The organism is Haloterrigena gelatinilytica (assembly GCF_013342145.1).
Taxonomy (GTDB): Archaea; Halobacteriota; Halobacteria; order Halobacteriales; family Natrialbaceae; genus Haloterrigena; species Haloterrigena gelatinilytica.
This window is the reverse complement of sequence record NZ_JABUQZ010000001.1, coordinates 1,388,397-1,444,792: the sequence shown is the minus strand read 5'-3', so window position 1 is coordinate 1,444,792 and position 56,396 is coordinate 1,388,397. Positions and strand designations below refer to the sequence as shown.

Sequence of the window (56,396 nt, the reverse complement as noted above, 5' to 3'; positions counted from 1 at the left end):
AGTGGTGGCGGTCCAACGTGCAGTGGCGCGCGCTGACGGCTGACCGAGCGTTAGCGAGGGCAGTCGTCGATACTGCGCGAGGGATGAACGGCGTGAATCCCTCGGGCCCGAACGAATCGGTTGGGGAGGGCGTGGTGCTCCCCGTTGCCAGCAGTAGTAGTCCGCTCGAGAGGCGGCGACGTCTCGCTACGAACGGGTCTACTCACACAGCCGATAGCCTATCGACGGTGCGAATCACGCGATCAGCCGCTCAGTAGTGCCACGGGAAGTCGTCGAAATCGGGGTCGCGGCCCTCGACGAAGGCGTCTCGACCCTCCTTCGCCTCGTCGGTCATGTAGCCCAGCCGCGTCGCCTCGCCGGCGAAGACCTGCTGGCCGATCATGCCGTCGTCGGTCATGTTGAAGGCGTACTTGAGCATCCGCATCGCCGTCGGGCTCTTGGAATTGATGCGCTCGCCCCACTCGAGGGCGGTCTCCTCGAGCTCGTCGTGGGGGACCGCTTCGTTGACCATGCCCATCTCCGCGGCCTCGTCGGCGTCGTAGGTCTTTCCGAGGAAGAACACCTCGCGCGCTTTCTTCTGGCCGATCTGTTTCGCGAGGTAGGCCGAGCCGAAGCCGGCGTCGTAGCTCGCCACGTCGGGATCGGTCTGGAGGAACTTCGCGTGCTCCTCGCTCGCGAGCGTGAGGTCGCAGACGACGTGCAGCGAGTGGCCGCCGCCGACGGCCCACCCCGGGACGACGGCTACGACCACCTTCGGGATGTGACGAATGAGACGCTGGACCTCGAGGATGTGCAGCCGTCCCTGCTCCGAGGCTCGTTCTTCATCCCCTTCGTACTGGTAGCCGTCCTCGCCGCGGATGGTCTGGTCGCCGCCCGAACAGAACGCCCAGCCGCCGTCCTTCGAGGAGGGGCCGTTGCCGGTCAGCAGGATGCAGCCGACGTCGGTCTGGCGTTTGGCGTGGTCCAGGGCATCGTACAGTTCGTCGACGGTCCCCGGCCGGAAGGCGTTGCGCACGTCGGGCCGGTCGAATGCGATCCGGACCGTGCCGGAGTCGACCGCCCGGTGGTAGGTGATATCGCTGAACTCGTCGTTCAGCTCCGCGACCGGCTCCCAGCGCTCGGGGTCGAACAGTTCCGAAACCATTGGCTCGACGTTGGTCCGCGGCCCGTGAAATAGGTTCGCGTCGCGCTCGAGTCCCTCGAGCGCGGTCTCGATGCGCCGTCCGAGCAGCCGGTCCGCTGCGTTCGAGCCGTTGTTTCGTTCGGGCGATCCGAATCAGGTCACTCTCGAGTCGCGTTCAGTCCCCGCTGAATATCGACGGCGTAGGTCTCGTCGATCTCGAGCGGCGCGGGACTGTTTCGAACGGTATTCGTCGCGACGACGCCCGCCTCGCCGGAGCGGATCCGGATGCCGGCGTCCGCGGCGTCGCTGATCGCGTTCCCGGTCACGGTGAAGCTGTAGGGACGCTCCGTCTCGCGGGCGGCCTCGTTGTCGCTGTCGGCGGGGACCGTCCGAGCGAGGATCCCGACCGGACAGTTATCGACCTGATTGCCCGAAATGGTGATATCGAAAGAGCGCGCCAGCGGGGTGTCGGCGATCTCTTCGCGGACGTGGGTCTCCTTGTACTCGATCTCGATGCCCGCCTCGCCGCCGGGGTCGGGGGCATACTCCTCGAGATTCCGGCAGACGTTCCCGACGATCGCGCCCTGCTGGGCGGGCGAGCAGGCGATGAGGCTGTGGCCGCCGTCCTCGACGACGTTGCCGTAGACGGTGAAGTTGCTGACGTTGTAGGTCGCGATGTTGTTGTAGGTCACGCCGGCGACGTAGTTGCGCGCGACGACGACGTTCTCGGAGCGACGCAGGTCCAGCTCGTCGTCAGCGGCCCGGGCGGTGATCCCGTACCAGTTGGGGTCGAGCACCTCGTTGCCGACGAGCTGTGCGTTCGTACACCGCGAAAACGAGATCGCCATCTGGAAGCCGTCGACGGTGCGGTTGTTCGCCACCAGCAGACCGTCGCAGCCGTCGGCCTGAATCGCGTGGTTGTCGAGTTGCGTTCCGTTCGCGTCGAACTCGATATTGGCGATCGTCACGTCGTCGCCGCGGGCGCGGATCAGGTCGTGGCCCGACGGTTCGTCGCTCGTCGCGCCGTCTTCTCCGCCGGCGACGACGAGCCGCGTTCCCTGCTGGCCGACCAGCGCGGTGTCGTCACCGATCGTGGCCGGACCGCCAAAGCGGAAGTCGCCGCCGCCCGCGACGACGGTGCCGCCGCTCGAGTCGAGTTCGTCGATATGTCTGTCGATGTGTCAGCCATAGTTTCTTATAATACACCTATTATTGAATTTCATGTCAACGCGCCGATTCCGGCGGTCGCTCCGAGGCCGCCGAGGAACGTCCGTCGCGTCGACTGTCCGAACCGCTGGCCGCTGGTGGCGTTGGTGTCGTTGGACATCACCCGTCACTGTCGATGTGTCAGCCATAGTTTCTTATAATACACCTATTATTGAATTTCATGACCTCTTGTTCGGAACATACTGGTCCTGACGAGTGTATAGCGGTCACGTCTGATTGCCGTATACCGATTCGAAGAGCGCTGGCGGCGATCGAGGCGATCGGGTCACCGATCTCGAGTCGCGTTTCGATCGAGTGCCGGATCCGAGACCGGCACGGTTCGCCGTCCGTCAACCAAGTTCGACGCTTTCAGACGCCCAGGCGTTCGATATCGTCGCCAGAGAGGTGATACTCCGTCTCGATCAAACGCTCCATTTGATATAGCACTATACAATATATCGATCTGAGAAACGACGCACCGAGACGTCGCTTTCAGTTTCCGATCCGGACTCGGACGCCGATCACCTAAGCCGATTGATTTTTCAGCCGGCCGTTCGACACCGAAGGCGATGGGCGAGACGTACTACGACGTCCTCGAGGTCGAGCCAGACGCGACTCGCGAGGAGATTCAAACCGCCTACCGCGAGCGCGTCCTCGAGACCCATCCGGACCACAACGACGCGCCCGACGCCGCCGAGCAGTTCACGCGCGTCTCGACGGCGAAGTCGGTGCTGACCGACGGCACCGAGCGGGCCCGGTACGACCGCTTGGGCCACGAGTCCTACGTCCGTCTCGCCGACCACTCCGCTGGGGGGACCGGGGACGACTCGAGTGCGTCGACCGACGGATCGAACGCGTCAGCGACTGGCTCGAACGCATCGTCGTCGAACGCAGCAAGCGCGACGACGGCCGGCGACTCGAGCACCGATGCGAGCGCGAACGCGACGGGATCGAGAGCAACGCAGCGGACGAACTCGAACACGGGATCGAAGAGCGGCCGGCACCGCAGCAGTAGCCGAACCGCTGCCGGCTCGAGTCGGACCGACTCGGACCGCTCCGGATCCCAACGCGGCGCGCGGACCGAGAGCCACCACGCGCGACAGCGCAAGCGGCGACGCCAGCAGCGGGCCCGACAGCGAGCGACGGGCGGGTTGTCGTTCGACGACGAGACGACGGCGTCGGCGACCTCGACCCGCGGCGGGTCGACCGCGACGGCTACCGGAGCCGACGGCGACGCCGAGGCCTCGGAGTTCCAGTACGCCGTCCACGACTGGACGGATGACGTCGACCTCGAGTGGGAGGGCCAGTCCCTCGAGTACTCGACTGCGGTGACGATCGGCTGTTGCTGGCTGCTCTATCCGGTGTTCGTCGCGGCGGCGCTGACGCCGGTGTTCTCGATGCCGGTCAAGGCCGTCGTCGCCGCCTGCACGCTCGGCCTCGTGGGCTACCTGCTCACTAGACCGCGGGTGGCGGCAGTAGTGTTCGGCTCCTGGAGCGTCCTGTTCCCGATCGGAATCGAGTGGCTGGCCCCCGTGTCGCAGTTCTCGCTGCCCGGGCTGGTCGCGCTCGGCTTCGTCTGGATCCCTTTCGGCTACGCCCTCGCGCTCTGGTGGGCGCTTCGTCCTTGAATAGCGGGTAGTGGCGTCTGTATTGGACGAGGACGATCAAAACTTGCCGAACAAGACGGAATACGGAACGTGTTCTGCTCACGCTGGTGGCAAGGGATGCCCACGTCCTCCCCAGCCGATTCGTTCGCTCCTTGCAGTCGCTCACTCATCCACTGTCAGAACGAGTTCTGACACGCCTTCGTTCACTCCGTTCACGAAGACCTCGCACGGCTTCGACCTGCGCCACACTCTCCGTTCGGCGCAGGACAGCGCGCGCCACCGCACGCCAGAACAGTCATAACGACGCTACTCGCCCTCCCCTCGAAGCTCCGCATGGATCCGCTCCGCGAGCGCGTCCCGCCGCCGGTGGCTCGCCTCGGAGTCGAATTCGACGGCGAGCACCTGCGTCCCCTCGGACTCGAGCGACCGCCGATACGCGCTCGCGAAGTCGACGGGGGCGACGCGCTCGAACGCGAGGTCGTAAAAGTCGGCCAGCGCGTCGAACTCGAGGCCGTGGGGCGTCTTGAACTGGTCCGTGAAGGGCGGCTCGAACGCCTCGATCGGCAGTTCGTGGAAGATGCCGCCGCCGTCGTTGTCCAGCAGGACGATGGTGGCGTCGACGCCACAGCGGTCGACGGCGAGCAATCCGTTGGAATCGTGGTAGAAGGCCAGATCGCCGGTGACGAGCACCAGCGGCTCGTCGGTCGTGCTGCCGGCGCCGAGCGCCGCGCTCGTGATCCCGTCGATCCCGCTGGCGCCGCGGTTCGCCAGCACCGTCAGGTCGGCGTCGCGGGGCCGGCCGAACCGGTCGGCGTCCCGGATCGGCATGCTGTTGGACACGAAAATCGTCGCCGGATCGGGCGCGGCCTCGAAGACGTCGGCGAGAACGGCCCCTTCGAACGGCTCGGACTCGAGGGGCGCCGACTCGAGGGCCGCGTCGCGAACCGCCCAGTGGCGACGCTCCGCGTCGGCGAAGGCGGCCAGCCACCCGTTTTCGGATTCTGGCTGCGCCACGTCGTCGGCCTCGAGGCGCTCGCACAGCCCCTCGAAGACGGGCCCCGGCGACGCGGCCAGCAGATCCGTCGCGGTGAACGTCGCCTCGCGCCAGTCGCCCGCGGGGTCGATCAGGAACTGACGGGCGTCCGAATCCCGCAGCGCGTTCCGCAGGGGTTTCGAGGTCGGCGACGCGCCGAACCGCACGACGACGTCGGGTGCCGGCAGCAGGTCGATGTAGGCGTCGTAACCGCCGTACACCGGCCCCGTCACGGACTCCCGGTCGACGTGCGGGCCGAACCGCAGGTTCGAGAGCGGATCCGCGAGGATCGGCGCGCCGACGCGCTCGGCGACGGTGGCGACGCGGTCGGGATCGAGCGCGGACAGATCGGCGGGATCCGCCGGTCCCGCGACGATCAGCGGCCGGTCGGCGTCCTCGAGTGCGCGGACGAGTTTCTCGTACTGCGCGTCCGCGAGCGATCGCGTTCCCAACTCGGTGTCGACGAACGCGCCGTCGCGTCCGCGTCCGGCGGACGTCTCCGCGAACGCGTCGGGGACGGCGTCGGGGACTTCGATCGGCTCGAGGGGCTTGCGGAACGGACAGTTCAGGTGGACGGGACCGGGATCGACGCCGCCGGTCTCGGACAGCGCCCGGGCGGCGGTCGTTCGGAGGCTCCGCACCTTGCGCTCGTCCGCCTCGGGATCGGGGAGTTCGGCGTCCCAGCGGACCGCGTCGCCGTAGAGTTCGACCTGATCGACGGTCTGATTCGCGCCGCTGTCGCGGAGTTCGTGCGGGCGGTCCGCCGTGAGCACGAGCAGCGGGACGCGGGCCTGGTCGGCCTCCATCACGGCCGGGTGAAAGTTCGCGGTCGCCGTCCCGGAGGTAGAAACGATCGCCGTCGGCTCGCCGGTCCGGCGCGCCCGGCCGAGCGCGAAGTAGGCCGCCGAGCGCTCGTCGAGGTGGGAGTAGACGTCGATCTCCTCGTGTGCGGCGAAGGCGACCGTCAGCGGCGTCGACCGGCTGCCGGGGGCGATGCAGACCGCCTCGAGGCCGCCCTTGGCGAGTTCGTCGACCAACACGCGGCCCCACAGCGTCGCGCGGTTCGGTGCGCTCATCGGTCGTCCAGTTCGTCGAGGATCGGTCGAAACTTCAGCTGTACCTCCTCCCACTCTTCGGCGGGGTCGCTGTCGGCGACGATGCCGCTGCCCGCGAAGAGCGTGACCGTCTCGTCGGTCGCGATCCCCGAGCGGAGGCCGACCGCGAACTCGCCGTCGCCGGCAGCGTCGAACCAGCCGATGGGCGCCGCGTACCAGCCGCGATCGAACGTCTCGGCGTCGCGGATCGTCTCCCAGGCCGCCGCGGGCGGCACGCCGCCGACGGCGGGCGTCGGGTGCAGCGCCTCGACGATCTCGAGGACGTGGCGATCGCCCTCGAGAGTCGCTTCGATCGGCGTCTGCAGGTGTTGAATGTTCGCCAGCCGCCTGATCGTCCGCTCGTCGATCGTCAGGTCGCTCGCGAGCGGCTCGAGTTGCTCGCGGATCGCGTCGGCGACGAGGCCGTGTTCGCGCTGGAACTTCTCGCTGTCGCGCATCTCGTCGGCGTAGGCCCGGTCGGCTTCGGGGGTTTCGCCGCGGGGGACCGACCCCGCGAGCGCCTCCGTCTCGACGCGGTCGCCGCGCTTGGCGACGAGCCGTTCCGGCGGCGCGCCGAAGAACGTGCCGCCGTCTTCGCGGCCGACCAGGAACCGGTAACAGTTCGGGTACCGGCGGCGCAGCCGCTCGAGCGTTTCGGGGACGTCGACCGGTCCCTCGAGGTCGACCGACAGCGCCTGCGCGAGGACGACCTTGGTGAGTTCGCCCCGTTCGATCCGCTCGAGGGCGGTCTCGACCTGGGCGGTCCAGTCCGCGCGCGACGTGGTTCTCCGGGTCGATTCGACGCCGGGGCCGTCGCCGCTCGGTCGCATCGACGGCAGCTCCCGGAGCCGGTCGGTCCAGCGCTCGAGTCGGTCCGCCGCCGTCTCGTGGTCCGACGCGACGGTCGTCAGCCAGGTGTCCGCGTCGCTCCGGACGACCAGTACCTGCGGGACGACGAACTCGCCCGCCCGAAATCCGGTCCACGGCAGCGTCGGCTCGTGGCCGTCGTGAAAGGAGAGGCCGCCGAAGGCTCGTGGTCGGGCGACGCGCGGGCCGTCGTGTTCGAGGTCGTCGAACGCCCGGTTCGCGCGGGCCCGGAGTCGGTCGAACCGCTCGGTTCCGTCGGCCGTGAGGCGAGCGGCGACGCCTCGGCCGACGATCTCCAGTCCGTCGGGCGTCGACCAGAGCACTCGCGACTCGTCGTCGGCGTCGACGACCGCGCCGAACGACACGTCCTCGAGTTTCCGGCTGGCGCTGACGAGGGGGGTCGCGTCGGCGCTTAGCAGCGAGTCGGAATCACTCGCGAGCCGACGCTCACCCGACGATCGATCCATCGAACGCAGTTCGGGACCGCCGCGCCTTCAGCCTAACTATCCCGGGCGCCGGCCCGCGCTCCCCGCTATCGATCCCCGCTCGCGCCTAGCTGTACCGTTCTTCTTCCCACGGATTCGCCGTCTCCGAGTAGCCGCGTTTCTCCCAGTAGCCTCGCTGGGGCTCGGTGAGGAATTCGACGCCGTCGACCCACTTCGCCCCCTTGTAGGCGTACTTGTGGGGCGTGACGACCCGCAGCGGACCGCCGTGGTCCTCGGGGAGGGGCTCGCCGTCGTAGGCCCACGCGAACAGGACCTCCTCGCGCATGCAGTCCTCGAGGGGGAGATCGGTGGTGTAGCCGTCGAGCGCGGAGAACATCACGTGGACCACGTCGTCGTGCATTCCCGCGCGCTCGGCGATCTCTGTGAAGGAAACGCCCGTGAACTGACAGTCGAACTTGCTCCAGCCGGTGACGCAGTGGAAGTCCTGCTGTTGGGTCTCGCTCGGCAGGTCGCGGAACTCGTCCCACGAGAGCGAGAGTTCCTCGTCGACGGCGCCGGTGACGGTGAACTCCCACGTCTCTGGATCCCAGTCGGGCGTCCCGCTCTTCGAGAGCACCGGAAACGCTGAAGTCTCCCGCTGCCCGGGCGGCAGCCGCTCGTCGCCGAACTCGCGGTAGAGTTCCGTAACGTCGGTCGCGTCGTCGTTGGTCATACGCGTGCGTACGTCCCGACACGGGTAGATGTGACGCCTCCAGCGGACGGACTGAGCCGATAACCCATCCATCGACGTGTCGCGTGTGACCGAGACACACCGCTCGAATGAAACGATCGTCGACACGTAAGCTCGTATTTCCGGGCCGGTGGCGGGGATGAAACGAACTGTAACAGTCGGTCCGACATCACAATTCAGGGGCTTCCTCTCGAAACCCTCGCCATCCCTTAGTACAGTCTCGACCACGCTTACCTGTATGGCAAGTAGACAGCAGATAGCCGAACGAGAAGTCACCGAACAGTCAGCGGAACAAGTCGGCGAAGAAGCCATGGGTCCCGCGTTCGTCGCGTCGGCCGCATCCGTCGGCCTCTCGCTGTACTACTTCTTCCTTCGAGGCGAGCGAGAGTTGGGTACGTTCATCGGGCTCTGGCCGCCGACCATCCTCGCGTTCGCGAGCTACTTCAACCAGCGGAAGATGCTCAACCAGCTCCAGTCGATCACCCAGCCGGGGACGACGCTGAAGAACGCGTTCGACTCCATGATGGGCAACCGGTAACGGCATCGAACGCGACCGATACCCGCGGTTACGATCGCGATTCGATCGCTGCGTCGCCGTCAGCGGTCCTTTCTAGACGGGTACTAGCGACCATCGATCCGACGGCTCGCGGAGTGGTCGGTCGCGCCGAGATAGCTGCTCTCCCGACTCGAGACCGCCCGCAGCGAACTCGAAGCGACCGACCCTCGATCCGCGAGCGGTAGCGCCAATTCGCGGTCGGCGCCGCGTGCGACGATCGGGGACGATCCGCGGCGTGTAGTGTCCCCGTCAGACCTAAATACCCCCTCGCCGAAAGCCGAATCAGATGCCGAAAGTAGAGATCACCATCCCGGAACACCTCGAGATGCAGATCGCCCAGATGGTCGAGCGCGGCGAGTTCGTCAACCGCGAGGAGGCGATCGAAGACCTCCTCTCGACGGGGATCAAAGCCTACAAGACCAGCGGACCGATGGACGAGGAAGAGGGGACGAGCGGTGGAACCGGCCTCGAAGACGACGGTATGATGGGTCACGACGACGAGTACGTCTTCTAACGCCGCCGATTTTCGCTCTCGACCACTCAGTTAGACCGCGAGCAACGGGATTCCGAACGCGACGGCCAGGCCGAGGAGTGCGACGACGAGGCCGATTCCGACCTCGCGCATCCCGTAGTCGCTCATCGGTGCGGTCGTCCGCTCGGCCTCGAGATCGTGGCCGACGTCGGCGCCCGTATCGCCGTCTGCCGTCTGGTTCGTGTCGTCTGCCATACTCGCCTGTTGCCGACTCACCGCCTTAAAGACACCTCTCTCGTCGACGAACGGAGACTCGCTCGTTCCTCGAGGCCGTCGAACGGTCGTTTGGCGCGACTCAGCGTCTCGCAACGAAAAGCGTCGGTCGGAGAATCGCGCTCCCGAATCCGGTCAATCACTATATATTTACACTTAGACTACCAATACGGTGTCGATGCCCTCCACATCGCTCTCTCGCCGGCGGCTGCTCGCAGCGAGCGGCGGCTGTCTTTCGGCCGCGTTCGCCGGCTGCGTCGGGTTCAGCGAAGGCGAATCGGTCTCCGGCCACTCCTCCTCCGAGGGAGGCACGCTCGAGTCGACCCACGAGTACGAGTCGCTGTCGATCCGTTCGGCGGACGACACGCCCGTCGCCTACTCGAGCGAGGACGCCGCGGAAGACGCCGAAGAGAAACGGGCCCCGCGCTATCTGGCGGATTTCTTCGTCACCGACGAGGACGACGCCGCCGCGCTGTGGTTCACCGGCGCCGCCGCGGACGACGACGTCGACGCCGCTCGAGCGTTCGTCGAAGAGACCGATTTCGACGGCGAATCGATCTACGTCGACCAGCGGTCGATCGACGACTGCTATCGCCGACGGCTGCTGAGCGTCCGCGCGGCCGACGGCGAGTTCCGAACGGACTACTGTCGAGCGCTGAAAGCCCCGATGGAGCCGTGCGAGGCGGACAGATCCGTCACGGAAGCGGTGTTCGTCCGCGTCCACCGCCCGTACGACGATCCCCCCTCGAGTCGAGGGAGTTCCGAACGCACCACCTGTCCGAGCGGCGCCGGCGGTGGGAACGGCTCCGCGGCGAACGAGACGGACGGAACCGACACCGCGAACGAAACTGCCGGAACCGAGACCAACGACACTGACGCTCCGAGCGCGGAGGAACCGCGATGAGCGACTGCGGCCGCAGCCATCGCCGACGGTTCTTATCGGGGGTCGCCGCGGTCGGCAGTGCCGCGCTCGCCGGCTGTAGCGCGCTCTCGTGGACCGACGACGGGAGATCGTCGTTCACCGCGGCCGACGCGGCCGACGTGCTCGCCGACGAGACCGAGCCGCCGGAGATCGAGTGGCCGGTACCGGTGGTTCCGACGTCGGACGCCGTCGACGACGGCCTCGAGCGCGTCGAGACGCTACTGGCGGACGTTCCGGACTCGCTCGAGGCCGAGGCGGTCCCCAACGGCGTCGTTCGGCAGTCGATCGGCGAGCGTCGGGACGAGGCCCGCGACTACCGCGACGAGGCCGCCGCGGCCACCGGAGACGATCGGTACCACGCGCTTCGAACGACGCGAGAGGCGCGCGACGCCGCGCGGGTAGCGTCGACCACGCTCGACGCCATCGAGGGCGAGAAGGGAACGATCGTCGCGGACCTGCGCGAGGAGCGACATGCGGTCCGCTCGAGCGTCAACGACCGACTCAGTTCGGTCGCGTACCGCGGCGGTGACGGCGAGGACGAACTGCTTCGGGCGGCGCTGTTCTACGCGCGCCAGGAATCGGACCTCCGGCGCGCGGCGGAGCAACTCAGTCGGAATCGGTGGAACGTCGACGACGGCGCCTCCGTCATCGACATCGGCGACGGCGCCGGCGTGCTCGAGTTCGCGACGGCCACGCGGACCGTCTGGGAGCACCTCGCGGCGCGGTTCGACGGGCGGACCGACGAGTCGACCGACCTGAAGCCGATCTTCGACGCCGCGCTCGAGACGTCGACCGAGCGCATCGAGAGCGTCACCATCCCCGATCGGGCCGACGACGACTGGCTCGAGGGAATCGTCGACGCGGACCTCGACGACCAGCATCTCGGGCAGGTGCTCTGGCGGACGGTGGATCCGGTCTCGAGGGCGGCGGACGGCCTGAACGGGGCGATCGAGGACGGACACGCAGGTATCGCGCTCACCGAGGCCGTCCGGTTCGAGGCGCGGTACCGGGCGTTCGAGCGGGTGCGGGGCCGTATCGACGACGGGACGCTGGCGGCCCCCGAATCGGTCGCGGAGATCCGCGCGGAGCGAACGGCCGCGATCGAGGCGGCCGCGTCGGCCGTCGCGTCGGTGACCGAGCCGTCGATCGGCGCGTACGTCCTCGCGGAGACGCTCCGCTCGCTCGAGTGGACCGACGACGGCGTCCGGCGGGCCGCGGACAACGATCCCGAGGTCGGCGTCTCGCTGCTCACCGAGTACGGCGAGTACGCGCGCATCCGGGCGCAACTCGAGGCGCTTCCCGACGCGGTCGAGGCGTTCCGGGAGCGACTGCGGTCGGCCTGAGGACGGCGTCGCGGCGATCGCGGTGACGACTCGCCGACCGGGACGGCACCCCGTCCGTCGCTCGAACGAGCGATGGGGACGACTTTACTATCCCGGGTTCCAAGGCTCGCACAACGACCACATGCTGACAAAGCGAATCATCCCGTGTATCGACGTGGACTTGGACGAGGACGGGAACCCGGCGGTCTACACCGGCGTCAACTTCGAGGACCTGAAGTACACCGGCGATCCGGTGGAGATGGCCAAGGCGTACAACGAGTCCGGCGCCGACGAGTTCGTCTTCCTCGACATCACCGCCTCCGCGGAGGGCCGCGAGACGATGCTCGACGTCGTCGAGCGCGTCGCCGACGAGGTCTTCATCCCCCTCACCGTCGGGGGCGGCATCCGCACCACCGACGACATCAAGGAGACGCTACGGGCCGGCGCCGACAAGGTCTCGATCACGACCGGCGCGCTCGAGCGCCCCGAACTGATCACCGAGGGCGCGAAAGCCTTCGGCAACCAGTGTATCGTCATCAGCGTCGACGCCAGGCGGCGGTTCGACGAGCAGGGCGAACACTACGTCGAGATCGACGGCGAGTCCTGCTGGTTCGAGTGCACCAAGAAGGGCGGCCGCGAGGGAACCGGTATCGACGTCCTCGAGTGGGCACGGGAAGCCGAACGCCGCGGCGCGGGCGAACTGTTCGTCAACTCGATCGACAAGGACGGCACCAAGGACGGTTACGACCTGCCGCTGACGAAGGCGGTCTGCGAGACCGTCGACACGCCAGTCATCGCCTCCTCTGGCTGTGGCGGTCCCGAGGACATGTACGACGTGTTCACTGAAGCCGGCGCCGACGCCGGCCTCGCGGCCTCGATCTTCCACTTCGACGAGTACTCGATCGAGGAGACCAAGGAGTATCTGGACGAGCGAGACGTTCCGGTGCGACTCTGAGCTGCGAGATCCGGACGGAGCGAGTATCTCGAGAATGCGAGCGGTGAAACCGCGAGCCGCGAGCGAACGAAACGGCGAACGGCAGTCGGCCGTGAGCCAGTGAGCGTGGCAATTCAGGCCGTTCGTTTCGACTTCCAACACGCTTATATCGACACGGTCGTGCGTTACGACCAGTGAAGTGGCGGTGCACGTGGTGTGGCAAACCTCACGCGGAAAACGACCCTCCCTGTGATAACTGCGGGCACAACACCTTCGAGAAGGCGGTCGTCCGCGAGGGCGAAGGCGAGACAGAGGCCGAGCGAAGCGAGTCCTCGAGCGACCCCGCCGTCGACACCGGCGTGACCGAGACGGAAACGGTCGATACCGGCACCACCTACGTCTGGCGCTGTCAGGACTGCGGTCGCGACCACGTCAAGTACAACCCGCCGTGTTCGCGCTGCGGTAACCACGACTTGGAGAAGATCGAGCAGCGCTACGACGACGTCGCCGGCGAACTCGAGACGTCCAGCTGGCTCGAGGTGGCCAAGCCGTACGCACCGATCCTGGCGGCCATCGTCGTCGTCGCCGCGCTGTTCGCGACCGGCGTCGTCCCGCTGTCGATCCTCCCGGGCGTCGGCGAGCCGTCGCCGCCCGACGCGCCGGGCCAGGGCAGCCAGGCCGCGGGGATCGACCTCGAGGCGACCGAACTCGAGGTTCACGACCGACTCGAGGCCGAACGCGATAGCTCGCGCTCGTACGACGACGGGCTCGCGGCCTACGCCGAGTACAACAACCGAGCGTACGTAGCGAGCGAGCACGACGGGACGGAATCAGAGGGCGTCCGGCCGAGCGATTTCGGCGTCGATTGCGGGAGCGCAGGCGCCAGCGGTCCGTTGACCCCGCCGCTATCGATCGACGACTACGACGACGAGGCCGCCCTCGCCGACGAAATCGCCGGCGGACTCGAGACCAGCGACGCGGTCACGGATCCCGAACTCGAGCGCGAGGGACTCGATCTGCACGTCGTCGAAGGAGAGGTCTACGTCCACTACGCGGCCTGCTAGACTCATTGATGATCCGGCACGGTAGTCGGTCAGACTGATTGGAGCCGAGAGCACGCTGCTCCGTCGACTACGCCGTGCTCGTCCGGACGGAGCGCGGACTATCTCGAGCGAGAGTTCCGGCGAGAAGACGAGGACTCGAGCCCCGAGATCGAGTGTCGAAGCTCCTGTTCAGGCGGCCGCTTCGAACGCCTCGCGGAAGGAGATGGCCTTCTCGCGGACGTTGACTGCCGCATCCTCGAGGGCCTCGAGCGGCTCGACGCCGCCCTCGGTCTTGATCGTGAGGATGGGTTCGGTCTGGCCACCCGACTGTTCGGGGTTGACGTCGTAGGTGGCCGCGCTGACGTTCTCGTGCTCGAGCAGTGCGCCCTTGAGGACGTTCATGAAGGTGTGATCCTCGCCGGCGATCTCGATCGAGAGTTCGGTGTCGGTGCTCTCGGTGACCCGCAGTTCCATGTCCACCGTTCCGGTCGTCGGCCGCTTGTAGCTTTCTGTTCGGGCTCGAGGGGCGGCGGTCGGCGACGGGGGTCGACCGCGCGTGCGTGATCGGCGATCGCGCGACCCGCGATAGGGATAACCTAAACCAATATACAGCCGCGGCCGAACCACTGGATATGCTCTCGCAGGAGGCCCTCCTGACGATCGTCCTGTCGGTCGTCTTCCCGCTGTTCGTGGTGGCGGCGGCGCTCGCCTCCGTCGCCGTCGTCCGCCGACTCCACAGCCCCGCCCGCCGCTGGGGCGACGTCGCCCGCTCGCGACTCGTCCTGGGCGTCCCGTGGGGGTCGTTACTCGTGATCGCGCTGGTCTACTGCGTCTATCTGTTCGTCCAGGACGGAATCACCGCGTTCGGGAACCCGGTAACGCTCCCCTACCGCGCGTATTCGTACTTCTACCCGCTGGGGATGCTGACCGCGTCGTTCTCCCACGCCGGCCCGGGACACCTCATCGGGAACCTCGCCGGCGCCGTCGTCGTCGCGCCGATCGCGGAGTACGCCTGGGGCCACTACCCCGATGGACGGGGCGAGACGGCGGGGACGTCGTGGCGGACCGATCCGTGGATCCGCGCGCTGGTGGTCTTCCCGCTGATCGTCGTCGCGATCACGATCGGCTCGAGCCTGTTCGCGCTCGGCCCGGTCATCGGCTTTTCGGGGGTCGTCTTCGCCTTCGCGGCCTTCTCGCTCGTCCACTATCCGATCGTGACGCTCGTCGGCGTGCTCGGCGTGCAGGGCGCACTGCTGACGCTCTATCGCGCGCTCCAGACGCCGATCGGCGTCTACGTCGCCCAGCCGCGGGCCCCGTCGGCGCCCTCGTGGGCCGGCATCGCCATCCAGGGCCACGCGCTGGGATTCTTCATCGGGCTCGTCCTCGCGATCGGACTCCTCCGGCGACGGGGCCACCGTCCCGACGCGCTTCGGGTCTGGATCGCGATCCTGCTGTTCGGCTTCGCCCAGGGCCTGTGGCAGATCTACTGGTTCGGCAGCGCGAACGTCTACTACCTCTTTCAGGGCCCCGGCGTCCTCGTCGTCGTCGTCCTCGCGCTCGTCGTCACGATCGCGATAACGGCCTCGGAGCGCCCGGTCGTCCCCGACCGACTCGAGCGTCGCCTCGCTCGACTCCGCGGCTCGAGTTCCGGATCGGCCGTCGCTCGGCCGCTCGAGATCGCCCGCGGCGGCGATCGGTCGTCGACCTCGCCCCTCGAGCGGATCGGCGAGATCGCGACGGCGGCGACCGACCGGGGGTCGACGCGGCTCTCGTCGGTCACGCGGCGCAAGACGGCGCTGTTCGCCGTGTTGGCCGTCTTCGCCGTCGTCGCCGGCGCGGCGGTCCCGGTCAACCTCTTCGTGCTCGACGACGCGACCGCGGCCTCCGAGTCGGCCGTCCAGATCGAGGACTACACGATCCAGTACGCCGAAGGAGTCGAGAACCAGAAGGTCTCGCCGGTCCAGGTGGGGCCGCTCGCGGAGGCCGTCTCGCTCGAGTCCAGCGGGGTGATCGTCTCGAGCACGGAGCGCCAGATCTGGGTGGAGGAGGTGCCGGCCAACCGGCTCGCCTTCACCGGCGACGCCGAGGTCGTCGTCGGCGGCCCGGGCTGGCGCGAGACCGTCCACGTCGAGCGGACCGGCTGGGAGCCGGTCGGCAACGACACCGTCTATCAGGTCGAGATCTGGCCCGAGGGGGAGGACCGACGGCTCGCCCACGAGTCCGAGGGGTCGCGGGCGGACGTCCGCATCGACGACCGCAACGTCACGATCGAGTCCCGAGACGGCGAGTTCGTCCTCGAGATCGAGACGCAGGCGGGCGAGACCGTCGGGACGACGCCGATGCCCGCCGACGGCGAAACGGAGACGGCGGGCGGACTCACGTTCGATCGGGTCGACGACACGATCTACGCGAGCGCCGACGGGACCAGGGTCGCGGTCGCGACCCGAGAGACGTACAGATAGGTCCGACAGATCGCGCGATCAGCCCGTTTCTCCCGACCGCCTCGCCGCAGCAGCGTCGCCGCTCTCGTAAATCGGTTCGTATGGACGACAGTCCGCAGTACTTTCACGTTTCGATCGACCGGACCGGGGTTCGAGCGCGTATCGCTCGCGTTCTCGAACGGTCAGGGTTCGATAACGGTGCTCTCGCGAAGACGTTCTTGCGGCGATCACAACGTCCGTTAACGACCGCGTGGCTTCGGGAAGCCTGAGAGAAACAATGACCCGCTGCGTGGTCGGTCCGATCGAGTTGACCTACGGACCGATGAGCGACCATGCACTCCGGCGGACGACCCCCCAGGCCGGCCCGACGACCACCGACGAGCGCGAATCGCCGACGGCCGTTCGCCTCAAGGACGTCACCCACGAGTACGGCTCGAGCGGCGGCCGCGGTCGCTCGAGCGAGGACCGGACGGTGACGGCGCTTCGAGACGTCACGCTCGAGGTGGGCGCGGGCGAGACCGTCGGTCTCGAGGGACCGAGCGGCAGCGGCAAGTCGACGATCCTGCACGCGGTCAGCGGGCTGTTAGTGCCGACCGCGGGACGGATCCAGCTGCTCGACACGGCCGACCTCACGTCGCTTTCGGACCGCGAGCGAACGCGGCTGCGACGCCACCACGTCGGCATCGTCTTCCAGCGGTTTCACCTCCTGCCGTCGCTGTCGGCCCGCGCGAACGTCGCCCTCCCCCTCGTCCAGGCCGGGATCGGCCGATCGACGCGACGCGAGCGGGCCAAGTCGCTGCTCGAGCAGGTCGGCCTCGGGGACCGGATCGACCACTCTCCGGGCGAACTCAGCGGCGGCGAACGCCAGCGCGTCGCGATCGCTCGGGCGCTGGTGACGGATCCGGACGTGATCGTCGCCGACGAGCCGACGGGAGAGCTCGACACGGCGACCGGCGCGGACGTGCTCGACCTCCTGACGGACATCGGACGCGACCGGACCGTGCTGGTCGCCTCCCACGACGACTCGACGCTGGCCGTCGCCGACCGCGTGGTCACGCTTCGCGACGGGCGGGTGGTCGACGATGGCAGGTGACGATCGGTTCGAGACGACGACCGCGGGCAGTCGCCGCGCTCGCTGGTGGGGGGTCGTCACCGTCTCGGTCGTCCGCCTCTGGAAGCGCGCGACGGGGACTAGATCGCGACGGCTCGCGGCGACGACGGCCGCCGTCGCGCTGACCATCGCTCTCCTGATCGTCGTCACCGGGATCGCGCTGGGGCTCGCCGACGGCGCCACCGTCGACCAGGACGACGCCGACGTCCGCGTCGCTCCCGCGGAAAGCGACTCCCTCGCGGCGGTCGACGGCGTCGAGAAGTCCCAGCTCGGCGAGGCCAACGCGCGCGCCGAGCGGATCCGGAATCGGGACGGCGTCGGCCACGCCTCCCCGGTGCTCGTCGAACCGGTCGCGCTCGAGTCGGCCGACGGCGAGTCGAAGCGCATCCTGCTCGTCGGCGTCGTCCCCGACGACGCCTCCCGCACCGTCGCCGGGCTTCCGACGGACGAACTCGAGTCCGGCGATCCCCACTACGCCGACGGCTCGTACGACGGCCCGCGCCGGGGCGAGATCGTGCTCTCGGCGGCCGCGGCGGATCGACTCGAGGCCGAGGCCGGCGACGAGCTCACGCCGGGCGGCGAGCAGTTGCCCGACGGCGCGGCGCCGTCGTCGACGGTCGCGGCGGTCGAGACGGCCGGCGACGGCGAGACCGAGACGCCGGTCGGGCTGATCCACCTGAGCGAACTGCAGGCGCTGACCGGGGCGTCCGACGGCGAACTGGCCGATCAGGTGCTGGTGTGGGGCGACGACGCCGCCGCGGAGTCGGCCGCCGCCGACGCCTATCCCGAGGCGACGGTCCAGTCGGTCGATCGAACGAACCCCGCAACGCTGTTCGAGGACGAACTGGCCTTCGCGACGAGCCTGCTCGCGCTGATCGTCGGCGTGGCGATCTGCGCCTCGTTCGTCGCGACGACGATGGGGATGACCGTCAACGAGGACCGGCGGACGCTGGCCGTCCTCGAGTCGGTCGGCTTCACGACGCGCAGTCGGCTCGCCATCGTCGCCGTCTCGACGCTGTTGACGACCCTCGGCGGTGCGCTCGTGGGAGTCGCGCTCGGCGCGGGCGGGATCTACGCCGTCAACCGGATCGCCAGCGCGACCGTCGCGCCGGGCGCCGTCGCCGAACTCCATCCGCTGTTCGTTCCCTACGCGGTCGCCGTCGCGCTCGTCGCGGGACTGGTGGCCGTCCCCTACCCGCTGGTCGTCGCGGCTCGCACGTCCGTCCTGACGGAGGTGGGGCGATGAGCCCGCGACTGCGCCGCGCGGCGGTCCGAACGCGGGCCGTCGTCGGGTTGGCGTTCGCACAGCTTCGCCGCTCGCCCGGTCGGACCGCGCTGACCGTCCTCGCGGTGGCGCTTGCCGTGCTGTCGGTGACGCTACTGGCGAGTCTCGGCGTCGGCGTCGTCGAAACGGGAGAGAACGGCCTCGAGAACGCCGGCCGGGACATCTGGGTCACGAGCGAATCGATCGATCCCGAATCCAGCGACACGGCGAACCCGATCGTCGACGCCCACGCGATGTCGGCCGAGATGACCCAACGCGACGACGTCAGCTCCGCCTCGCCGATCGCGATGCACGAACTCTACGTCGCGACGGGCGACGACGCGGTGCGGACGTCGGCGGTCGGGGTCCACGAGACCCACGACGGCTTCGACTTCGAGGCCGGCGGCGGGTTCGAGACCGAGATGAACCACTCGGACGGCAACTACTCCGCCGCCGACCGGCCGAGCGAGCCGACGACGGAGGAGATCGTGCTCGATCCCGGCACGGCCGAGTCGCTGGGCGTCTCGGTCGGCGATACGGTCTCCGTCGGGACCAGCCGCCAGACGGCCCGAGACAACGAGTTCACCGTCGTCGGCATCGCCTCCTACTACTCGCAGTTCCTCGGCACGGACGTCGAGACGGTGCCGCTGACTGACCTGCAGGCGGTCGCCGGAACGACCGGCACCGACCGGGCGACGTTCGTCACGGCCAGCGTCGAGGAGGGGGCCGACCGCGACGCCGTCGCCGAGGACCTGGACGCGGCGTATCCGGGCTACGACGTCCGCACGAGCGACGAGCAGATCGGGTCGATGGTCGAAGAACGGCCGCTCGTCCTCGCCAGCGGCGCGACGCTGGTCGGGCTCTCGCTGGTCGGCGGCATCGTCCTGACGGTCAACCTGTTCGCCCTCGTGGCCTACCAGCAGCGGGACGAACTCGCCGCGCTCCGGGCGGTCGGCCTCTCGCGGTGGGTCCTCGCGGGGACGATCGGCGTCCAGGGGCTGGTCATCGGGCTGCTGGGCGGAGTCGTCGGCCTCGCCGCGACGCCGTTGCTCACGCGCGGACTCAACCGCCTCACGGCGACGGTCGTCGGCTTCGAGTCGCTCCTGCGGACGCCCCTCGAGGTGTACGCCGTCGGGTTCGCCCTGGCGATCGTCGTCGGGACCGTCGTCGCGCTCCTGACGGGCTGGCGGGCGGGTCGGTACGCCCGACTCGAGCACCTCGAGGCCTAACGGTAGACAGAGGCGTTACCGTTCCTATTCGATCATCCGACGTGCAGTGGCGCGCGCTGGACTGCGGTGAGCTACCGGCGAACCGCAGTCGAAACTCGTGCGAGGTCTTCGTGAGTGAAACGAACGAAGTCGTTCGAGACGGCGAAGCCGTCTCGTGATGCGAAAATCTCCGATTTTCAGCAGCTTGGAAGGCGCGAAGCGTCTTCCAGTGGATGAGCGAGTGGTGCGGGACCGAAGGTCCCGCAGACCATGCGAACGGGCGCGAAGCGCCCGTGAGCAGATGAAACGAGCGAATCGGGTGGGGAGGGCGTGGCAACTCCCTGTTGCCACGATAGCAGAACGCTTCTTTTCAGTGTTCTCTGCTGAACATACGGCTTCAGTACAGACGCGAATATCTCCCGTTACGAATCAGCCACTCACCACTCGATCCGGAACACTTCCGCCTCGAGCGTCGCCTCCGCCTCGGTGTGAAACTCGAAGCGCTTCGCGATCGGGAACTCGGCCCGGAACGCGTGGGTCACGTCGGCGCCGGCGTCGGCCGCGTACGACTCGACGAACTCCTGGCTGCCCTCGTTGTGGATCGTGTAGGAGACGGTCGCGATCGAGCGGGCGGTCTCGAGGAACTCGCGGTCGGCGTGGCGGTTCCCGCGCTGGGCGCCGAAGGGCGGGTTCGAGAGAACGGTGACGTCGCCGTCGACGGGCGGCGACAGCGGCGGTTCGGCAGCGTCGCCGCGGATCCACTCGAGCGGACCGTCTTTGCCCGCCTCGTCGATCCGGGCGGCGTTGGTCCGGGCCAGCGCGAGGGCCTCGGGATCGACGTCGATCCCGACGACGCCCTCGGCGCCGGCCAGCGAGGCGGCGATCGCGAGCATCCCGGTTCCGGTCCCGAGATCGACGGTCCACCCCTCGAGATCGCCCTGCATGCGCGCCTGGTGGGCGATGTGGGCGGCGATCTCCGGCGGCGTGAGATACTGCTCGAGGGCGGGTGACGGATCGGCGAAATCGGCGAGCGCTTCGAGCGCTCGAGCGAGCGTCCGCCGCGACGGCCCTGACATGCCGACGCGTTAGGCGTCGATCGTAATAGGCCCCTCGAGTTCGAGCGCGAGCCCTTCGCGTTCGGCCCGTTCGGCACAGGCCGCGAGCGCGGGGCGGACCTTCTCCGGATCGGCGACGTCGTCGACGCGGACCGTCACGCTCCCGACGCCGAGGAACGATCCCGCCCGCACGTAGCCGCGCACGCGGTCGATCTCGTCCTGGGTCGCCAGCGAGCAGTCCTCGTCGAAACAGGCGTCGACGGAGAGGCGGGCCGGAACCAGGGCCTCGTCGGTGAGTTCGCGTTTCAGATCGCGCAGGTACTCCGGCGCCGTCGACTCCAGCGACTCGGCCTCGAGCGTGACGGGGGTGGCGTCGGCGGGTCGACAGCGGTCGATCGTCGATTCGAGTTCGGGAGACGATGACGTGCTCATTGCGAGGGGATACACTAGTTGCATACAAAAACCTTTGTAAATGTCCAGTAGTAATATAGCGTCCGTTCGCTCGACGACGAGTCGGCGCTGCCGGCGGCCGAAATATACTTTTTCGTGATAGTTTCGAATAGAGTTAAGGAGAGTCCGTGTGAGTGAGTCGGATATGAACTGTCCACGGTGTCAGGGCTCGCTCGAGGAACTCTCGTTGGGCGACGTCTCGACGACCATGTGTCCCCACTGTGGATTCGCGGACATCCCCGTCGACCACATCCGCGAGGGGGAAGAGCCGGAATCCTGGCGCGACGCGTTCAACCGGTTTTACGAGAGTTGACCGCCGGTAGGGGGGGCCGTCGAACTCGAGCCGAGTGCGTCGATACGACGGGCTCTGGGGGAGAATCGAACGGAAAGAACGGGGGGACGAGTTATTCGGCTTCGGCTTCCGCTTCGACGTCGTCGTCGGCCTCGTGGTCGACGTCCTCGTCGGATCGGGCGGCGACGAGGCCACCGCGTGCGACGCTGTAGAGGGGTTCGTTCGCGTGGGTCACGCCACTGATCGAGAACGGAATGTTCGCGTCCTCTAAGTGGTCACGGAACAGCGCCTCGAAGCCGCTGGGGCTCGAGGTGCCGCCGGTGACGACGACGGGGACGTCCAGTCCTTCCTCGACGTCCTCCTCGTCGACTTCCTTGACGATGTTCTCGATGACGTAGTCGAGCAGGTTCTCGTAGTAGATCGAGAGCGCGCCCTCGACGCCGCCGACGTCGGTCGTGAAGTCGAGTTCGAAGTCGTCCTCCTTGATGGAGGTGACTTTGTCGACGGGCGTGCCCGTCGCGCGGGCGGCCTGCTCGTCGACCCAGTCGCCGCCGCGGGCGACGGAGAACTTCATGACGGGCACCGCGTAGTAGGCCAGGCAGACGTTCGTCATGCCGGCGCCGAAGCTGATGCCCAGTCCGGTGAAGTTGTTGTCCGCGAGTTCGCTGTAGATGACGGACATCCCTTCGTTGATCGGTTCGGAGTCGTATCCCATGTCGTCGAGGAACGACTCGATCGTCTTCTGGTGGTACAGCGTCGAGAGGTCCGAGTCGATCGGATCCGCCGGGGAAGAGAAGTAGAGCTTCTCGTCCGGATACGCGGGCTCGCCGACGACCTGCTCGATGATGAGCTTCATCATCGGGATCGCGCTCTTCTCGTCGTTCGAGAGGATCCCGTGTTTCATCGGTCGGCGGGTCTCCTTGTTGAAAATGTTCGCGAAATTGAGTGCGTCGTCGCCGACGACGTACACCTTGTCGTCCTTCCGGATATGAAGAACTTCGCTCCGCGAGAGCATTTGCTCGGCCATATCCGAGTACTCGATTTCCACGAAGGAGTTACGCTGCTGCACGAATACCGTATCGTTCCCATCCTGTTGTGCTGACAGGATGTTCATCGTTCCAACGTCTAGGCCTTTCGCCATAGTTGGCCAAGGTGGCCCACGGATTATAAATCTATGTGAATTCCTTACATCTCAAACTACGTGGTAGTAAGAATATTTTAACTTTGGGTAGCGAAGGATTACTCTTGACCCAGCAGTTGACGCAACCGGGCGAGCAGGCCGGACAGCGGCGAGCCGTCGTCGTCGGCCGTCGCCATCTCCTCGGCCCGCTGTTGCTCGCGGAGTTCCTTCAGTTTCGCCGTCTGATCGTCGACCGTCGATTGCGAGGTGGTCGTCTTCGTCTCGCCGCCTTTCAGTCCCTTGAGTCCGGCGACCTGCGCGTCGACGCCGGTCGAACGGGTCGTCTTCGTCCCGGCGTCGGCGTCGATCGAGACCTCGTCCAACTCGTCCTCGGAGAAACTCAGACGCTTGTGTTCGGTCTTCTGGACGCCGCCCCAGGAGAGTTCGACGTCCTCCATCGCCTCGTCGATGTCGCCCCGAACGTCGGCGTCGGTGAGTTCGTCCTCCTCGTCCTCGTCGTCAGTTTCGACGGCCTGGACGCGCTGGGCCATATCGAGGTAGTGGGCGATCAGCGCCGCGCCGGTCGACGCCGTCAGGCCGGCGAGACCGATCGCGTAAATCGCGACGACCTGCGCCGTGTAGTCGGCTCCGTAACCGTTCCAGTCGTCGGGGTAGGCGTACAGGAAGCCGACGACGGCCACGAGCGTAACGGCGACGCCCGCTATCGACGTGTACAGCACCCGGCGCTCGGAGGGGAGCAAGACCACGATCCCCAGCATGAGAAGCGGGAGCGCGATCATGACGATACCGTACGCGGGTTCGGCCCACGTTATGTGGGCCGCGCTGCGGGCTTCGAACGTACTGCTCCACAGAAAGAGCAACAGCGCGATGCTTGCCAGGCCGATGCCGCCGAGAAACAGACCGAAGCCGACGTAGACGTCGGTTCGATCCTCCGGCTCGCCGATGTACCGACGGTAGAGGTCGAAGAGAAATCCGTCTGGAGACTGTTCCGCTGACATTAGCACCCCGTTTATACTCCAGTACTATGACTGTTGGGTCGCGAAACCAATCCGTTTCAGCGGGGTGCTGCGGTCACATCGGCGCCACCGATCGCGACCGACTTGTTCTCTTTCACGCGCCCGCACGGGAACGTGCACCCACTCCCGTATCACGGTCTCAGTATCGCCGCCGACGGACCCCGCTTGGGGCCGTCCGACGACGGGTCGAAAAGCGCGGCCGTTTTACGTCCGTGGCCGCTATGACGGATAATGAGTCAGGAGTCGGAGTACACCGAGGGGGACCTCCGGAACACCGGAATGCAGCTCAAACACGACCGCGAGTGGGACTACGAACTCGAGCAGATCGTCGAAGCCATCGAGGAGCGGGACGCGAAGAAGGTCGGCCTGCAGTTCCCGGAGGGACTGAAACGGCGCGGCCCGGCCGTCGCCGACGACCTCCGCGAACTGTCCGACGACGACGTGACGTTCATGCTCTCGGGTCAGCCCTGTTACGGCGCCTGCGACCTCGACACCTATCTGATGAAGCGCACCGACGTGTTCGTCCACTTCGGCCACTCGCCGATGAAGAACACGGACAAGGTGATCTACGTGCCGCTGTTCTCGAACGTCGAGGTCACGCCGATCATGGAGGAGGCCCTCGATACCCTGGAGCCGCCCGAGGAGACCGAAGACGTCGGTCTCGTGACGACGGCCCAGCACATGAACCGCTACGAGGAGATGAGCGAGTTCCTCGAGGAACGGGGCTACGACGTCCACAGCCGTCGCGGCGACGAGCGGCTGACCCACGAGGGGCAGGTGCTCGGCTGTAACTACGCGAGCGCGGACGTGCCGGCGGATCAGGTCCTCTACGTCGGCGGCGGAAAGTTCCATCCCCTGGGCTTGGCGATGGAATACCCCGACAAGCACGTCGTCATCGCCGACCCCGTCAACAACGTCGTCACCGTCGCCGACACCGAGAAGTTCATGAAACAGCGGTACGGCGCCGTCCACCGCGCGATGGACGCCGAGAAGTGGGGCGTCATCTTCTGTACCAAGATCGGCCAGGGCCGCTGGGAGCAGGCCCAGGAGATCCTCGACGACAACGACGACGCCTACCTCATCACGATGGACGAGGTGACGCCGGACCGCCTGCGCAACTTCGACATGGACGCGTTCGTCAACACCGGCTGTCCGCGGATCACGACCGACGACGGCCCGCAGTTCCACAAGCCGATGCTCACGCCCGGCGAGTACGAGATCGCCGTCGGCAACAAGTCCCTCGAGGATCTCTCCTTCGACACGTTCCACGGAACCTGGTAGGCGGCCTCAGTCCCGTGTCTCGGTTCTCCGCTCTTCAGCTAGATCGCACCCCATCGGCCTCGAGTTCGGTCCCGGCCGTCTCCGTGAGCAGTTCGTATCGCTTCCCGACGCCGCCCCAGTCGACGACGTTCCACCACGCCTCGACGTAGGCCTCGCGATCGTTCTCGTACTGGAGGTAATAGGCGTGCTCCCAGACGTCGAGCGCGAGGATCGGCACCGCGCGCTGGTGGGCGAGTTCGTTCTGGTCCTCGACCTGTCCGACGACGAGCGCGTCGGCCAGCGGTTCGTAGAACAGCATCGCCCAGCCGTCGCCCTCGACCGCGTTCGCGGTCGCGGTGAACTCCGCCTGGAACGCCTCGAACGAGCCGAACTGCGACTCGAGCGCCGCCGCGAGGTCGCCCTCGGGAGCGCCGCCGCCGTCGGGGCTCATGCTCTCCCAGAAGACGGTGTGGTTGACGTGGCCGGAGAGGTTGAACGAGAAGTCGCGCTTCGCGGCCCGGACTCCGTCGAACTCGCCGGCCGATCGCATCGATTCGAACGCCTCGAGTGCCGCGTTCGCGCCGTCGACGTACGACTGGTGGTGTTCGCTGTGGTGGAGCTCCATGATCCGCTCGTCGATGTGCGGCTCGAGCGCGTCGTACGCGTACGGGAGGTCGGGCAGTCGATATCGCGGATGACGCCCGGTTACGGCTGCCTCATCGTCGTCCGCGGCCGCCGGTACCGTCGTCGCACCCGTACCGAGCAACGCGATAGCGGCCGTGCCGCCGATCGTTTCTAAGACGTTTCGTCGTCGGAATCCGGAATCCAATTGGCCGTTTGACATGCAATATGTGTTCCCGCGAGAAAGCGTCGTCAACGTTATCCCGGCACTCGACGGCGTCTCACGTGGCAGTCGATCGCAGGGGAGATCGGGTAATTACCGATAAAACGTTTCGCTCACGATAGTCCCGCGAGGGTGACGTACAGTACCAAACGTCATAGTATGGAGCTGATATCGAAATACCGTACTACTATTAACGGGAATTTAGACTTCTAGCGGAGATATTCAGCGAAACATGGGTAATCTCGTACTGATTCCAAAGTGGTTTGGAGCAGTTCTTTAGCCCCACTAACACAGACCAGTAGTTGATGAGTAATCCTGGTGTCAGCGGCCGATCGACGTCTCAAGACGAGGTTTTCGACGCGCTTGCGGACGGAACCCGTCGCGAAGCCCTTCGGATCGTCCGCGAGCGATCGCCGGACGGAATCGCGAAAACGGATCTCGCCTACGAGCTCGCGGCGGTAACCGACGATAAACCGCTCGCGGAAGTCTCCGAGGACGACCACCGGCGCGCGCGCCTCGACTGTACCCACCGCGTCCTGCCCGCCCTGCTCGAGGCCGGCGTCCTCGTCGAGACGGACGACGACCGACTCGTCGCGGCCGACCACCCGCTGTTCGACGACGCCGAACTCGTGGCCCTCCTCGGGCGCGAAAGGACCGATTACGAGACCGATCTCGACGGGCTGTTCGCCGCGCTCGCCGATGCGCGACGACGGACGATCCTCACCGTGCTGGCCAACCAGTACCACCCGATCACGGCCGAGACGCTCGCTCGAGACGTCGCGGCCCGTGAGGACGGGACGGCCGAGCGCGAGGTGTCCCAGGAGCGCGTCGACGAGGTTCGACTCTCGCTGCGCCACGTCCACCTCCCGCTGCTGAACGACGCCGGGCTGATCGGCTACGACAGTGAGAGCGAGACCGTCTCCTACGAGGGCCACCCGGACCTCCGCATCGAGTGGCTCGAGACCCGAGAGGACGGCGCGGGCGAGACTGCGGACGACCGCGACGCCGATGACGACCGATCGGCGACCGACGAGGGCGTTCGCACGCTCGAGGGTCGCGATCGAATCATCGCGACCGGCCAGTCGCTGTGCGAGCGGGCCGACGACGAACTGTTCATGATGTTCACGACGACGGGGCTGCTCGAAGAGGGCTGCATCCGTCGGGTCGAGGACGCGATCGACCGGGGCGTCGACGTCTACGTCGGCTCGAGCGATCCGCGCGTGCGCGAACTCGTCCGCGAGCGGGCGCCGGAGGCGACCCTCTGGGAACCCCAGCTCGACTGGCTCGACCTGCCGGCGAACGGCGAATCGGTCGGTCGGCTCGTGTTCGCCGATCGCGAGGCGGTGATGCTCGGAACCTTCGGAACGCCGGCCGGCGGCGACGAGTACGACGAGACGGCGATCCTCGGCGAGGGACCGGGGAACGGGCTCGTCGTGCTCATGCGACAGCTGCTGGGCTCGCGACTCGACGGCCGGGACGCAACCGACGAGACCGACGCGTTCGGGATTCCGCTGTAGCGAGTCTGCGCCGTCGACGGTACCCTCGAGACGGTCGACAACGCCGCACAGCGACCCGAAAGCTCGCACCGATCGTCCCGTTTCGATCGCGACACCACCGATTACTCTTCGTTTCCGGCTTCCGCTCCCCGTTAGACTCGCGTCGGCTCGCGTCCGTCGAGACAATAACACTTACCCAGTCGGTCCTCCCACCCTGGCACATGGTTCAAAGCGATTGGGGAGACTGGCTCGTCCGCGACATCGAAGACGCCTCGCCCGATAGCGTCGGGATCTGGTATCTCGGCTGCAACGGCTTCGTCCTCAAGGGACGCGAGGGGACGACGGTCTACATCGATCCGTATCTCGGCCTGGGCACCCCGCCGCGGACGATCCGGATGATTCCCGTTCCGTTCGATCCCGAAGACGTCACCGAGGCCGACGCCGTGCTCGCGACCCACGAACACTCCGACCACGTCCACGGCGAGAGCCAGGCGCCGATCCTCGAGTCGACGGACGCGTCCTTCTACGCGCCCGACGACAGCCTCGCGGTGACTCGCGAGGAGAACTGGACCGACGAGTGGGACCTCGACGACGACCAGTTCGTCGACGTGAGCGAGGGCGACACGTTCGAGATCGGCGAGTTCACGGTCCACGTCGAGGCGGCCCACGACCCCGACTCGACCCAGCCGGTCAGCTACGTCTTCGAACACGAGGACGGAACGATCTTCCACGGCGGTGATACGAAGCCGAGCGACGAGTTCGAGCGACTCGGCGAAGAGTACGACATCGACCTCGGGATCCTCGCGTTCGGCACCGTCGGAATGATCCCCGACAAGGAGACCGGCGAGCCCGAGCGGACGCGCTGGTACAACGACGAGAACCAGATCGTCGAGGCCGCCGAGGCGCTCGAACTCGAGCGACTGCTGCCGAGTCACTGGGACATGTGGAAGCGACTCACCTCCGACCCGAAAGTCCTCCACCACCACGCCAGAAGCTTCGACTACCCGCGGGAACTGGAGATCGTCGAAATCGGCGATCGGCTCGATCTCTAGATCGCCGTCGCCGGGCGCCGAATTCGTTAACCAGATCTGATATTGTCCGTATCCTTTATAGTAATGCTGTGGTAACGTTGGCCTCATGAGTAGCACCGCCGACACGGACGACGAAGTCGAAGTCAGCGCCGACGGGTTGTCCGTTCGGAAGACGTTTGCGGCGGACGAGTTTCCCGTCCCCGCCATCCGGTTCGAGATCGAATCGGAGCGCGAGGATCAGGTCGAGTTTCGTCTCTCCGAGGAGATCCCGGAATCGTTCCCGATGGACAAGGTCGGGTTCCACCCCGAGTATCACAGCGACGACTGGACCGCGTTCCAGGACAACCACGTCGAGTTCACCGGCAGTCTCGACGCGAACGAACGGCTCGTAACGGTCTACGGCATCCGAATCGACGACGAGAGCGAGGCCGCCGAGTTCCTGACGAAGCCGGAACTGGTCGAGGTCAGCTCCGACGCCGAGAGCGACTCCGAGGCCGAGGAAGTCGACGACGACGTCATCGGCAATATCGTCTCCGAAGACCGGAATCAACCCGTCAAGGACATGATCGCCGGCGACTCGAAGTCGGTACCCGGCCTCGAGGCGGACGACGACGCCGCGGACGCTGAGACCGACGATACCGAGGTCGACGCCGCCGGGGCCGAGGAAGACGATGCTGACGACGTCGAGGACGAGACCGCCGAAGACGACTCCGTCGACGAGTCGTCCGGCCTCGATCTGGACCTCGACGACGTCGATCCCGAACCCGACGACTCGGTCGTCGACGAGGACGACGCCGACGACGCGCCGGATATCGACCTCGGCTTCGAGGAAGAGGAGATTCCCGGTACCGAAGAGACGGCTGCGGATACCGACGACGAGGACGCGGGCGTCGAAATCGACCTCGGAACCGACGAGACCGGCGAGACCGTCGAGGAGCCTGCGGCGGCCGAAGACGACGGCGACGAACCCGAGATCGAACTCGATCTCGAGGCCGCCGCGGCCGGCGCCGATGAGGCGGACGACGACGACGACGGTGCCCCGGAGATCGACCTCGGAGCCGAGGAGAGCGACGAACCGGACGCCGACGCTTCCGAGCCGAACGTGACCGACGAGGACGACGAAGCGGACGACCAGACTACTGGTGAGGTCGACGACGAGGACGCGCTCGAGGCGGAGTCGGACGAAACCGACGACGCGGCGACCCCGCTCGAGGACGGCGAGGCGGAAGCGAGCGAATCCGACGCCGAGACGGCCCCCGCCCCGACGTCGACAGCGGACGCCGACGACGCGGAACCCGAGTCCGTCGCGTCCGTCGAGGGATCGATCGGCGCCCGTCTCGCAACCGAGATTCGCGAGGACGAACTCGAGGACGACGATCTGACGGCCCTTCGCTCCGCGCTCGACCTCGAGCCGTCGGGGCCGGAAATCGCGAAGGTCGACCACCTCCAGTCGCGCGTCGAGGAGGTTCTCGCCTACGCCGACGCCCTGAAATCGTTCCTCGAGGAGAACGGCACCGGCGAGCAGCTCATCGAGGAGCTCCAGTCGGATCTCGCGGCGCTCGAAGACGAGTTCGACGCGATGGGAACTCGAGTCGAGGACAACGAGGGACGGCTCGACGACGTCGAGACCGATCTCGACGCGGTCTCCGAGGACGTGACGGCCGTCGAGAGCGTGGTTGGCGACCTCGAGGACGACGTTGCGGCCGTCGACGGAGACGTCGACGAGCTCTCGACCGACGTGACCGAACTCGAGGGGGACGTCGAAACGGTCGAAGCGGACGTCGAGGGCGTTTCGGACGATCTCGACGAGGTCGCCGACGACGTCGACGAGCTCGAGGGCGAGGTCGACGACCTCGAGGACGACATCGAGGACGTCCGCGCCGAGGTTACGGACATTCAGGACTGGCGCGACCAGCTCGGCTCGATGTTCTCGGAGTAACCCGCGCTCGCCGTTCTGCTGGAAACGCAACTCGTTTATCCGTTGGCGGTCGAGAACGGAGCGATGGGCGAGACGATCCCGATCGCAGTGCCACGGAAAGGACGACCCCTCGAGTCGGTGCTGGACCGACTCGCGCGTCGACTCGACGTCCCGGAGCTCGCGGACGATATCACGTCGACGCTCCGCCACGAGAAGGCGGTCACGAAGGGAAAAGTCGATTCTGAACCCGGCGCCGAAGAACACGTGTACCATCGTCTCGCCGACTACAGCGCCGTCGACGATCGCACCGAACCGGAGTACACCCTGTTGCGCGACGATCGCGCCGGGAAACCCCGCCGGATCGTCTTCGACAGCGTCACGATCCCGCTCGAGGGCGTCGACGGCGTCCCCGACGACGCGGCCATCCAGTTGATCGGCCGCGAGGAACCGTTTCGAGCGCTGCGGACTCACGAGTTCGCGCTCGGGTTCGACAGCGCCGATCTCATTCTCGAGGAGGTCGTCGAACTCCGCCCGGAGCCGCTGGATCGGATCGCCGATATCAACGCCCGGATCGACCCCGCGGACACGGACGTCCGCGTGGTCACCGGTCTCGGCGACACCGTCTACCACACGCTGATGGCCACGCCCGACGTCGCCCCGTCGGGCGACTCGCTCGACCGGTCGTTCCTCGAGTCCTACGAGGGGCCGCTGTGTATCGAACCGCGGTACGAGCGGCTCGTCCAGGCCGTCCTCGGCACCCGAACCCTCGACGGCGTCGGCTTCGAGTACCCCGTCGAGGGTCGCGAAGAGGAAGCCGCGATCGCCGACACCGGACTCGGGGTCTACCTGACCGTGACGGGATCGACGGCCCGGGAGCACGGCCTCCTGCTGGGCGAACAACTGTTCCCCAGCGAGACCGTCCTGCTCGAGACGAAACCGGAAGTGACCGACACCGCGGCGGCCGTTCGGGCGCTGTTGAACGGCGCCGACCTCGAGACGGAACTCGCGGTCGAGACCTGACTCGACGGCTGCTTCTCCGGACGGACGCATATGGCGGTCTCGCGTTCGATTTTCCGAATATCGAGGATCGAAGGTTCGGTTTCGATCAGCGCCAATTAGATATAGCGAGATGCGGTTTATCAGGCTGGTTTCGGACAGTAGAGACAACTACCATAGTAGTAAATTTGAGCCATCATCTCGATCAGAGGACGCGATTCGCCGGTAGCAGCCGCCAGCGGACAATCGCCACGATAGCTAGCCGCTGCTGCAGGACGGCCGGTCTCAGGGCATCACGGAGTAGATGTGCTCGAGGTAGGTTTCCCGGACGCGATCGCCCCAGTTGTGGGTGTAGGTGTCGATCACGTCGCTGGCGACGTCGCCCCGGAGGTACTGGACGATCCCGCGGTCGCCCGTCCGATCGCGGAGGTGAGTCGTGAAGAAGTGCCGGAAGTAGTGGGGCGTCACGTTCTCCGCGGCGCCGCCGCCGGTGCGGTACCAGCCGCGGTCCCTCGCGTACCCTTCGACCACGTGGTGGACGATATCCGGCGTGAGTCGCTCGCCCCAGCTATCGGCGGTACCGACGAACAGCGGCCCCGTCGCAGGGGCTGACGGCGCGCTCGCGGGCGTATCCGGACGCACGGCGAGCCATCGGAGCAACACCGCCTTCAATTCCTCGTCGATCGGGACGACGGTCTCGCGTTTCCGTTTGTTCGACGCCGTCCGCCGCTCGCCGCCGGATTCGCGTCCGTAGGTGTGCTCGGTCGCGATAAACAGCGAATCCGGGCGGCCGGCGATGTGGGCCCGCGGCTGCCAGGTCTGAGCCTCGTGATCGAGGTGGAGGTCGATCAAATCCAGATTGCAGAGCTCTCCGGCCCTGATCCCGGTCTTCAGCAGCGTCGTTACGATGGCTCGATGCAGCGGATGGCGAATCTCCCCGACGAACGACCGCATCTCGGGCAGCGTCACGTCGCGTCGGGTCGGGTTCGACTCGATCGACTCGTTCATCTCCTCTAAGACGACCGTCATCGGGTTCTCGTCGGTGTGTCCGACCCGCTCGAGGTAGCTGTAGAACCGGTTGAGATACGAGGCGTACGTCGCCACGGTGCTTTCGGAGTGCGTGGTCCGGAGTTCGTGCACCCAGGCCATGCAGTCCCGGTAGCTCGCCTCCGGCGGCGTCTTCTCGAACCGCTCGGTGAGGAACGCTTCGTAGTCCGAGAGGACCCGTTCGTAGGCCGCTGCGGTCCGTTCGTTTCGACCGTGGTGCTCGATGTCCTGCAGGAAGTATTCGACCGTGTTCGTCTCCTGACGGCCCTCACTCATCGTCGGTCACCACGTAGCCGCCGTCGCGACCGCTGTAGCGGATCCGATTTTCGTCCTGTAACCGCTGGAGTTCCGCGTCGAGGTCGGCTTCGACGTCGTCGACTAAGGCGTCGACGAGATCGTCCCAGTCGAGAACGCCGCGGCGCTGGAGCACCTCGAGAATTCGATCCGCGAGGTCGGCGCCACCGGTGGCGCCGGCGTCGGAGCCACCCTGCTCGGTCGTCCCGTCCGTCGGTATCTCGTAAGACGTGCGTCCCGCCTGTACCATCGTTCGGACGAACTCGCTTTGACTCATCTCGAGTTCCTCGGCCTGGGCTTCCCAGAGCTCTTTCTGGTACCGCGGCACGTAGGTCTTGACGGCGACTCGTTCGTCGTCGGCCATACGGGGTGGCTCTCAGCGGAACCACATCAATCTATCCCACATTCACAAATAAGGGCATTTATTTGTACTCGAGGGACCCCGATAACGCGCATCCAGTAGCATTATTTGTATGTGTGGGACTTCGAAATCACCCACTGTAGTCCCACTACTGAGAATAAAGAAATAGTCAGAACGGGGTGCCGAGGAGCAGAGAGAACGAAAGGATAGAAGAGCAACATGAACGAGCGGTTCGTATCGAGAGGGTCGACGAACTGATCCGAATCGGAGTTCGTTCGGCTCCGAATCTGAACCAGAACCGGCAAAATTTGAACGGCATTCTCCCGGGTCAGACCCTTGGGGTTAGGACTCGAAAACAGGGTTCCAGAATGTATTTCTTCCGCCGGGAAATAATTAGATTTCTAATATAATAGTGGCGTGTGAGTGGGTAACGTGATATGTCATCGGATGGATGGCTACCAGATCGGTGACGGTCACGCACTACCGTCGATCCCTAGTCGGAGTCGACTCGAGGTATCGGCCGGACCGAGCGAGGAGACACGATCGGGGTCCCCTTGTCACGACGTCCCGTCCCTCCGCAAACGGGGACCGAGAGGAACCGAACGGAAACTCGTGACGTGGTAGGGCTACTCGAGTCCGAGAGACGGTGCTCAATTTCACTCGAGGCCACCCGTTCCGAACCAACCGAATGAGGTCGGCGGTCGTTCTCGGTCGCGACCGGTCCCCGTGATTGGAGGAGAGACGCACGTCGAACGGCGGATGGTGGAGTCCCCAACTGTGCAACATCCGCGTACCGGATAGTCCCGTTCACGTCTCCCGCGGAATGTGGGATCGCTGGGCAGTTCCCAGAAGTCGGTAATCGGCCGCCGTCGCTGTCGCTTTCGACGTGCGAATTGGATTCGATGGCTGGACTGGTGTCTCGAGAAAACGGACTCAGCGGCAGCTCAAGACGAAAGCACGGACGTGAACCGTCGGCAGGGAGAGCGACGTGAGCGGAACGGACCTGAGACGATGGGACCGCTTTACTGGGCACGAGACCGTCCCGAACCGCGTGACGATTGCTCGTAGATCCAACCGAACCTCACTGGCTCACGGGCGGGCTGTATCGGACGGTCGATAAACGAGGTTCGCTGCTACTCCCGGCACCAACAGATCGCCCAATCGACCCAGACTGTTCGGGAGGAGTCAGCGTGGCCCTCCGCTCACGAGCACATACGCTCGTTCGCCTGCGCTCGAGGTCTCGTTGCCGGACTCTTCGAGAATTCGAGAGCGCGGCCGTCGATTCCGTTCCGGTTGCGTTCGGAAATCGCGATGCGACCTCGAGCCAAGCGGGATCGAAGAACTGGGATGGCAGCGAGTCATCTGCAGCCCGTATTCTTCGCGGCCGCCAGACATCGCCCGGCGGCAGCTAGAAATTTCCGCGCTGTTACTTGTGTCGTCAGCGTGATGTCCGTGGCCGCAGTGCACGCACTCGAGCCCGCATATCACGCTATCGGACGGCGTGAACCCGCGGTGTGAACCGCTGCACGCGTTCTCGAGACAGCCTGCTCGACCGCGATACCGTTTCGGCTGCCCGTGCTCAACTATCTCGAGCCCAGCAGTCGACCGCCCACTCGTCCCCTGTGACGCCAACGCGTTCACGAACGGCAACCGGCCCGTCGAGCGAGGAGCCTCGCGAAACTCGAGGACCGACTGCGATCGGCGAACTGAATTCTCCGATGGCAACGGTAAGCTTCGAACCCGTACGCGAATGGACGGACAACGATTCGCAGTCGGTCTCGGGTCAGTCAAGCGATCGAATCGGTGGCACTGAAGCGGTTGTGGGATTCGATGAACGGGTAATTGCGGTATAGTATCTCATCTCACAGTCTGGACGAGGGGGGACGGATAAATCCTATAGCGCTATACTGAATGTCCGGAAGACGCCTACCACAGATCCTGCGTTTGGTTTCCTACAAACCACCAATCAAGCGACAATTCTCATAGACTCTAAATTAATTCAGTGCTTTGGAAGAGCTGGTCGACACCCAGTACTCAAGAGTAAATAGAGCGAATATCGGGTTCTTGGTCCGCTTTGCAGAGAAATCTAGTTTTGATCTGAGCTGTTGTCACTACTCCATCACGGAGGATCGGGTTTGAGTCGTAGCTTACTTGCAGGATTGCGAGAAGCGAATCGCCTGATCAGTAGAACTGCGAACTGAACGACTTCGACCTATTCGCTCGTTAGTTCGCGGAGTTTCTCCCGACCTGGAGCGATCAGTTCATCGAGATAGCCAGCTACTGTCTCTTTGGCATCAGCTGGATGCAATTCTCCGGATTCGAGCGCCGCCGCGAGGTCATCGTAGCGCTCGTATGTCCGATTTCCACCGTACTTCTTGGGCCGTCTCACGGTCACCGACTCGAACCGCGGAAACACGTAGTACTCGAACAACTGTAGGACGGGGTTCTCGCGGTCGCCCTCGGGATCACGGGTTGGAGGACAAAACGCCGACTCGATCTTTCGCTTGAGGTCCGCAGTGGAATCCTCCATCGAGATCGTCGTCCCCTCGCTTGACGACATCTTTCCTTCGCCAGTTTCGAGATCGGCGAGGATGGGCGTGTGCAAACACGGTCGCACCTCGTATCCCAGCTCCGGCAGTTTCTCCCGGGCGAGCATGTGTACTTTCCGCTGGTCGGTTCCGCCGACAGCGAGGTCGATGCCGAGGAATTCGAAATCGAGGACCTGCATCAAGGGGTACACTGTATGGCTCACCGTTGCGGTGTCACCACTTTGGAGTTCGGCAACCGCTCGTTGGGCGCGGTTGAGCGTCGTCGAGACGCCGAGTTCGTGCAGATCGAGCGAGTAGTACGCTTCAAGCTGGAAGTCAGATCCGTAGACGTATTCAGTATTGTTCTCATTGAGGCCGTACGCGGCGAACTGTGCCTTCATTCGCTCCGCTGTCTCGTGAATCTCCTCGAAACTGCCCTTCCCGTTGAGATGTGCGTGAACATCTGCAAGCAGGACTACAACATCCATCCCCGCTTCCTGCGCGTCAATGAGTTTATTCGCCGTCAGAAGGTGACCGAGGTGGAGGACACCGGATGGTTCGTAGCCGACGTAGACTCGTTTGTCTGCCGGATCATCGGCGAGTTCACGTACCTCTTGCTCAGTAACGACTTCCTCAGTGTTCCGGGTGAGTAACTCGTAGGTATTCATACAGATTTCAACTCCTTTGATCCAGAAATCCTCATAGTATCCAATGCGTCGATCATAGTCGACAGATCGTCGTTTAGCGTCTCGACGAATTCTTTGGCATGATCCGTCGTCGTTGCACCTGCTGAACACGGTTCGATGAGTTCTTGTTCCTCAAGAACACGCAGCGAGTACCGAACCTTGTGGTGCGGGAGACCAGTCTGGGTAGATAATTTGACGATACCAATTGGTTCGGCCTGCGATACGAGGACAAATACCTCTAAATGCCGATCGAGAACATCGACCTCTTTCTCAAGACGGTCAATTATGGTTTGCTCGACCATACCATCTCAGCTTATTCACCGAGGATATATAAATTATATTAAGGTATGCTATGATGGCTGTAATACTAGATGCTATTCTACCACATGGTGTTCGAACCGATCGGTATGCACACGCAGTTGTCGTGAGCGTGGTGTCCGAGAAATTCACCAGCGTCGGACAGGCGATCGTGAACCAGCGGTAAGTACAGTGACTTAGAGAACAACCTCAAACGCGAACTATTCGTGGGCAAGTAGTTTATCGAAAATAGGTCTAAGACCCTCCTAAAGAGCAACCGAGTAAGAAGTGGATACAGCGCCACACAGTTCACGTTTCTCTCCAGTATTTCCAGAGAAGAGGCAAGTCACTGGGATAAAATAATTTGACGATATCACGCATATTTCCGTTGTTGATCGCTGAGAGGGTGTCTCCGCTGACCTCGTTCAGATCCCGCATGAGCTGATCGTACCGTTCATTTGGTGCGAGATACAGCAGTTTGGTCATCATCAGACGGCGTTCTTGTTGGGATGCGACCTGCTCATGCCAGAGATCGTCGTAGACCGCCATCGCTCTCGTAGATGTATCCACCGAGCCAGTGAGACAGCGATCGACAGTCATCGCGGCTGCACGAGCCGACTTCATACACTTATACACACCTTCACCCCAGACGGGATCGATCGATGGGACTGTATCGCCAATCGCCATGAATGATGTAGTACTCATTGACCCTGGCGGCTGGATATGTGCGGAGCCACGAACCTGTGTCTCAGAAATTCGTTTAGCGTTCTCAAAACGTGGATCAGTATCAAGCCAGTGTTCGAGGTAACCGTCCACAGTTCGATTCTTGATGGCGTGCTCTCGATAACGCTCGTTTTGAATAAAACAGACGCCAACTTTTGCCGTGTCCTCACCAGTGTGGAAGATCCAAGAATATCCACCGGGAGCGTACTCGTGATTTAGCTGTAGCATCATCGCGTCAGCAAGGTCGGCGTATTCGGGATGAGTGAGGTTGATTCCCTCAAATTGGTATTCGATACCAATCGCGTGATTTGTGCGCTCAAGATCGACGATACCTAAGCTTTTGGCCAACGGCGCAGCTGGCCCCGTAGCATCGATGATGATCTCTGCGTAGATCTCCTCGTCACCATTGTATCGGACGCCAACGACATCCCCATCTTTCATGATCGGATCTCTTACACGGGCGTCAAAGCGATATTCTGCCCCTTTATTACGGCTATCCTCTACAAGGAATTCTTTGAATTCGACAAATTCCAGAATGAACCCCGGCTGATTTTGGATGAGATAGTTGTTGGGGGATTCAAGAACTACTGAATCAGTCGCGTGCATGACCACGTCGTCGGGGATACCGAAGGAGGTCATCATTGATGCGAAGGTGCCGCCTGTGGATTTGTTGCTCTGTGCCGGGAACTCGTCCTCTGCTTCGGTCTCTAAGACGACCACATCGTAGCCACGCTCGGCTAGATCTCGCGCACACTGCGCCCCTGCTGGGCCCGCACCAGCGATTATCACGTCGTAGCGATTATTCATTTCTGATATACAAATACCCAGAAGCGGTCGAAAGGGTGTTGGAACACAGTGCCACTTTCAGTTTGTTCTAATCTGCACTCCTACCTCGCAGATTCCAATCCAATCTCATAGACGGCACTGATCAGAAATTATTCTAGTATCTAATATGGAAGTGGTGTGAGGCTATGGAGACAGAACAGCACTTACAATTCGTTTGGACGTACAACGATACTTATGACAGAATTGAGCGAACTGGGACTCTCAAGTTACGAAGAGAAGGTATATCGGGCGCTACTGGTGACAGGACCAGTAACTGCGACCGAACTCTCTGATATTAGTGACGTTCCGAAAGGCCGTATCTATGATGTACTCAATGGCCTTGAAGCTCGCAAACTGATCCGGACGCAGTCAAACGATCCAAAACAGTACGTCGCTGTACAACCAGAAATCGTCGTTGAGAGACTTCTGGCTGAGAGGACATACGAACTCACTCAAGAGTGGAATCGCTATCGAGAGAGAGCTGAAACGGTCCGTTCGAACCTTCTGCCGACACCACCTATCGAGAGTAGTTTCTGGCACGGATCGCTCGGGAGTGATGAGATGAGCACGGCTTTTCAGCAACACATGCGGACTGCGGAGGATTTCGTTCACGCAGTCATTGGAACCCCCTATGAAAATTCCACCTGGGATACCTTCCGAACTGAAGTTGAGGCCCTTTTCGAGGGCGCTAACCCAGATGTCACAGTTGATCTACTATTTAGTAAAAAGGTAGTCACCGAACTCCCTGACAGATTCCCGTGCCTAATTGACGAGCGGTCGGTGGATGTAACTGTCAGAACCATTTCTGATGTCGTACTCTCTTTCGATGTGATCGATCAAGTAGAGACGACAATTGACCTCCCACATCCAGTATCCGGTGACGATCGGATTGGAGTAGTCGGAATTAAAGATTCGAAGGTGGTCGAAGAGTTTGAGAAGTACTTCCAACAACTGTGGGCCAATGGCGATCCGCTCCTTTAGTAAATTATAGATCCCTCTGAATTACGTGATTTCGGTTAAGACGTTCTACACGAAGTCAAACTCCACTCCGAACTGGATGACATTCCGGTGATTGTCCCGACTGGAATAGATGAAGACCTAATTGAAGCCCATGACCTCAACCACGATGCAGACGAGGATGCAATCCTCGAAAAACCGGCTGACCCCGGCGAGTTTGTTGAGGTAATTCGGTCGTTCGAGAAGTTCCGGTTAGCAGTTATGCGAGCGGACTGGGCTTCTACGGTAACTCCTTGTCCTGACTGAACGGCAACTACGCACCGTTCAGACAGCGAGTCCCGGTGCGAGAATCGAACTGCGCGTCTCAACCCGCATAGACTGAAGGATACCCACTACCCCAACCTGGACACGTGGACACTGCATCACTCGCTACCGCGGTGAGCTGATTATAAGCCAGGGATATTTTCATAGTATGAAGGTGAAACTGGCTTCCGATAGACGCCTGTTCTGCTCTGTTCTTCGGCTATACTTACCGCGAGTTTCGCGAGTTACCCTGAATAAAGAAACCGTGCTACTATCTACTGTTAGGACAAGGATTGAATGGCATATGAACAACTGCTACCACTCCTCTCTAGGGGATTGTTCGTGGACAGGGTCTAACGTCATCCTCGAGGTCAATAGAATATAGAGATTCTGAACAAAGAACCCGCGTCACCAATTACTGCTACTCTTCATTATCTTCTGTCTCAGTGTTTCTTTCGACCTCTTCGATTGGTTGGAGGCTCTCTTCCAAGCGTCTATCTCGAGCCTTTCTCCGCTCCTCCTTTGATGGTTCCTTAGGAACGATGGAGGCACCCTCTGGCATTTCAGGCGGAAGATCGTGTTGTGGGTCCAGGTCAGTCACCATTTTGAGGATCTCCATATCCCGAGTGACTCGTCCAATCATCTGCTCAAACGCCGTATCCCGTTCGTGGCGGACGCGACGCAGCTCTCGAACCTTCCGCACGTATTCTGTATTCTCTGCCCAGTCGTACACGCGACGTCCAAGAATTGTGAGCCCGTACCGCTTTTCTGTCCCGTGTTCCGTTGGAGCATGAGCGACTTTGTACACGTCTTTCTCAACCCCCTCAGAGAGCCGTGAGGAAACCGTTGAGGAACTAATCGAAACCGCATCAACGAGCGCTTTGAACGTCGCCGTTCCTCGTCCGATCTCCGTGATGAGTTCTGCCGCACCTTTCTTCCGGAGGAACTTCTCCAACTCGTCTCGTCCCATCGTGCCCTTCTTATTTCAACTACTGGTATAAATCAAACTATATTCAAACTCATACCTATTTTGGGTCCGCATTGATTCTTGGCCTCGACCAATTCTTAGGGTACAGCTCCCCTAACCCTTCATGTCCTCGCATCAATATGATCTAAGTAGATGATCGGATACACTACCGGACCAATCTCGCGCTCCAATTCATACTGAAATTCTGGTATTCACCTGATGTACTCTTCACAGAATCACAATAATGGCTGGTGGCATTCGTGCTACCAGACTGGCAACTCTCTCCAGAGGTAGATTTATCTCACCTACTCCTTCAGGCGTTGCTGATTCGATCGTTATCCACGCAGAGGCGCTTTGTGAGCAGGAGGATCACCTCTGGGATGTCATTCGTCAGCTTTCGATCCCTGTCGACAATCTTGAGGATGCGCGCGATCAGAACCGCGTTAGCTTCGGAACCGACGAAATGTTTCGTACGCTCCTGTTCAAAGGGATTCGCGGTATCTCACAGAACGAGTTAGCGCAACGACTTGGCCGGGAGCCGAGCTTAGTCAAGAGCTTCCACCTCGATATTACCGATCTCGCGAACACACCGACTCAACAACAGCTTTCGTACACGCACGCGCAGTTCAGCGAGGATACTCAGGAAGTCCTCAATCGGACGGTTGCTGGCGTCCGACAAGTTGCTCTCGACAACGGTGTCCTCACAGAAGGGCTCGTCCCATCAGTCCCAGCCGACGCTGAGGAGGAGTCACAAAGCGCGAATGAGTACAAGAAGGAGAAGGCCCAGAAGACGCTGACGCTCGCTCGAAAACACGTCATCCCTGAGTTCGACACGCACCGAGCAGCCCACAAGACGTACTCCGACGAGGTAATGCTGGATATGTTCGCGAGCATCTGCGCGAACAACGGTAGTGCTCATTCAGAAGCCGAGTACGGCTGGCTCACCGACGACGAACTCATCTGCGACGACTCGACCTTCCTACGGGCAATCAAGAAGATAGCCACGCCCAAAGACTCGGACGGCCAGCTCACGTTCGAGAACTTCGAGGACGATGATTCGATGCCCGAAATCGACCGGATTCGGGACGCAATTATGACAGCGTTCAACGCCGCGACGGAAAACATCATCAACTCGATCCGTGGTGACGATCCCTTCGACTCTCGGGAGACCGTCGCAGCGATCGACATCACGCACAAGCAGTTCCACGTCTGGCCGTGGGAGGACAAGGAGGCAGGGATCGCGAAGCCGAACTATCCGAAGATGGTGAGTGGGTACAAGAAAGGTGGCGAGTACAAGCGTGGATACAAGTACGCGACGATCACCTTAGTCGGGGACCACGCACCGATTGTACTCGGCATCGAGCCAGTGAAAGAGGACTCTGCGTGGGAACCCGACGACTCTCCATCGTACTCGAAAGCCGACTTAGTAAGTCGGTTGCTTGACCGGGCCGAGCAGTTCGTCGACCTGGACATGGTGATGTTCGACCGTGGATTCTACGTCAATCGCGTGTACGCAGATGTTCACGAACGCGGGCTCACGTACCTCTCCCCAGTGCCGACGTACGAGGATGACTTGGCAGCGATTCAAGATATTCAGGAGCATCCGACGGCGGACGCAGTTGTCAAGCACGACGTTCCGTTCGGAATCGATGGCGAGGTGCATCACGAGGCAGAGTTCCTGTACGCGCCGAGCACGAGTGACGATGCCGAGGGGAAGTACGCGGTGTTCGTGACGAATGAAGACCGCGTTGAACCCGAGGAGATTCGGAGTATCGTGAACGGGTACAGTCGGCGCTGGGATATCGAGAACCAGTACAAGTCGATCAAGGACTTCATGCCGAAGACGTCGTCGACGGACTACCGGCTTCGGCTGTGTAACTTCGCGTTGTCGACGCTGATCTATAATCTGTGGCGGCTCACAGACTATCTGATCAAGGTCGCACTCGACGAGCCGATCCGGTCGCCGCCAGTGATTACGGCGAAGACGTTTGTCCGAGCGTTGGGCGACTTCCTACGGGAGTTCGGGTAACGCTTTTCTCACTCCGGGTTCTCCGATTGGATAGCGGTTGCTCTGTTGATTTTTTGTGTTTTCGCACTACTTGTCATACAGGAGACCAATCTACAGTCGTTAATTCGATCTCGTCCAGCCTTCGCACCGAATATTGAGTCGTCAGCTCGGGAATTTTCTAGTTTCATTTGTAAGTTTATAATCACGCGAAGAACGTGGCCTACCGAACACCGCCGGCGATACAACCCGCTTCGAGGGTAGCAACGGCTACAGCCGGTTTCGATCGTCCCGTTGATCCGATGGAACCGCTGGATTGCACCCGCCAGATCCGGGAAATTCGTCTCTGTGCTCGAGTCAGGCATTGAACTCCGGAACAGGCTCGTCGATCCATCCGACGACGAAACTCGAGGCCCGATCGGACGATCGTTGGGTCGAGTCGAGGAGCGACCCCGCTCTCGAGGCCATACGACGCCACTGACGAAATCAACGACAAAATCGAGGGGTCCGCGAGTCAGCCGTCGCATGAACACACGTGACACCCTGATCGTGCACACGGAACACGAGTCGCAGCCGGTTTCCAGTCGGAAAACGAGAGTGAACCGAGGTCGTCGCTCGGTCTCAGTGCGTCGTCGTCGTTCGAACGTCTTCGACGCGATACAGGTCGGCCGTGAGCCCCTCGCCGTCACAGTCCTCGTTCGGGCACTCGTAGTGCCATCCGTCCTGCGTGGCGTCGCCCTCCCGGAATCGTTCGCCGCATACCTGACAGAGGAGTTGTCCCTTTCGACACGTATCGCGGTGGAGTTCGAGGTCGAGTTCGGTTTGGAACGACTGGTTGCAGTTGCGACAGGTGTGCATATTTCGTCAGACGCGAGCATTCGCCAAAACTGCTTGGGTTTTTTATTCCGCTAGATAACGGCCTGATACGGCTTCGATACCCCGATTTGCCGGCGAATGATCGGGAAAAAAGACAGACCGAACGGGGTGATTACTCGGTCTCGAGTATTCCGTCGGTTGGTAAATCGACCGAACAGTGTTCCCTGTGAACGCGGCCACTGAAACGGTGTCACATCACTGGTAGTACGATCGGTAGTTCTGATTTCGCTCGGCCATAATTTCCCCGAGCGATTTGTGTGCGGAGAGTCAAAGCCGAAGTAATGAACTCGCTCGTCATCGGTGGGCGACTGTTCGCAGGCGTCTTGCTCATTCTGGCGAACGCCTTCTTCGTCGCCATCGAGTTCGCGCTGACCCGTGCGCGACAGTTCACGGAGGAGGAATTCGTCGGCGGCAACCCCAAACTGGAGCGGGCGTGGGCGATGACCGACGACCTCGAACTCTACTTGACGACGTGTCAGGTGGGTATCACGGCCTCGAGTATCGCCGTCGGGATCGTGGCCGAACCCGCGCTGGCGGCCATCTTCGAACCGTTGTTCGAGAACACGGTACTGGCCTCGGTCGGGAGCGGGGCGATCATCGCCTTCCTGATCATCAACCTCGTCCACCTGACCCACGGCGAACAGACGCCGACGTATCTGGGCGTCGAACGCTCGCGGATGGTCTGTCGGTACGGTGCCGCACCGCTGTACTGGTTCCACTGGCTGATTTCTCCGGTCATCACGCTCGGCGACGGCATCGCGAAACTGACGCTGAAACTCTTCGGGATCGAGATGACCGGCGCGTGGCTCGAGACCGAAGAGGACGTCATCGAGTCCCGGGCAGATCTCCGGAACCGGCTCGGTTCGGTCCTCCAAGAGGGCGATCTCTCGGAGGAACGCCGCGAGGAGGTGATGAACGCGTTTCAGATCGGCGAACAGTCCATCAGCGAACTGATGGTGCCGCCCGAGGAAATCGTCACACTGTCGACCGAAGCCGATACCGAGGAGAACTTCCGGAAGATGGAGGAGCGACCGCAGACGCGGTATCCGCTGGTCGGCGATGAACTGACTGACTTCCGCGGGATCGTCTACACACCGATTTTCCTCAGACACCGCGAGGAGTTGGCCGAGGGCGATATCGACTTCACCGAGCTAGCGGCGCCACCGATGACGCTCTCACCCGACGCGGACGTCAGCGACGCGGTCGACCAGTTCCAGGCCGAGAATCAGGAACTCGCGCTGGTGATCGAAGACGGTGAGGTCGTCGGGCTGGTGACCGTGACCGACCTGCTCGAGGCGGTGATGGGTGATATCGAGGACCCGATCGACGAGGCAGAGCTCGAGCCGGTCGATCGCTGATCGTCCGTCGATCCCGTTCCGGATCGCAGCTTTCTGCCACGCGACTGCGCGCGTTCGCTTTTTCCTCGCGGCCGTGAACGCGACAGCCATGTACGACGCTATTCTGGTTCCGACCGACGGGAGCGACTCGAGCACGGCGGCGGTCGAGCAGGCCGTCGCGATCGCCGAGGGTGACGCGACGACGGTTCATTTCCTCCACGTCATCGACGTGGGCACGGAAATGTCCGCGGGTGCATCCGGGAGCATCGCTCCCCAGCTCACCGAGACGCTCGAGGACGAGGCCGAATCGGCGCTCGACGAGGCCACGAGCCGGGCCGAACGGGCGGGAGTGAGTCACGAGCGCGTCACACGGGAGGGCGATCCCCACGAGGTGATCGCGGAGTACACCGCTGAAAGCGGGATCGATATCGTAGTTATGGGCGCAAGCGGCCAGTCGGGCGTGAAAGAACGCCTCCTCGGAAGTACGACCGATCGCGTCGTTCGATCCGTCGATACGTCGGTACTGATCGCTCGCCCCTGAACCGGCCGAATCCGAGTCGATTCGATCGAAAGAGCGTACCGGATCGCCTCAGTCGTCCTGACCGAGGATACCGCGCTCGGTCATCTTTCGGGGGTCGAGGACCTCGTCGGCCTCCTCCTCGTCTAAGTAGCCCTTCTCGAGGACGACCTCGCGAACGGTCTTGTCCTCCTTGAGCGCGGTCTTGGCGACCTCGCTGGCCTTGTCGTAGCCGATGTGGACGTTCAGCGAGGTGGCCATCGCCATCGACTCCTCGACGCGCTCGGCGCAGTACTCCTCGTTGGCCTCGAGTTCCGCGACGAAGCGCTCGGCGAAGACCTGGCTCGCGTTCGAGATGAGTTCGGCCGACTCGAGGAAGTTGTGCGCGAGCACGGGCTTGTAGAGGTTGAGGTCGATCTGGCCCTCGGCGGCGCCGGCGGAGACGGCGGCGTCGTTGCCGACGACCTGCTTGTGGACCTGGTTGACGGCCTCGGCGACGACGGGGTTGATCTTGCCGGGCATGATCGAGGAGCCGGGCTGGTTCTCGGGCTGTTCGATCTCGCCGAGGCCGTTACGGGGGCCGGAGGCGAGCAGTCGCAGGTCGTTGGCGATCTTGTTCAGCGAGCCAGCGACGACGCGCAGGGCGCCGTGGGCCTCGGACATCGCGTCGTGGGCGGCCTGGGCCTCGAAGTGGTTGTCGGCCTCTCGGAACTGGACGCCGGTCTCCTTGGTGATGTACTCGGCGGCGCGGCCGGGGAACTCGGGGTGGGTGTTCAGTCCCGTTCCGGTCGCGGTGCCGCCCAGCGCGAGTTCCGCGAGGTGTTCGCGGACCTTGTCGACCCGCGAGAGCCCCTTCTCGACCTGCGTTCGGTAGCCGGAGAACTCCTGGCCCAGGGTTACGGGCGTCGCGTCCTGCAGGTGGGTCCGGCCCGTTTTCACGACGTCGTCGAACTCCTCTTCTTTCTCCTCTAAGGCCTCGCGGAGCGTGTCGAGGGCGGGAATGACGTCCTTCTCGACGGCCTCGAGGGAGGCGACGTGCATCGCGGTCGGGATGACGTCGTTGGAGGACTGGCCGTAGTTGACGTGGTCGTTGGGGTGGACGACGCGGTCGCCGATTTCGCTGCCCATGAGCTCGGCGGCGCGGTTGGCGATGACCTCGTTGGCGTTCATGTTCGAGGAGGTGCCGGAACCGGTCTGGAAGACGTCGACCGGGAACTGGTCGTCGTGCTCGCCGGCGATGACCTCGTCGGCCGCCTCGACGATCGCTTCGGCGACGTCGTCGTCGATCAGGTCCAGATCGCGGTTGGCCTGCGCGGCGGCCTTCTTGACGACGCCGAGCCCGCGGATGAACCGACGGCTGAACGAGATTCCCGAGATCGGGAAGTTCTGGATAGCGCGTTGGGTCTGGGCGCCCCAGTAGGCGTCCGCGGGTACCTGCATCTCGCCGAGGCTGTCGCGTTCGACTCTGTAGTCCTCACTCATGTGCGGAGGGTTGACCGGCGGGTGCGTAAAATCCACCGGTATACGTCCGAGACACGGTGCTGAATACCGGGGGATCGGATCGCCCTATCTGAGCGTGGTATCGCCAGCCCGCAAGGTATTCGTCAGCCGGCTTAGCAGATTCACTCAGAATGTAATTAATTATGGAAACTATTAAGGGGGGTATGGACTATTAATTATGTGTGATTCACTGTGGCCGACGGTAACAACCTATCACGTCGAACGATTCTCAAGGGTGCGGGTATAGCAGGAACGGCGAGTGTAACCGCCCTCGCGGGCTGTACCGGCGGTGGCGGCAGTACGCTCGAAGTCCTTCACGGATGGACCGGCGGCGACGGGAAAGAGGCCGCTGACGCGCTCTTCTCGGCGTTCGAGGAAGAGCACTCGGACGTCGACTACGACGAGAACCCGATCGGCGGCGGCGGCAACGAAAACCTCGACAACACGGTTCGTAACCGACTCCAGGGGAACGATCCGCCGAGTTCGTTCGCCGGATGGCCCGGCGCGAACCTCGAACTGTACGGAGATGCGGTCGGCGACATCGAGTCGGAGGTGTGGGACGAGGCCGACCTGAAGGACGCCCACGTCGAGGAAGCGGTCGAACTCTGCCAGCACAACGGCGGCTTCTCGGCGGTTCCGCTCGGCTCCCACCGCCTGAACGACCTCTTTTACAACGTCGAGGTCCTCGAGAGCGCCGGCGTCGATCCGAGTTCGATCGACAGCGCCGACGCGCTGATCGACGCGCTGGACGCCGTGGAGTCGGAGACCGACGCGACGCCGTTCGCGTTCTCGCTCGAGCCGTGGTGTATCCTCCAGACGTGGGCCCAGACGATGCTCGGCGAACACGGCTACGAGGCCTACATGAACTTCATCGAAGGCAACGGCGACGAGAGCGCCGTCCGCGACACCTTCGAGAAGCTCGAAGAGATCCTCGGTTACATCAACAACGACGCGGCCTCCGTCGACTTCACCGAGGTCAACCAGGACATCATGAGCGGCGACGCCGCGTTCATCCACCAGGGCAACTGGGCCGCCGGCGCATACATCGCGGACGACCGCGACCTCGAGTACGGCACCGACTGGGACGCGATCCAGTACCCCGGGACGGAGGACTACTACACCCTCCACATCGACTCGTTCATCTACCCGAGCGACAATCCGACGCCGGACGATACCGCGACCTGGCTCCAGTTCGTCGGGTCCGAAGAAGCGCAGGTCGCGTTCAACCAGTACAAGGGATCGATTCCGACGCTGACGGACGTGCCTACCGACGAGTTCAACGCCTACCTCACGGACACGATCGACGACTTCGATAACGTGTCGGAGAAGCCGCCGACGCTCGCACACGGTCTCGCCGTGAATCCGACCACCCAGGACGACCTCGAGGGCGTCCTCAACAACAACTTCGCGGACCCCTATGACGTCGACGGTGCAACGAGCGGGTTCATGGACTCCGTCTAACTCGTCCCACAAACATGAAACGTTTTTTAGCATTACTGCGTAGCGTCCGGCGTACCCGGGTCGAGGACTCCGAAAGCGAACGGACGAGTCGCGAGCGACGCGTCGTGACTGACGGGGGGACGAGCGAGGAGCGCTCGACACTTCGACGCTGGCTCGACAGCGATATCGTGCAGTCGTCGCCGTTCTGGCTGCCGCCGTTCCTGCTGATGGGCTTTTTCGTCTACGCCGCCATCGGTTGGAACCTCCTGCTCTCGCTGACGGAGTACTCCGGATTCGGCGATCCGGACTACAGCAACCTCGGGCTGCACAACTACCGGGCGATGCTGGACGATCCGGGGATGTGGGCGGCGACGCGAAACACGTTCGTCCTGCTCGTGGGATTCACGCTCGTGTGTCTGGTCGTCGGCCTGCTCCTCGCGCTGCTGCTCGACCGTGAGATCCGGTTCAGCAGGTCGTTTCGAACGATCTACCTCCTGCCGTTCGCCCTCTCGTTCATCGTCACGGCCCAGTTCTGGCGGTGGATGTACAACGTGAACAACGGCATCGTCAACCAGTTCATCGGGCTCTTCGGCCTCGGCCCCTATCGCTGGCTCGGGAGTCCCAAACTCGTGTTGGGAGCGGTGATCTTCGCGCTCGTCTGGCAGTTCAGCGGGTACACGATGATCATCTACCTCGCAGCGCTCCGGTCGATCCCGAACGACCAGTACGAGGCCGCACGAGTCGACGGAGCGAGCACGCTTCGGATGTACTGGCGCGTAATCGTTCCGCAGTTACGGCCGGCGACGGTCAGCGCATCCGTCGTGTTAGTGCTGTTCGCGCTGAAGGCCTTCGACTTCCTGTACGCGACCTTCGACGGTTACCGACCTCGCCGCGGGGCCGACATTCTGGCGACCAAGATGGTCCGCGAGTCGTTCGGTCGAGCAGAGTGGGCGTACGGATCGTCGATCGCGCTCATGTTGTTCGTGCTGTCGCTGGCGGTCATCGCGCCGTACCTGTACAATCAATACAAGCGGGGGAACCTATGAGCGAACAATCAGTCACCACCGAGCAGGCGACGTCGACAGACCACGAGACCGGCGGGATTTCGATCGGCCAGATCGGGCTGTACGCGACGCTGGCCGGCCTCGTCGGGTTCTACCTGATCCCGATCGAGTCCGGACTCGTGACGTCGATCAAAACGTCGGCGGGACTCGATAATACCATGCCCTTCCTTCCGCCCACTACCGGAAGCTGGATCACGTTCGAGAAGTGGCAGGTCGCGTTCGATTTCCTCGCGCCCGGGATGGTCAACAGCATGCTGTTCACCATCCCCTCGACGATCCTGTGTGCGATCTTGGGCAGCATGGCCGCCTACGGGCTGACGCTCGTCGACTGGCGAGGGCAGATCGCCGTGCTGTCGCTGTTCATCGCGGGCATCTTCGTCCCGTATCAGGCGGTGATCGTCCCGCTCTTCCAGTTCTGGAGCCAGTACATGCAACTGGGCACGCGGCTCTCGTTCCTGTGGGGCCTCCCGCTGCTCGAGCCGCACTACGCGACGATCCTCGAGTTGATCATCACGCACACGGCCTACGGGATTCCGATCGTGACGCTGCTGTTCCGGTCGCAGTACAAGACGATGTCCGAGGAGATGATCGAGGCCGCGCGACTCGACGGCGCGTCGATCTGGCGGGTCTACCAACGGATCGTCCTCCCGCTGTCGATCCCGATGTTCGCGGTCGTGTTCATCTTCCAGTTCACCCAGATCTGGAACGAGTTCCTGTTCTCGCTGACGATCATCGGGAGCACCAACGACCCGGCCGCGTCCGCGACCCTCATCCTGTCCGGGCTCGGCCAGTCGCTCGAGGGAACGGACTACCCGCTTCGGATGGCGGGCGCGTTCATCACGGCGCTCCCCACGCTGCTCGTCTACGTGCTGTTCGCCGACAAGTTCGCGGAGGGGGTACAGACATGACCGACCGACGACTACTGGTACGAAACCGGAGGCTCTGACGATGGCAGAAACCCAACTCGACGACGTACGAAAAGTATTCACGGAAGACGACGGCAACGAGATCGTCGCCGTCAACGACGTATCGATCGACATCGAGGACGGGGAGTTCCTCGTCCTCGTCGGCCCCTCGGGCTGTGGCAAGTCGACGACGCTGCGAATGATCGCGGGACTCGAGTCGATCACGGACGGCGAGATTCGCCTCGACGACCGGGTGATCAACGACTTGCCGGCGAAGGAGCGAAACATCGCGATGGTGTTCCAGTCCTACGCGCTGTACCCGCACATGACCGTGCGGGAGAACATGGCGTTCGGACTCGAGGAGTCCACCGACCTCTCGGACGACGAGATCGCCACCCGAGTCGAAGAGACCGCCAAGATGATGGGGATCGATCCCCTGCTGGACCGGAAGCCCGAAGAGCTCTCCGGCGGCCAGCAACAGCGGGTCGCGCTCGGCCGCGCGATCGTCCGGGAGCCGGCCGTCTTCCTGATGGACGAACCCCTCTCGAACTTAGACGCCAAGCTCCGCGCGCAGATGCGGACCGAGCTCCAGCAGCTCCAGGAGCAACTCGAGACGACGACGGTCTACGTCACGCACGACCAGACGGAAGCGATGACGATGGGCGACCGGATCGCCATCCTCAACGACGGCGAACTGCAGCAGGTCGGCACGCCCCTCGAGTGCTACCACGAACCAGCGAACGCGTTCGTGGCGGACTTCATCGGCGAGCCGGCGATGAACTTCTTCGACGTCACGCGCCGCGACGCGGACGGCGACGGAGCCGTTCTCGTCGGCGGGAACCTCGAGTACGCCGTCTCGGACGACATCGCGACGGCGATCGGCGACCGGAGCGATCTCGTCCTCGGCGTGCGGCCGGAGGATATCGACATCCAACACAGCGACGGCAACCCTCGGCGCGCGGACGGCCACACCGTCCCCGCGACGGTCACCGTCGTCGAACCGACCGGCGACGAGAACATCGTCTACCTCGATCTCGGCGAGGACGGAAGCGAGACGGCCATCGTGACGATCGACGGGATGAGCCGGATCGAAGCCGGCGACAGCGTGGTCGCACACATCCCCGAGGACGCGATTCACGTCTTCGACGGGAAAACCAACGAGGCGCTCCACAACCGCCGCGTCGAGAGCAGCGAGCCTCGAGCGCCGAACATCTGATCGACGACGATCGACCCGCCGGTTCTCGAGACCGGTGATAGCGACTCCTTCTCTCGAGACGGCTCGACGTTCGATCGGCCGTTCCTATCTCGGCCCGCCGCCCGACGCTCGAGCGTAGCCGACGCCGACGGCGCGGGCGCCCGCGACGACGGCGTAGGCGGCGACCCCCGCGGCGAGCAACCCCAGCACGTCGCCACGACTGACGGCTATCGCGACGAGCCACGCCGCGACCACGACGAACGAAAATCCGACGGTCCACCGCAGGAAGTACGTCGGATCGGTCAACGCGGGCAGTACCGTCTCCGCCTCGGCGGCCGCGCGCAGTCGTCCGGTCGAGACGCTCGCGGCCACGGCGGCCGGATACGCGTACGCACACGCGACGAAGAAGAAGATCGCGATCGTCGAGGAGACGAGCGAGAACAGTCCCAGCCCCGCGCCGTTCTCTTGTGCGAGCGCCGCCGGCGTCTCGATCAGCGATCGCGTCAGCAGGGCGATCGCCGGGACGAGGACGACGACCGACAAGGCGAGCGCCTCGAGGCCGGGGCGGACGACCGCCCGAACGGACGGCAACGGTCGTCGGTCGTCCGATCCGAGGATGACGGCCGCCGTGCCGAAGAGGACGACGGCGCCGACGAACGCGACGGCCGCGGGAACGAGCGCGACGACCGACGGCGCGACCGCGACCGCGTACCGCACCCCGACCGCGAGCGCGACGACGCTGACGCCGCACCTGAGCAGCGCCGCTCGTCCGAGGGCGTCGCTGACCGGGTACCGAAGCGCGTCGCTGATCATGACCGCCCCCGGTTGCGCTCCGCGATTGCTCGGTCGATGCCGGCTGAAGCCATACTCTGCGAGTCGAACGGTCGGGGCAAAAACGTCGTGATCTCACGCGGCACCGCAGCGACGTCGGCCGCCGACTCGAACGCGGTGTCGGCGCGGGGACTCACGATCGGTCGCCGGGCTCCACCGAGAGCCCGACGTCGTCTCCGGCACGCTCGCGCAAGGCCGTCTGCAGTCGCTCGCCGCAGGTTTCGTGGAGCGTCCGCGCCGTCTCGAGATCGATGTCCTCGATCGTCGGTTCCGACCAGGAGAACGTCTGGGAGCTGGCCGTATCGACGACCAGCGACGCGAGTCCGAGGCGGCGCTGGAAGATCGACCGCCGCGTCGAGATCGTTTGCACGCGGTAATAGGGAATAACCGTCGTCCGCCGTCGCCAGAACCCGCGCCGGATCACGATGTGATCGTCCCCGACGTGATAGCCGATGTTGACGTACTTCAGGTGCGCGGCGGGCGGCGCCGCCGCGACGGCGACCGCGGCGAGATACCAGCGCTCGAGGCCCGTCACTCGACTGGCTCCGAAGGCGAGGGCGACGACGCCGACGGCCAGCAGCGAGTAGCGCACGAGGTACCGACGTCGGGCAAGCGGCGACGCGCCGCGAAAGTCGGGGCGGTCGACGCCGGTCAGCGCCGTCGCGAAGCGATAGATCCGCGATTCGGCGGCCATCGGAACGGCCGACTGATTCCCGCCGGCGCTCTCCGGTCCGTAGCCGGCGGTCTCGACCCAGAGGCCGGCGTAGCCGACCAGCCGCTGGAGCGGGTTGTCGGTCACCGTCACCGACTGAATCTTGTCGGTCGGGATCGAGCCGCTGTAGCGCTGGAGCAGCCCGCGCTCGTAGAGCAGATCGTTCCCCTGCCGGCCGAGCCGGAACCCGTAGTAGTTCACGATCGTGTAGAGCGCGCTGGCGACGTACGTGGCGACGAACCACTGCAGCGCGGCGACCGCGGCCAGAATGAGGAGCGCGTTGACCGGGGCCCCGTCGATCGATTCGGGACCGCCGACCGCCCGGGCGGTCTCGAAGACGAAGTCGGGAACGAAGCCCGCACCCGAATCGGCGTCCAGAAACAGGGTCACCAGCAGAATCGGGAAGACAGCGGCGCCCCACCGAAACGCCGTCGCGGCGTAGACCAGCAGTTCGCCGACCTCCAGTTCGAACAGGAGCGTCGTCGATCGATCGCCTCGAGCGGCGTCATTGTCGCGCTGGGGCTCTACGACGTCCTCGTCGGCGGTCTCGGAGACCGAATCGGGCGCCGCGGACCCCTCGGCCGCGTCGCTCGCGTCGTCGAGCGCGGCCGTTCGCCGTCGGATTTCCGAGCGGACGCGATCGGCCTCGTCGCTGCTCACGAACCGCAGCGTCGCCTCGGTGCTGCCGCCGCCGGCGGTCTCGATCGAGACGGCGGCGAGGCCGAGCAGTCGCTGGACGATCCCCTGCGAGACGTCGACGTTCTGGACGCGGCGGTACGGAATCTCGCGGGCGCGCCGGGAGAATACTCCCGACGTCACGTCGAACGTGTCCGCCGTGAGCGCGTACGTAAAGCGGTAGTAGTACGCGAGGCCGTAGCCGACGCCGACGACGAAGCCGAGCGGAGCGAGGACGAACAGGAGGTCGACGGCCAAGTCGGCGTCGATGCCGAGGGCGGTCGGGACGATTCCCGTGAGGAACACGGGAATCGAGAGTCCGGTGACGCCCCGCCGAACGGCCATCATCGCCCCGCTGAGCGGGTGGAGACGGTTCGTCTCAGACGCCATCGTCGGCCTCGCTTTCGACGGCCAGTTTGCGAAGCGTATCCTGCAGGTCGCGCGCTCGGTCGGGGGTCAGCCCCGGAATGCGGACGTCCGCGTTCCGGGAGCCCGCCGTGTAGACGACCACGCTCGAGAGCCCGAGGGCGCGCTCGATCGGCCCGAACTGCGTGTCGACGTGCTGGACGCGAACGAACGGCACCGAGGTCTCGACGAACGTGAGGACACCCCGTTCCAGGTAGAGCGCGTCGGACTGGACTTCGTACTGCCAGACCCGGTAGAGCTGTACCGCGTACGCGATTCCGAGGCCGAGGCCGAGGAGCACGACGGCGGCGATCGCGGCGGTCGGAACGTCGGTCACCCACTGATCGACGGCCGCGAGCACGACGCCGAGAGCGATCGCGCCGATCGCTCCCTTCGCGATCCAGAAGAGTCTGATGCGGGGATGGAGGGCTTCCATATCCGAAAAGTGTTAGTGCTGTTCAATAAAATCTCGGGATCGTCGCGGCTCACGTAAAGTCGATCGTCAGCCCGCTGTCGTCGGCTCGGGCGCGCTCGCGAAGGGCCGTCTGGAGGCGTTTTCGGCCGGTGCCGTGAACGTCGCGCGCGTCCTCGAGGTCGACGTCGTAGATCGTCGGCGACGTCCAGTAGAAACTGCGCGAACTCGCCGTGTCGACGACCAGCGACGCGAGCCCGAGGCGACGCTGGAAGATCGACCGCCGCGTCGAGACCGTCTGGATCCGGTAGTAAGGGATCACGGTCGTCCGTCGCTTCCAGAAGCCCCGTCGGACGACGAGGTGGTCCTCGCCGACGTAGTAGCCCAGGTTGACGTACTTCAGGAAGGCCGCGGGCGGGACCGCGACGAAGACGACGGCGGCGGCGTACCAGCGCTCGAGGGCGGTAAACTGCGCGACGGCGAACGCGGCCGCGACGACGAGCGTTGCGACGATTGCGTACCGGGCGAGATACCGTCGGAGCGCCGTCGTCGGCGGGCTTCTAAACCGCGGCGATTCGACGCCGGTGAGCGTCTCGGTGAACCGATGGACGCGACCCTGTTCCGCCAGGGGCACGGCCGACTGGCTGCCCCCGCTGTCGCTCTCGGGCCCGTAGCCGGCCGTTTCGACCCACAGTCCGGCGTATCCGATCAGTCGCTGGAGCGGGTTGGCGGTCACCGTCACCGACTGCACCTTCTCGACGGGGATCGAGCCGCTGTAGCGCTGGAGCAGCCCGCGCTCGTAGACGAAGTCCCCGCCGGCCCGACCGAGTCGGAAGTCGTAGTAGGCGGCGAACGTGTAGACGACGCTCAGCACGTACGCGGAGACGACGCCGTTGACGATCGACACCACCGTGAGGATTCCGTAGCTGGCGGTCGACCCCTCGCCCAGCGTCGCTGGACCGCCGAACGGCCGCGCGGCGCTCACGAGCAGTTCGATGGCGAGGTCGGTCGCGAGGAAGAACAACCCCAGCAGGGCCGCGACGGCGGCGGGGCGGAACGACGTAAACGAGTAGAGCAGGAGTTCCCGCGCCTCGAGTGCGAACAGGTGCTGTCGACGCGGTCCCCGCGGGTCGGGTCCGGCGACGCGGTCGCGACCGGCTGAGACCGGTTCCGAATCGCTCGTTGTCGTATCGTCCGTCGACTCGGGTTCCGCCGTCGGTCCGTCGGCGTCGGGCGCCGGTTCGTCGAGGTCGGTCGCGGCGTTCGTCCGCTCGGCCTCGGCGTCGCTCGAGGCCTCGTCGGTCGCAGGGCTCCGCTCGTCGGTCGCCGACGCGTCGGACCGTCCGCGCCCGCGCCGGCGGTCTTTCACCTCGGCGGTTCGCGTGCGGATCTGGTGTTGGAGCCGGGTGGCCTCCGATTCGCTGACGAAGTTCAGCGCGGCCTCGGTGCTGCCGCCGCCGGCGGTCTCGATGGAGACGACGGCGAGGCCGAGCAGTCGTTGAAAGACGCCCTGTCGGACGTCGACGTTCTGGATGCGTTCGTACGGGATTTCGCGCGATCGGCGGGCGAGCACCCCCGAGGCGACGTCGAACGTGTCCGGAGTGATGCCGTACTCGAACCGGTAGTAGTAGGCGATTCCGTAGGCCGCTCCGACGACGAGGCCCACCGGCGCGGCGATGGGAACCCAGGCCGACTCGATCGCGTCGAAGATCCCGCCGAGGAGGAGCGTGAGGATCGACGCGACCGACAGCCAGAGGAATCCGTACTGGAGGGCGTACGCGGCCGCGCTGAGTGGGTGCAGACGGTTCATCGCGGTCAGACGGCGTCGGTGGCGTCGCTCTCGGTGGCCAGTTGGCGGAGCGTATCCTGGATCTTCTCGGCGCGCTCCGGGGTCAGCCCCGGAATGCGAACGTCGGCGTTCCGCGAGCCCGCGGTGTAGACGACCACGCTCGAGAGGCCGAAGACGCGTTCGACGGGGCCGAACTGCGTGTCGACGTGCTGGACCCGGACGAACGGGACCGCGGTCTCGACGAAGGTGACGACGCCCCGTTCGAGGTAGAGCGCGTCCGACTCGATCTCGAACCGCCAGACGCCGTAGCGCCGGACGGCGTAGGCGACGCCGAGGACGACGCCGAACGCGACGACGACGCCGAGGGCGATCGTCGGAACGTCGACGACCCACCGGTCGACGGCCGCGAGTCCGACGCCGAGCGCGATCGCCGCGAGCGCCCCCTGGGCGATCCAGAGGAGTCGAACGCGGGGGTGAAGCGATTCCATACGGGTATCTTTCAGGAACGGCGGATAAAACTGGGGTTCGGCGGTTCGACGGCGCGGCCGACGGTCGGGAGAGCGCCAGCCATGGTAACCCGTCGTTAGCCCTCGT

The 56,396-nt window shown here is 64.2% G+C and carries 50 protein-coding genes and 1 pseudogene (1 of these 51 only partly in view); 25 read left to right on the top strand and 26 right to left on the bottom strand.

The annotated features are described in order from the left end of the window. Nucleotides 1-250: 250 nt before the first annotated feature. Together HTZ84_RS07315 and HTZ84_RS22795 are read right to left on the bottom strand one after the other, a co-directional pair. Nucleotides 251-1,144: a 1,4-dihydroxy-2-naphthoyl-CoA synthase gene (locus HTZ84_RS07315; protein ID WP_174680068.1), complete on the bottom strand. Its 894-nt coding sequence runs from the start codon at nt 1,142-1,144 to the stop codon at nt 251-253. Nucleotides 1,145-1,281: 137 nt separating this feature from the next. Next, a pseudogene (locus HTZ84_RS22795) lies at nt 1,282-2,286 on the bottom strand (right-handed parallel beta-helix repeat-containing protein); the annotation flags it as partial. A 612-nt stretch (nt 2,287-2,898) separates the two neighbouring features. Here HTZ84_RS22795 and HTZ84_RS07305 point away from each other — a divergent pair. After that, a complete protein-coding gene (locus tag HTZ84_RS07305) occupies nt 2,899-3,957 on the top strand; it encodes a DnaJ domain-containing protein (RefSeq protein WP_174680067.1) in 1,059 nt (352 codons plus the stop codon). A gap of 285 nt (nt 3,958-4,242) precedes the next feature. Here the strand turns inward: HTZ84_RS07305 and menD are convergent, their stop codons facing one another. The 3 genes from menD to HTZ84_RS07290 all read right to left on the bottom strand — a co-directional run bounded on the left by menD (nt 4,243) and on the right by HTZ84_RS07290 (nt 8,088). Next, a complete protein-coding gene (menD, locus tag HTZ84_RS07300) occupies nt 4,243-6,045 on the bottom strand; it encodes a 2-succinyl-5-enolpyruvyl-6-hydroxy-3-cyclohexene-1-carboxylic-acid synthase (protein ID WP_174680066.1) in 1,803 nt (600 codons plus the stop codon). Continuing rightward, nucleotides 6,042-7,397 (bottom strand): isochorismate synthase, encoded by a 1,356-nt coding sequence (locus tag HTZ84_RS07295; RefSeq protein WP_174680065.1) that lies wholly within the window; start codon nt 7,395-7,397, stop codon nt 6,042-6,044. The genes menD and HTZ84_RS07295 overlap by 4 nt, the downstream gene beginning before the upstream one ends. 85 nt (nt 7,398-7,482) lie before the next feature. Then, a complete protein-coding gene (locus HTZ84_RS07290) occupies nt 7,483-8,088 on the bottom strand; it encodes a sulfite oxidase-like oxidoreductase (protein ID WP_174680064.1) in 606 nt (201 codons plus the stop codon). Nucleotides 8,089-8,344: 256 nt separating this feature from the next. On the opposite strand from HTZ84_RS07290, the gene HTZ84_RS07285 reads away from it, so the two are divergent. Beyond that, the gene (locus HTZ84_RS07285; RefSeq protein ID WP_174680063.1) at nt 8,345-8,644 is read left to right on the top strand and encodes a hypothetical protein; all 300 of its coding nucleotides are present in this window, start codon (nt 8,345-8,347) and stop codon (nt 8,642-8,644) included. Nucleotides 8,645-8,948: 304 nt separating this feature from the next. Further along, on the top strand, nt 8,949-9,176 hold the full coding sequence (locus HTZ84_RS07280) for a ribbon-helix-helix domain-containing protein (protein ID WP_008895334.1): 228 nt from the start codon (nt 8,949-8,951) through the stop codon (nt 9,174-9,176). Nucleotides 9,177-9,206: 30 nt separating this feature from the next. Here HTZ84_RS07280 and HTZ84_RS07275 read toward each other — a convergent pair whose 3' ends face one another. Next, nucleotides 9,207-9,389 carry a DUF7550 family protein gene (locus tag HTZ84_RS07275; protein ID WP_174680062.1) on the bottom strand — a complete coding sequence of 61 codons (183 nt, stop codon included), beginning with the start codon at nt 9,387-9,389 and terminating at the stop codon, nt 9,207-9,209. A 196-nt stretch (nt 9,390-9,585) separates the two neighbouring features. Here HTZ84_RS07275 and HTZ84_RS07270 point away from each other — a divergent pair, with 196 nt between their 5' ends. From HTZ84_RS07270 to HTZ84_RS07255, 4 genes are all read left to right on the top strand, one after another. Beyond that, on the top strand, nt 9,586-10,311 hold the full coding sequence (locus HTZ84_RS07270) for a hypothetical protein (RefSeq protein ID WP_174680061.1): 726 nt from the start codon (nt 9,586-9,588) through the stop codon (nt 10,309-10,311). Then, on the top strand, nt 10,308-11,672 hold the full coding sequence (locus tag HTZ84_RS07265) for a hypothetical protein (protein ID WP_174680060.1): 1,365 nt from the start codon (nt 10,308-10,310) through the stop codon (nt 11,670-11,672). Before HTZ84_RS07270 ends, HTZ84_RS07265 begins: the two co-directional genes overlap by 4 nt. A gap of 121 nt (nt 11,673-11,793) precedes the next feature. Continuing rightward, entirely contained in the window at nt 11,794-12,606 is an 813-nt protein-coding gene (hisF, locus tag HTZ84_RS07260) for an imidazole glycerol phosphate synthase subunit HisF (RefSeq protein WP_174680059.1), read from the top strand. Nucleotides 12,607-12,779: 173 nt separating this feature from the next. Further along, nucleotides 12,780-13,649, top strand: coding sequence for a hypothetical protein (locus HTZ84_RS07255; RefSeq protein ID WP_174680058.1), 870 nt, complete (start codon nt 12,780-12,782; stop codon nt 13,647-13,649). Nucleotides 13,650-13,817: 168 nt separating this feature from the next. Here the strand turns inward: HTZ84_RS07255 and HTZ84_RS07250 are convergent, their stop codons facing one another. After that, on the bottom strand, nt 13,818-14,102 hold the full coding sequence (locus tag HTZ84_RS07250) for a DNA-directed RNA polymerase subunit L (RefSeq protein ID WP_174680057.1): 285 nt from the start codon (nt 14,100-14,102) through the stop codon (nt 13,818-13,820). 158 nt (nt 14,103-14,260) lie between these two features. Here HTZ84_RS07250 and HTZ84_RS07245 point away from each other — a divergent pair, with 158 nt between their 5' ends. The 4 genes from HTZ84_RS07245 to HTZ84_RS07230 all read left to right on the top strand — a co-directional run bounded on the left by HTZ84_RS07245 (nt 14,261) and on the right by HTZ84_RS07230 (nt 19,673). Beyond that, a complete protein-coding gene (locus HTZ84_RS07245) occupies nt 14,261-16,090 on the top strand; it encodes a rhomboid family intramembrane serine protease (protein WP_174680056.1) in 1,830 nt (609 codons plus the stop codon). A 301-nt stretch (nt 16,091-16,391) separates the two neighbouring features. Then, nucleotides 16,392-17,162: an ABC transporter ATP-binding protein gene (locus HTZ84_RS07240; RefSeq protein WP_174680055.1), complete on the top strand. Its 771-nt coding sequence runs from the start codon at nt 16,392-16,394 to the stop codon at nt 17,160-17,162. Continuing rightward, nucleotides 17,152-18,426, top strand: a complete 1,275-nt coding sequence (locus HTZ84_RS07235) for an ABC transporter permease (protein WP_174680054.1) — start codon at nt 17,152-17,154, stop codon at nt 18,424-18,426. The genes HTZ84_RS07240 and HTZ84_RS07235 overlap by 11 nt, the downstream gene beginning before the upstream one ends. Next, nucleotides 18,423-19,673 carry an ABC transporter permease gene (locus HTZ84_RS07230; RefSeq protein WP_174680053.1) on the top strand — a complete coding sequence of 417 codons (1,251 nt, stop codon included), beginning with the start codon at nt 18,423-18,425 and terminating at the stop codon, nt 19,671-19,673. Before HTZ84_RS07235 ends, HTZ84_RS07230 begins: the two co-directional genes overlap by 4 nt. A 416-nt stretch (nt 19,674-20,089) precedes the next feature. Here HTZ84_RS07230 and HTZ84_RS07225 read toward each other — a convergent pair whose 3' ends face one another. Beyond that, nucleotides 20,090-20,728, bottom strand: a complete 639-nt coding sequence (locus tag HTZ84_RS07225; RefSeq protein ID WP_174680052.1) for an METTL5 family protein — start codon at nt 20,726-20,728, stop codon at nt 20,090-20,092. A gap of 9 nt (nt 20,729-20,737) precedes the next feature. Beyond that, nucleotides 20,738-21,139 (bottom strand): hypothetical protein, encoded by a 402-nt coding sequence (locus HTZ84_RS07220; RefSeq protein WP_008895322.1) that lies wholly within the window; start codon nt 21,137-21,139, stop codon nt 20,738-20,740. A gap of 163 nt (nt 21,140-21,302) precedes the next feature. Between HTZ84_RS07220 and HTZ84_RS07215 the strand changes: the two genes are divergently transcribed. Then, nucleotides 21,303-21,470 carry a TFIIB-type zinc ribbon-containing protein gene (locus tag HTZ84_RS07215; protein ID WP_174680051.1) on the top strand — a complete coding sequence of 56 codons (168 nt, stop codon included), beginning with the start codon at nt 21,303-21,305 and terminating at the stop codon, nt 21,468-21,470. Between the two features lie 91 nt (nt 21,471-21,561). Here the strand turns inward: HTZ84_RS07215 and HTZ84_RS07210 are convergent, their stop codons facing one another. Together HTZ84_RS07210 and HTZ84_RS07205 are read right to left on the bottom strand one after the other, a co-directional pair. Beyond that, nucleotides 21,562-22,590: a disk-shape morphogenesis protein volactin gene (locus HTZ84_RS07210; RefSeq protein ID WP_049914565.1), complete on the bottom strand. Its 1,029-nt coding sequence runs from the start codon at nt 22,588-22,590 to the stop codon at nt 21,562-21,564. A gap of 98 nt (nt 22,591-22,688) precedes the next feature. Then, complete coding sequence (locus HTZ84_RS07205; RefSeq protein WP_174680050.1) at nt 22,689-23,588, bottom strand: DUF7139 domain-containing protein; 900 nt, start codon at nt 23,586-23,588, stop codon at nt 22,689-22,691. A gap of 249 nt (nt 23,589-23,837) precedes the next feature. On the opposite strand from HTZ84_RS07205, the gene dph2 reads away from it, so the two are divergent. Beyond that, complete coding sequence (gene dph2 / locus HTZ84_RS07200; protein ID WP_174680049.1) at nt 23,838-24,887, top strand: diphthamide biosynthesis enzyme Dph2; 1,050 nt, start codon at nt 23,838-23,840, stop codon at nt 24,885-24,887. A gap of 34 nt (nt 24,888-24,921) precedes the next feature. Here dph2 and HTZ84_RS07195 read toward each other — a convergent pair whose 3' ends face one another. Then, nucleotides 24,922-25,710 carry a superoxide dismutase gene (locus tag HTZ84_RS07195; protein ID WP_174680048.1) on the bottom strand — a complete coding sequence of 263 codons (789 nt, stop codon included), beginning with the start codon at nt 25,708-25,710 and terminating at the stop codon, nt 24,922-24,924. Nucleotides 25,711-26,015: 305 nt separating this feature from the next. On the opposite strand from HTZ84_RS07195, the gene HTZ84_RS07190 reads away from it, so the two are divergent. The 4 genes from HTZ84_RS07190 (at nt 26,016) to HTZ84_RS07175 (ending at nt 31,175) form a co-directional block, all read left to right on the top strand. Continuing rightward, nucleotides 26,016-27,227: a DUF7344 domain-containing protein gene (locus tag HTZ84_RS07190; protein ID WP_174680047.1), complete on the top strand. Its 1,212-nt coding sequence runs from the start codon at nt 26,016-26,018 to the stop codon at nt 27,225-27,227. Between the two features lie 200 nt (nt 27,228-27,427). Beyond that, entirely contained in the window at nt 27,428-28,258 is an 831-nt protein-coding gene (locus HTZ84_RS07185; RefSeq protein ID WP_174680046.1) for an MBL fold metallo-hydrolase, read from the top strand. Nucleotides 28,259-28,343: 85 nt separating this feature from the next. Further along, on the top strand, nt 28,344-30,176 hold the full coding sequence (locus HTZ84_RS07180) for an AAA family ATPase (RefSeq protein WP_174680045.1): 1,833 nt from the start codon (nt 28,344-28,346) through the stop codon (nt 30,174-30,176). Between the two features lie 63 nt (nt 30,177-30,239). After that, nucleotides 30,240-31,175, top strand: coding sequence for a hypothetical protein (locus HTZ84_RS07175; RefSeq protein ID WP_174680044.1), 936 nt, complete (start codon nt 30,240-30,242; stop codon nt 31,173-31,175). Nucleotides 31,176-31,436: 261 nt separating this feature from the next. Here HTZ84_RS07175 and HTZ84_RS07170 read toward each other — a convergent pair whose 3' ends face one another. The 5 genes from HTZ84_RS07170 to HTZ84_RS07150 all read right to left on the bottom strand — a co-directional run bounded on the left by HTZ84_RS07170 (nt 31,437) and on the right by HTZ84_RS07150 (nt 37,894). Next, complete coding sequence (locus HTZ84_RS07170) at nt 31,437-32,474, bottom strand: tyrosine-type recombinase/integrase (protein ID WP_174680043.1); 1,038 nt, start codon at nt 32,472-32,474, stop codon at nt 31,437-31,439. Further along, on the bottom strand, nt 32,467-32,856 hold the full coding sequence (locus HTZ84_RS07165; RefSeq protein WP_174680042.1) for a DUF5805 domain-containing protein: 390 nt from the start codon (nt 32,854-32,856) through the stop codon (nt 32,467-32,469). The genes HTZ84_RS07170 and HTZ84_RS07165 overlap by 8 nt, the downstream gene beginning before the upstream one ends. A gap of 2,209 nt (nt 32,857-35,065) precedes the next feature. Next, nucleotides 35,066-36,049 (bottom strand): tyrosine--tRNA ligase, encoded by a 984-nt coding sequence (locus HTZ84_RS07160; RefSeq protein WP_174680041.1) that lies wholly within the window; start codon nt 36,047-36,049, stop codon nt 35,066-35,068. Next, on the bottom strand, nt 36,046-36,354 hold the full coding sequence (locus tag HTZ84_RS07155) for a hypothetical protein (protein WP_174682548.1): 309 nt from the start codon (nt 36,352-36,354) through the stop codon (nt 36,046-36,048). The genes HTZ84_RS07160 and HTZ84_RS07155 overlap by 4 nt, the downstream gene beginning before the upstream one ends. Nucleotides 36,355-36,673: 319 nt before the next feature. Further along, on the bottom strand, nt 36,674-37,894 hold the full coding sequence (locus HTZ84_RS07150) for a digeranylgeranylglycerophospholipid reductase (RefSeq protein ID WP_174680040.1): 1,221 nt from the start codon (nt 37,892-37,894) through the stop codon (nt 36,674-36,676). A 213-nt stretch (nt 37,895-38,107) separates the two neighbouring features. On the opposite strand from HTZ84_RS07150, the gene HTZ84_RS07145 reads away from it, so the two are divergent. Beyond that, nucleotides 38,108-38,893 (top strand): TrmB family transcriptional regulator, encoded by a 786-nt coding sequence (locus tag HTZ84_RS07145; RefSeq protein ID WP_174680039.1) that lies wholly within the window; start codon nt 38,108-38,110, stop codon nt 38,891-38,893. A 700-nt stretch (nt 38,894-39,593) separates the two neighbouring features. Here HTZ84_RS07145 and HTZ84_RS07140 read toward each other — a convergent pair. Further along, nucleotides 39,594-40,142 (bottom strand): hypothetical protein, encoded by a 549-nt coding sequence (locus tag HTZ84_RS07140; RefSeq protein ID WP_174680038.1) that lies wholly within the window; start codon nt 40,140-40,142, stop codon nt 39,594-39,596. Between the two features lie 241 nt (nt 40,143-40,383). Here HTZ84_RS07140 and HTZ84_RS07135 point away from each other — a divergent pair, with 241 nt between their 5' ends. Beyond that, nucleotides 40,384-42,168: a transposase gene (locus tag HTZ84_RS07135; RefSeq protein ID WP_217468202.1), complete on the top strand. Its 1,785-nt coding sequence runs from the start codon at nt 40,384-40,386 to the stop codon at nt 42,166-42,168. A gap of 597 nt (nt 42,169-42,765) precedes the next feature. Here HTZ84_RS07135 and HTZ84_RS07130 read toward each other — a convergent pair. Beyond that, on the bottom strand, nt 42,766-43,002 hold the full coding sequence (locus HTZ84_RS07130) for an HVO_2901 family zinc finger protein (protein ID WP_174680037.1): 237 nt from the start codon (nt 43,000-43,002) through the stop codon (nt 42,766-42,768). A gap of 299 nt (nt 43,003-43,301) precedes the next feature. Here HTZ84_RS07130 and HTZ84_RS07125 point away from each other — a divergent pair, with 299 nt between their 5' ends. Both HTZ84_RS07125 and HTZ84_RS07120 read left to right on the top strand, forming a co-directional pair. Beyond that, a complete protein-coding gene (locus tag HTZ84_RS07125) occupies nt 43,302-44,378 on the top strand; it encodes a hemolysin family protein (RefSeq protein ID WP_174680036.1) in 1,077 nt (358 codons plus the stop codon). A gap of 88 nt (nt 44,379-44,466) precedes the next feature. Continuing rightward, nucleotides 44,467-44,898 (top strand): universal stress protein, encoded by a 432-nt coding sequence (locus HTZ84_RS07120; protein WP_174680035.1) that lies wholly within the window; start codon nt 44,467-44,469, stop codon nt 44,896-44,898. 48 nt (nt 44,899-44,946) lie between these two features. Here HTZ84_RS07120 and HTZ84_RS07115 read toward each other — a convergent pair whose 3' ends face one another. Then, complete coding sequence (locus HTZ84_RS07115) at nt 44,947-46,356, bottom strand: class II fumarate hydratase (protein WP_174680034.1); 1,410 nt, start codon at nt 46,354-46,356, stop codon at nt 44,947-44,949. A gap of 210 nt (nt 46,357-46,566) precedes the next feature. On the opposite strand from HTZ84_RS07115, the gene HTZ84_RS07110 reads away from it, so the two are divergent. The 4 genes from HTZ84_RS07110 (at nt 46,567) to HTZ84_RS07095 (ending at nt 50,999) form a co-directional block, all read left to right on the top strand. Next, entirely contained in the window at nt 46,567-47,835 is a 1,269-nt protein-coding gene (locus HTZ84_RS07110; protein ID WP_309138860.1) for an ABC transporter substrate-binding protein, read from the top strand. A 104-nt stretch (nt 47,836-47,939) separates the two neighbouring features. Then, a complete protein-coding gene (locus tag HTZ84_RS07105; protein ID WP_174680033.1) occupies nt 47,940-48,860 on the top strand; it encodes a carbohydrate ABC transporter permease in 921 nt (306 codons plus the stop codon). Next, on the top strand, nt 48,857-49,786 hold the full coding sequence (locus HTZ84_RS07100) for a carbohydrate ABC transporter permease (RefSeq protein WP_174680032.1): 930 nt from the start codon (nt 48,857-48,859) through the stop codon (nt 49,784-49,786). Before HTZ84_RS07105 ends, HTZ84_RS07100 begins: the two co-directional genes overlap by 4 nt. Nucleotides 49,787-49,826: 40 nt before the next feature. Next, nucleotides 49,827-50,999, top strand: coding sequence for an ABC transporter ATP-binding protein (locus HTZ84_RS07095; RefSeq protein WP_174680031.1), 1,173 nt, complete (start codon nt 49,827-49,829; stop codon nt 50,997-50,999). An 84-nt stretch (nt 51,000-51,083) separates the two neighbouring features. On the opposite strand, the gene HTZ84_RS07090 is transcribed toward HTZ84_RS07095, so the two are convergent. The 6 genes from HTZ84_RS07090 to HTZ84_RS07065 all read right to left on the bottom strand — a co-directional run. Further along, nucleotides 51,084-51,791, bottom strand: a complete 708-nt coding sequence (locus tag HTZ84_RS07090) for a DUF4013 domain-containing protein (RefSeq protein ID WP_174680030.1) — start codon at nt 51,789-51,791, stop codon at nt 51,084-51,086. A 151-nt stretch (nt 51,792-51,942) separates the two neighbouring features. Next, nucleotides 51,943-53,586, bottom strand: a complete 1,644-nt coding sequence (locus HTZ84_RS07085; RefSeq protein WP_174680029.1) for a PH domain-containing protein — start codon at nt 53,584-53,586, stop codon at nt 51,943-51,945. Further along, nucleotides 53,576-54,037 carry a PH domain-containing protein gene (locus tag HTZ84_RS07080; protein WP_008895299.1) on the bottom strand — a complete coding sequence of 154 codons (462 nt, stop codon included), beginning with the start codon at nt 54,035-54,037 and terminating at the stop codon, nt 53,576-53,578. Before HTZ84_RS07080 ends, HTZ84_RS07085 begins: the two co-directional genes overlap by 11 nt. 49 nt (nt 54,038-54,086) lie before the next feature. Next, nucleotides 54,087-55,823 (bottom strand): PH domain-containing protein, encoded by a 1,737-nt coding sequence (locus HTZ84_RS07075; RefSeq protein WP_174680028.1) that lies wholly within the window; start codon nt 55,821-55,823, stop codon nt 54,087-54,089. Between the two features lie 5 nt (nt 55,824-55,828). Further along, complete coding sequence (locus tag HTZ84_RS07070; protein WP_174680027.1) at nt 55,829-56,290, bottom strand: PH domain-containing protein; 462 nt, start codon at nt 56,288-56,290, stop codon at nt 55,829-55,831. Nucleotides 56,291-56,385: 95 nt separating this feature from the next. Next, nucleotides 56,386-56,396, bottom strand: the 3' portion of a protein-coding gene (locus tag HTZ84_RS07065; protein ID WP_174680026.1) for a BolA family protein. It continues 244 nt past the right edge of the window; the window shows 11 of its 255 coding nt (coding positions 245-255); its start codon lies off the right edge, out of view — the gene reads right to left on this strand; the stop codon is at nt 56,386-56,388.

Excerpts from the sequence above, each read along its gene's own strand:
- HTZ84_RS07315 (WP_174680068.1), bottom strand. The coding sequence starts at position 1,144 with ATGGTTTCGGAACTGTTCGACCCCGAGCGCTGGGAGCCGGTCGCGGAG.
- HTZ84_RS07305 (WP_174680067.1), top strand. The coding sequence starts at position 2,899 with ATGGGCGAGACGTACTACGACGTCCTCGAGGTCGAGCCAGACGCGACT.
- menD (WP_174680066.1), bottom strand. The coding sequence starts at position 6,045 with ATGAGCGCACCGAACCGCGCGACGCTGTGGGGCCGCGTGTTGGTCGAC.
- HTZ84_RS07295 (WP_174680065.1), bottom strand. The coding sequence starts at position 7,397 with ATGGATCGATCGTCGGGTGAGCGTCGGCTCGCGAGTGATTCCGACTCG.
- HTZ84_RS07290 (WP_174680064.1), bottom strand. The coding sequence starts at position 8,088 with ATGACCAACGACGACGCGACCGACGTTACGGAACTCTACCGCGAGTTC.
- HTZ84_RS07285 (WP_174680063.1), top strand. The coding sequence starts at position 8,345 with ATGGCAAGTAGACAGCAGATAGCCGAACGAGAAGTCACCGAACAGTCA.
- HTZ84_RS07280 (WP_008895334.1), top strand. The coding sequence starts at position 8,949 with ATGCCGAAAGTAGAGATCACCATCCCGGAACACCTCGAGATGCAGATC.
- HTZ84_RS07275 (WP_174680062.1), bottom strand. The coding sequence starts at position 9,389 with ATGGCAGACGACACGAACCAGACGGCAGACGGCGATACGGGCGCCGAC.
- HTZ84_RS07270 (WP_174680061.1), top strand. The coding sequence starts at position 9,586 with ATGCCCTCCACATCGCTCTCTCGCCGGCGGCTGCTCGCAGCGAGCGGC.
- HTZ84_RS07265 (WP_174680060.1), top strand. The coding sequence starts at position 10,308 with ATGAGCGACTGCGGCCGCAGCCATCGCCGACGGTTCTTATCGGGGGTC.
- hisF (WP_174680059.1), top strand. The coding sequence starts at position 11,794 with ATGCTGACAAAGCGAATCATCCCGTGTATCGACGTGGACTTGGACGAG.
- HTZ84_RS07250 (WP_174680057.1), bottom strand. The coding sequence starts at position 14,102 with ATGGAACTGCGGGTCACCGAGAGCACCGACACCGAACTCTCGATCGAG.
- HTZ84_RS07245 (WP_174680056.1), top strand. The coding sequence starts at position 14,261 with ATGCTCTCGCAGGAGGCCCTCCTGACGATCGTCCTGTCGGTCGTCTTC.
- HTZ84_RS07240 (WP_174680055.1), top strand. The coding sequence starts at position 16,392 with ATGAGCGACCATGCACTCCGGCGGACGACCCCCCAGGCCGGCCCGACG.
- HTZ84_RS07235 (WP_174680054.1), top strand. The coding sequence starts at position 17,152 with ATGGCAGGTGACGATCGGTTCGAGACGACGACCGCGGGCAGTCGCCGC.
- HTZ84_RS07230 (WP_174680053.1), top strand. The coding sequence starts at position 18,423 with ATGAGCCCGCGACTGCGCCGCGCGGCGGTCCGAACGCGGGCCGTCGTC.
- HTZ84_RS07225 (WP_174680052.1), bottom strand. The coding sequence starts at position 20,728 with ATGTCAGGGCCGTCGCGGCGGACGCTCGCTCGAGCGCTCGAAGCGCTC.
- HTZ84_RS07220 (WP_008895322.1), bottom strand. The coding sequence starts at position 21,139 with ATGAGCACGTCATCGTCTCCCGAACTCGAATCGACGATCGACCGCTGT.
- HTZ84_RS07215 (WP_174680051.1), top strand. The coding sequence starts at position 21,303 with ATGAACTGTCCACGGTGTCAGGGCTCGCTCGAGGAACTCTCGTTGGGC.
- HTZ84_RS07210 (WP_049914565.1), bottom strand. The coding sequence starts at position 22,590 with ATGGCGAAAGGCCTAGACGTTGGAACGATGAACATCCTGTCAGCACAA.
- HTZ84_RS07205 (WP_174680050.1), bottom strand. The coding sequence starts at position 23,588 with ATGTCAGCGGAACAGTCTCCAGACGGATTTCTCTTCGACCTCTACCGT.
- dph2 (WP_174680049.1), top strand. The coding sequence starts at position 23,838 with ATGAGTCAGGAGTCGGAGTACACCGAGGGGGACCTCCGGAACACCGGA.
- HTZ84_RS07195 (WP_174680048.1), bottom strand. The coding sequence starts at position 25,710 with ATGTCAAACGGCCAATTGGATTCCGGATTCCGACGACGAAACGTCTTA.
- HTZ84_RS07190 (WP_174680047.1), top strand. The coding sequence starts at position 26,016 with ATGAGTAATCCTGGTGTCAGCGGCCGATCGACGTCTCAAGACGAGGTT.
- HTZ84_RS07185 (WP_174680046.1), top strand. The coding sequence starts at position 27,428 with ATGGTTCAAAGCGATTGGGGAGACTGGCTCGTCCGCGACATCGAAGAC.
- HTZ84_RS07180 (WP_174680045.1), top strand. The coding sequence starts at position 28,344 with ATGAGTAGCACCGCCGACACGGACGACGAAGTCGAAGTCAGCGCCGAC.
- HTZ84_RS07175 (WP_174680044.1), top strand. The coding sequence starts at position 30,240 with ATGGGCGAGACGATCCCGATCGCAGTGCCACGGAAAGGACGACCCCTC.
- HTZ84_RS07170 (WP_174680043.1), bottom strand. The coding sequence starts at position 32,474 with ATGAGTGAGGGCCGTCAGGAGACGAACACGGTCGAATACTTCCTGCAG.
- HTZ84_RS07165 (WP_174680042.1), bottom strand. The coding sequence starts at position 32,856 with ATGGCCGACGACGAACGAGTCGCCGTCAAGACCTACGTGCCGCGGTAC.
- HTZ84_RS07160 (WP_174680041.1), bottom strand. The coding sequence starts at position 36,049 with ATGAATACCTACGAGTTACTCACCCGGAACACTGAGGAAGTCGTTACT.
- HTZ84_RS07150 (WP_174680040.1), bottom strand. The coding sequence starts at position 37,894 with ATGAATAATCGCTACGACGTGATAATCGCTGGTGCGGGCCCAGCAGGG.
- HTZ84_RS07145 (WP_174680039.1), top strand. The coding sequence starts at position 38,108 with ATGACAGAATTGAGCGAACTGGGACTCTCAAGTTACGAAGAGAAGGTA.
- HTZ84_RS07140 (WP_174680038.1), bottom strand. The coding sequence starts at position 40,142 with ATGGGACGAGACGAGTTGGAGAAGTTCCTCCGGAAGAAAGGTGCGGCA.
- HTZ84_RS07135 (WP_217468202.1), top strand. The coding sequence starts at position 40,384 with ATGGCTGGTGGCATTCGTGCTACCAGACTGGCAACTCTCTCCAGAGGT.
- HTZ84_RS07130 (WP_174680037.1), bottom strand. The coding sequence starts at position 43,002 with ATGCACACCTGTCGCAACTGCAACCAGTCGTTCCAAACCGAACTCGAC.
- HTZ84_RS07125 (WP_174680036.1), top strand. The coding sequence starts at position 43,302 with ATGAACTCGCTCGTCATCGGTGGGCGACTGTTCGCAGGCGTCTTGCTC.
- HTZ84_RS07120 (WP_174680035.1), top strand. The coding sequence starts at position 44,467 with ATGTACGACGCTATTCTGGTTCCGACCGACGGGAGCGACTCGAGCACG.
- HTZ84_RS07115 (WP_174680034.1), bottom strand. The coding sequence starts at position 46,356 with ATGAGTGAGGACTACAGAGTCGAACGCGACAGCCTCGGCGAGATGCAG.
- HTZ84_RS07100 (WP_174680032.1), top strand. The coding sequence starts at position 48,857 with ATGAGCGAACAATCAGTCACCACCGAGCAGGCGACGTCGACAGACCAC.
- HTZ84_RS07095 (WP_174680031.1), top strand. The coding sequence starts at position 49,827 with ATGGCAGAAACCCAACTCGACGACGTACGAAAAGTATTCACGGAAGAC.
- HTZ84_RS07090 (WP_174680030.1), bottom strand. The coding sequence starts at position 51,791 with ATGATCAGCGACGCGCTTCGGTACCCGGTCAGCGACGCCCTCGGACGA.
- HTZ84_RS07085 (WP_174680029.1), bottom strand. The coding sequence starts at position 53,586 with ATGGCGTCTGAGACGAACCGTCTCCACCCGCTCAGCGGGGCGATGATG.
- HTZ84_RS07080 (WP_008895299.1), bottom strand. The coding sequence starts at position 54,037 with ATGGAAGCCCTCCATCCCCGCATCAGACTCTTCTGGATCGCGAAGGGA.
- HTZ84_RS07075 (WP_174680028.1), bottom strand. The coding sequence starts at position 55,823 with ATGAACCGTCTGCACCCACTCAGCGCGGCCGCGTACGCCCTCCAGTAC.
- HTZ84_RS07070 (WP_174680027.1), bottom strand. The coding sequence starts at position 56,290 with ATGGAATCGCTTCACCCCCGCGTTCGACTCCTCTGGATCGCCCAGGGG.